Raw genomic sequence first — 55376 nt, 5'->3', positions numbered from 1 at the left:
CGCTCCCACCGGTGCCATCGTCGCAGCGGCCACCACATCCCTGCCCGAGAGCATCGGCGGCGACCGCAACTGGGACTACCGCTACACCTGGGTGCGCGACGCCAGCTTCACCCTCCAGGCACTGGCCACCGTCGCCTGCCAGAAGGAGAAGGCGGCGTTCTTCGGCTTTCTCGCCCGAGCCGCGGCCACTCAACTGGAACGCGGAGTGGACCTGCAGATCATGTACGGGATCGGCGGCGAGAGAGACCTGAGCGAACGCATCGTGCCGCATCTGAGCGGCTGGCGCGGGAGCGCACCGGTGCGCGTCGGCAACGGTGCCTGGCAGCAGCGCCAGCTCGACGTCTACGGGGAACTGCTGGACGCCGCCCACCAACTACTTCCCCCCGGGGAGCAGCTCGACCCTCACACCCGCACCCTCCTGCTTCAAGCGGCCGAGGCAGCCGCCCGACGCTGGAGCGAACCCGACCAGGGCATCTGGGAGGTACGCGGGCCCAGCCGGCACTTCCTGCACTCCAAACTGATGTGCTGGGTCGCCCTGGACCGGGCCATCGACATGGCCCCCGCGCTGGAGGCCACCACCGACCGCGTCGCCGAATGGCAGGAAACCCGCGCGCAGATCCGCACCGCCATCGAAACCCGAGGATGGAACGCCCGATTGGGTGTCTTCACCCAATCGTTCGAAAGTGACGAGCTCGACGCCTCGGCGCTCATGCTTCCACTCGTCGGATTCCTGCCCGGACACGACCCGCGCGTCCGTTCCACCATCGATGCCATCGCCGCCCGGCTCACCGATGCCCACGGCCTGGTACGCCGCTACCTCAGCGACGACATCGCGGCCGAAGAAGGCTCGTTCCTCCTGTGCACGTTCTGGCTCGCTCACGCCCTGGCCCTGACCGGTGAAACAACCCGTGCCCGAAACGTCTTCGAGACCGTCCTCGATCACTCCAACGATGTCGGTCTCCTGGCCGAAGAAGTCTCGTCCACCACCGGAGAGGCACTCGGCAACTACCCCCAGGCCTTCAGCCACATCGGGCTCATCAATGCCGCCCGCGCCATCCACCAAGCCGAACAGGACGCGCACTCGGCCTCTCCACTCCAAGGGTGACGGCTACGCCCGACGCAGCACTGGGTGGCTCCTGCCACACTGCTCGCAAGCAGCCCAGCCCGTCTCCCGGGCCACACGAAGGAGCGCCTGAACACCGAGCCTCGCCCAAGGAAACGCGGCACCAACGCTCCTCCCCCCGTCGCCAACCCGTACCCTTAGCCGCTCATCGACGTCCCCACACGCGGCCTCCACCAGCAACAACCCTTCAGCGGAAGTGAACTGAGCGACACGCTCCAGCAGTGCATGCGGGTCGCCACCGATACCGACGTTCCCGTCGATCAGCAGCCCCGGTCTGCCAGTTTCCCTCGTCGGGCAAGGGGTCGAAAACACTACGACACAGCGCCCTCCCGCCCATACGAACGGTGCGGGCGACAGCTTCGAGACTCACATCAATGCCCAGACCCTGATGCGCAAGGCCGTGCAGAGCAACAACCATCCGTCCGGCGCCACAGCCGATGTCGAGAACCGGGCCCACACATCGGTGCAAGACCGTCAGATCAGCGAGATCGGCACGGGCACACCACCGTTCGATCTCGAGCGGCTGAAGCCAACCACCCGAACCACGCCAGAACAGCGGACCCCTGCCGGCACGGAGCGCATCGCGGTACGGACGGGCCTGCCAAGCAGCGCTGCGCCGCCCCATCGGATCCGAAATCCGGGAGAAGCGCCCGGACCCCACTACCGGCTCGGCCGGAATCACGGCTTCCCAAGGGCTGGTCGCCCCGGTGTAGTTGACACTGATGCAGCACCTTCCCCTTCGTGTCCGGCACAGGTCTGTCCCGGGACGGCCTACCCCAGACCATCGGCCGCGATGGTGCGCCCAGCCCCTTCCCTACACGGTGATGACAGAGTGTCATGAGCTGCCAGGATGGGGCAGGCATGATGTCAATGGCCCTGTGAGCAGGGTGCTTTCAGGCCATCGCCAGCGGCTGCCGCGTAGTGGAAGATCTGCACCACTTCCGGGCACGGGTGGCGGGCGGACCTCGGACGTCCGGCCCAGCTCAGTGAGCAGCACCGACCGAGGGACGGCAGCCTGCGCGCGCGGGATCGGCGGTCATGGACGGTCCCGGCTCAGGAGAAGAGTAGTCCGTGCTGATGCTGATGGCCGTCGTGTCTCCGGGAGAGGTGGTCGGCGCGGGGGTCCGAGTGGCGGTGCCGGTGCCGTGGTCGTCATCATGGCGTTCGTCGCTCCCCTTCGCCCAGGCCGATCGCCGGGACCTCGGACGGTCGGATCCGGCGCGGCGCGCGGCCCGGGCCCGCCGCCGGGGCGTGCTCACTCAACCGAAACGGCTTCGAGCTGTTCCTCAAGGGCCGCCAGCGTCCGGTAGCAGGGCATCACCTGGGCGATGGAGGAGTTCGGCTCGCGGCCCTCGCGGATTGCGGCGACGAACTCGCGGTCCTGCAGTTCGATGCCGTCCATCGAGACGTCGACCCCGCTCACGTCGATCGGCTCGTCTTTGCCGGTGACCAGGTCGTCGTACCGCGCGAGGTAGGTGCCGGTGTCGCCGATGTAGCGGAAGAACGTGCCGAGCGGCCCGTCGTTGTTGAACGACAGCGACAGGGTGCAGAGGGCGCCGTTCGCCGCGCGGAGCTGGATCGACATGTCCATCGCGATGCCGAGCTCGGGGTGGATCGGGCCCTGGATCGCGTTGGCCTGCACGATCGGCGAGCCGATCTGGTAGGCGAACAGGTCGACGGTGTGCGCGGCGTGGTGCCACAGCAGATGGTCGGTCCAGGAGCGCGGCTGGCCGAGGGCGTTGAGGTTCGTGCGGCGGAAGAAGTAGGTCTGCACGTCCATCTGCTGGATGCGGTAGTCCCCGGCCTGGACCCTCCGCCGTACCCACTGGTGGCTGGGGTTGAAGCGCCGCGTGTGCCCCACCATCGCGACCAGGCCGGTGCGCTGCTGTGCCTCCAGGCATGCCTCGGCGTCGGTCAGGGAGGCGGCCAGCGGGATCTCGGTCTGGACGTGCTTGCCCGCTTCGAGGCAGGCCAGCGTCTGCGCGGCGTGCATCGGTGTGGGCGTGGCGAGGATGACGGCGTCGATGTCGTCCATCCCCAGCGCCTCTTCCAGGGTGGCGACCCCGCGGCCGATGCCTTGTTCCGCGGCGAACTTCCGGGCGCTTTCGAGGGTGCCGCTCACGACGGCGGCCACCTCGACGCCCTTGATCCGCCTGAGCGCGGCCGCGTGCTTGGCGCCGAAGGCGCCGCCTCCGGCCAGGGCGATCCGGACGGTCTGGTCGTCAGTCATTGAGACTCCTTCACGGCGGGCTCCTGGGCCCGCGGGTGGTTCGCCAGGATCAGGTGGCCGACGGCGGTGTTGGACGCCGGCACATGGTAGAAGCGGTGCTCGACCTCGATCTGTCCGGACCCGTCGAGGTCGCTCATCGCCCCGCGGGCGATCAGCCACATGACCAGCTCGATGCCCTCCGAGCCCGCCTCCTCGACGTACTCCAGATGCGGCACCTGCGACAGGCCGGACGGGTCCTCGATCAGCTGGTCGAGGAAAACGTTGTCCCACTCCCGGTTGATGAGGCCGGCGCGCGGGCCCTGCAGCTGGTGGCTCATGCCGCCAGTGCCCCACACCTGGACCTTCAGCGGCCTGTCGTAGGACTCGATCGCCTTGCGCAGCGCCTGGCCGAGCTTGAAGCACCGGGCACCCGAGGGCACGGGGTACTGCACCACGTTGACGTGGAACGGGATCACCTTGCACGGCCACTTCTCGACGTCCCCGAACATCAGCGACAGCGGTACGGTCAGGCCGTGGTCGACGGTCATCTCGTTGACGAGGGTGAGGTCGAAGTCGTCCCTGATGAGGGAGTGCGCGAGGTGAGCGGCCAGGTCGGGGTCGCCCTCGATGCCGGGGACCGGCCGGGGCCCGTAGCCCTCGTCGGCGGTGGCGTACGCCGCGCCGGTACCCAGCGCGAAGGTCGGGATCAGCGACAGGTCGAACGTGCTGGCGTGGTCGTTGTAGACCAGGAAGATCACGTCGGGGAGGTTCTCTTTCGCCCACTGCTTGGAGAACTCGTAGCCCTCGAAGACCGGGCTCCAGTAAGGCTCTTCGGTCTTGTGGTGGTCCATCGCCGCGCCGATCGCCGGCACGTGCGAGGTGAAGACCGCGCCGGTGATGGTGGCGTGCTCGGCCGGCGCCGCCGGGTCGGCGTACGCCGCTTCGAGGACGGCGTGGTCGATCCGGTTGCCCTCGACGGAGCGGCCGCCGCCGACCATCATGTCGCGGTACTCCTGCTCGGTCATGCCGGTCATCGAGCCCGCCATCTGCTGGAACGACAGCCCCAGCGTGGCACCCCACTTGGCGAGGAAGTAGATGTTGCCGCCCTCGCGCATGGCGGCGTTGAGGTCACGGTCGAGCAGCGCCTGCTTCTGCTCCTCCCGCAGGGGCCAGGCGTCCAGGTAGGCGCGCTCGTCGGCAAGATAGAGCTCGCGGTTCTCCGCCGTCATCAGTGACATGCAGAACTGGTTGAGGTGGTACCCCTTGGCGGACTGCTCGGCGTCGAAAATGGTCGTCCCCGGAACCAGTTTGTAGCTCTTGTCCAGTGACATGGTGAGCCTCCAATCGTGCGGTCGGTCAGTCGGCGTCCGGCCAGTACAGGCGCATCGGGTTGTCGACGAGGAGCCTGCGCTGAAGCTGCGGCGTCGGCGCGATGTGCGGGATGAAGTCGACGAGCAGACCGTCGTCCGGCATGTGGCCAGTGAGGTTCGGGTGCGGCCAGTCGGTGCCCCACAGCACCCGGTCGGGGAACTCCTCGACCACGCGCCGGGCGAACGGGACGACGTCGCGGTAGGCATCCTGCTCCCCGTCGAGGGCCGGCGGGCCGCTCACCGACAGCCGCTCCGGGCAGGTCACCTTGCACCAGATGTCCGGCCGCGCCCGCATGAAGTCCAGGAACGCCTCGAACTCCGGGCCGTGCGGGTCCTTGGTGACATCGGGCCGCCCCATGTGGTCGATGACCAGCGGCACCGGGATCGAGAGGAAGAACTCGCGCAGGTCTGCGAGGTCGGCCGCCTCGAAGTAGACGACGACGTGCCAGCCGTAGGGCGCGATCCGCTCTACGACGTCCCACAGGTCCTGCCGTGGCGCCGCGTCGACGAGCCGCTTGACGAAGTTGAACCGTACGCCGCGTACGCCGGCCTCGTGCAGCTCCCGCAGCTGCGCGTCCGAGATCCCGGGCCGCACCGTCGCGACACCACGGGCCAGACCTCCCGAGGCCCGCAGGGCGTCGGTCATGGCACTGTTGTCGGCTCCGTGACAGGTCGCCTGGACCACGACGTTGCGGGCGAAGCCCAGCTGGTCGCGCAGCTCGAAGAGCTGATCCTTGGATGCGTCGCAAGGGGTGTACTTCCGCTCGGGGGCGAACGGGAACTCCGCGCCCGGGCCGAAGACGTGGCAGTGCGCGTCGACGGCGCCCTCGGGCACCTGGAACCGCGGCCGGCTCGGACCGGGGTACCAGTCCAGCCAGCCGGGGGTCTTCTCGAAGGTCGTCATCCCCGGTCCTCCTCAGTCCTCGTAGCGCAGTCCGAGCCCGGCCAGAGGGCCGCGCATGCCGTAGATGTCCAGGCCGAGCTCGCCCGAGCGGAACCGCGCGCGTTTGCTCTCCTCGTTCGCCTCACGCCTGGCCGACGCTTCAGCGACCTCGGCGGCCCGCTCGCGCGGCACCACCACGACACCGTCACGGTCCGCCACGACGACGTCACCAGGCCTGACCAGGGCGTTGGCGCAGACCACCGGCACGTTGACCGAACCGAGCGTGGCCTTGACCGTGCCCTTGGCGTTGATCGCCCGGGAGAAGACCGGGAAGTCCATCTCCTCCAGGTCGACCACGTCGCGCACTCCGCCGTCGATGATCAGGCCCCGGCATCCCCGGGCGCGGAAGGAGGTGGCGAGCAGGTCGCCGAAGAAGCCGTCCTCGGTCTCGGTCGTGCAGGCCGCGACGACGACGTCGCCTTCGCGGATCTGCTCGGCGGCGACGTGGAACATCCAGTTGTCGCCGGGCTGCAGCAGCACGGTCACCGCGGTACCGCACATACGGGCCGTGGGGTAGACGGGGCGCAGGTAGGGACGCATCAGGCCCACCCGGCCCATGGCCTCGTGGATCGTCGCGACTCCGAACGCCGACAGTGCGGCGACGGCGCGGGGATCGGCGCGGGTGATCGATGTGTGGACGACACCCATCTCGGTGTGTTCCATGCGTTCTTCTCCTGGGATTCAGTGGCCGGCCACGGCGAGGCGGGCGGCGAGTCGGGGGTACACGCGCAGGGCGTTGCCGCTGTAGACGGCGGCGCGTTCCCCGTCGGAGAGGTGCGCGGTGGCCTCGACGTACCGCTTCGTGTCGTCGAAGTGGTGACCGGTGCGCGGGTCGATGTCGCGGACCGCGCCGATCATCTCGCTGGCGAACAGGACGGACCGGCTGGGGATCACCTGGGTGAGCAGGTCGACGCCGGGCTGGTGGTAGACGCAGGTGTCGAAGAAGACGTTGTCGAGCAGCGTCTCGGGGTCCGGTCGGCCCAGCGCCATCGCCAAGCCGCGGAAGCGGCCCCAGTGGTAGGGCACCGCGCCGCCGCCGTGCGGGATTACGAAACGCAGCGTCGGGAAGTCGGCGAACAGGTCGCCCTGGACCAGCTGCATGAACGCCGTGGTGTCGGCGTTGAGGTAGTGGGCGCCGGTGGTGTGGAACGCCGGGTTGCACGAGGTGCTGACGTGGATCATGGCGGGTATGTCGTACTCGGCCATCGCCTCGTAGAGCGGGTACCAGCTGCGGTCGGTCAGCGGCGGCGCGGTCCAGTTGCCGCCCGACGGGTCGGGGTTGAGGTTGACCGTCACCGCGCCGAGTTCCTCGACCGCGCGGCGCAGCTCGGGCAGGCAGGTCGCCGGGTTGACGCCGGGTGACTGCGGCAGCATCGCGCCCATCGCGAAGCGGTCGGGGTAGAGCGTGCAGACGCGGTGGACCAGGTCGTTGCAGATCCGCGCCCACACCGAGGAGACCTCGAAGTCGCCGATGTGGTGGGCCATGAAGCTGGCGCGCGGGGAGAAGATCGTCAGGTCGCTGCCGCGTTCGTCCATGAGCCGCAGCTGGTTGCTCTCGACCGCCTGACGTAGGTCGTCGTCGGTGATGACCAGGTCGTCGGGGTCGGGTGCGTGCTCCGGGGTGCCGGCCGCAGCCACCTGCCGGTTCCGCCACTGCGCGAGCTGCGGCGGCGCGGTGGTGAAGTGACCGTGACAGTCGATGATCATGCGGTTGCTCCTGGTGGTTGTCGGAATCAGCCCAGGGATGCGGCGGGCCAGCCGGTGTACTGCTCGGCGAGGTAGGTGCGCCCGGCGCGGGTGCCCACCACGTTGTCGAGCTCGCCGAGCTGGCGCCGCAGATCGAACGTGGTGCCGCCGGGCGCGGTGTGCAGCAGCTGGGTCATCCAGTACGAGAAGTTCTGTGCCCGCCAGACCCGCTGCAGGGCGCGCGGCTGGTAGTCGTCCAGCGCGGCCTCGCCCGCGCTGCCGAGTGCCCGCAGCAGGACGTCGGCGAGCACCTTCACGTCGTGCAGCGCAAGGTTGAGCCCGCGGGCGCCGGTCGGCGGCACCGTATGTGCGGCGTCGCCCGCGAGCGCCATCGAGCCCCAGCGCATCGGCTCCTGAACGAAGGAGCGGAACCGCAGCACCGTCCGCTCGAGAATCGGCCCCTCCTTGAGACGGAAGCCGTCCTGGCCGGCCACCCGGGCCTGGAGCGTCTCCCAGATGCGGTCGTCCGGCCAGGCGTCGGCGGACTCTTCGGGGTCGCACTGGAAGTACATGCGCTGCACGGTCTCGGTTCGCTGGCTGATCAGCGCGAACCCGTGCTCGGAGTGGGCGTAGACCAGCTCGGGCGCGCTCATCGGCGCCTCGGCCATGATGCCGAACCACGCGAAGGGGTACTCCCTGCCGTAGCGCACCCGCCGCTCCTCGGGCACCAGATCGCGGCACATGCTCCGCGACCCGTCCGCACCGACCACGTACCGCGCCCGGATCTCGTGGCGGGACCCGTCGGGCGCGGTGTAGCGGACCCGGGGAGCGTCGGTGGTGATGTCGAGGACCTCGGTGTCCTTGACGCCGAAGTGGACCGTGCCGCCGTCGCGGTCCCGGACGTCGGCCAGGTCGGTGAACACGTCGGTCTGCGGGTAGAGCCACACCGACTCGCCCACCAGCTCCTTGAAGTCGATGCGGTGCGGCCGGCCGCCGAACCGGAACTCGACACCCTCGTGCTCGTGGCCTTCGCGGAGAATCCGGTCGGAGACGCCGGTCTCGATCAGATCCCGGGCCGCGTCGGCCTCGAGGATGCCGGCCCGGTGCGTCGTCTCGATCTCGCGCCGGGAGCGGGTGTCGATCACGATCGTCTCGACCCCGGCGCGCCCGAGCAGGTGCGCCAGCATCAGCCCGGCCGGACCGGCGCCGATGACAGCGACGGGAACCGAGGCAACGGTGTCGACGGTGGCGTCGGCCATGGCATCTCCTGAGCGGCTGCGAACGTTCCGGACACCCCGAACGTTGGCACCCGGGGCCGGAGCCGGTCGCCGGTGTTTCCGTCAGGCGGAAGCCTTCGGAATCAGACCGTGGTGCGGGCGCGCCGCCCGAGCTCGTCGGAGATCCCGTACACAGCATGCAGAAGCGGCTCGCGCAGCCCGCGCGCACGGCTCGCACCACTCGCCGCGACGACGATCCCCAAAGCGGCACTGACCGGCCCGGTCCGGCCGATCCGCACAGGTGCTGCCACCGCGACCGCTTCCTCCGAGAGCTGCCGGTCGCTGACGAAGACCTGCTCGCGGCGGATCCGGTCCAGCTGCGCGCGCAGCGTCTTCGGGTCGGTGACGGTGTGCGGCGTCCAGGCCCGCAGCGGCGATCCGAGGACCTCTTCCTGGATGTTCCCCGGTGCGTGTGCCAGCAGCACCCGGCCCATCCCGGTCGAGCCGATGGGGAACCGGGTCCCGACCGTCGTCAACAGCTGTACCGATCGATGTCCGGAGATCCGTTCGACGAACACGAGCTCAGTGCCCTCGCGCACCGCGAGCTGAACGTTCTCGTGAGTCGCCTCGTAGAGGTCCTGCATGAACGGCAGGGCCACATCACGCAGGATCTGGGTGCGGGGGCATCCCGAGGTGATCTCCCAGAGCCTCAGCCCGATGTGCCACGACCCGTCCTCCCCGCGCTCCAGCGCTCCCCAGTCCGCCAGCTCCGCGACCACTCGGTGCGTGGTGCTCAAGGCCAGACCTGTGCGCTGAGCGATCTGGGACAGTGTCTGCGACGGGTGCTCGCGGTCGAAGGCCGAGAGGACTTCGAGGACTTTTCCTGCCGCCGTGCTCCGGGTTGTGCTCACGCGGGCAGTCTCGCAGACGGGCGCCCCGCCGCCCGGCCGCACCCCGTACCATCTGCCGGACACCAAGGAGGCGACGTGAACCAAGAGATCATCTCCGGGCTGTCCTCGATGGCGACACGACCCGTACTGGCCGAGCTTTCCGAACACATCCGCATCGCTCACGGGATGCAGGTACGTTTCGAGGCCGCCGGCGGAGTGGACACGGCACGGCGGGTGCGCGAGGGCGCCGACGCCGACCTGCTCGTGCTCGCCGACGGAGCACTGGCCGAACTGGAGAAGGAGGGGCACGTCCTCGGGGGCACGGTGCGCCCGCTGTGGGTCTCTCCAGTAGTCGCGGCCGTGCCGGAGGGAACACCGGTTCCGGCACTCGGCTCGGAATCCGACCTGCGAGCCGCTCTTCTGTCCGCGAAGAGCGTCGCCTACTCCACCGGCCCGAGCGGTACCGCCCTCATCGATCTGATCGCCCGGCTGGATCTCGCCGACACTCTCGGGGACCGGCTCGTCCAAGCTCCACCGGGCGTGCCCGCAGGCAGCCTGCTGTCGTCAGGCCGAGCCGATCTGGCCTTTCAGCAGCACAGCGAACTGATGGACCTGCCGGGCGTCGTCGTCATCGGCCCGCTGCCGGGCGATACCGCCATCACCTCGATGTTCAGCGGGGGCGTACTGACCGCCTCCACCCAGCCGGGCCGCGCCCGCGAAGTCCTTGATCTTCTCGGTTCCGACGCGGCTTCGAGGACCGCCCGGGCCAGGGGCATGCGGGCGCCCGGGGACCGGTGACCGCCTGCTCGGATGGCGGGGCGGCGGTGATGCGCCGCCCCGCAGGCTCACCGGCCCTTCGTCAGCCCCACGGATTGAACGGGATGTTCGGCTTGGCCTTGTTGAGGGTGTCGTTGAACTTGGAGTCCTGGATCGGGAGGTTGGCCTTGCCCCAGCCGGACTGGTTCAGCCGGCGCTGGAGGTTGACGCCGTTGTTGCTCCGCGGGAAGTGGTCCCAGCTGACCAGGGCGGGACGGTCCCACCCGCCGTCTCCCCAGGCTTCCGCGCGCTCGCCCCACTTCGCGAAGCGCAAGGCGTGCGTACTCGCGCCGTCCTTGTGGTAAACGATCTTGACGTGGGCGCCGTCCATCGGAACCTTGTTGACCGGGTGGGTGCTGAACCCTCCGTGGCGGGAAGCCGAGAGATACGAGGGTTTGCCGGACCCCTGCCGCACCCACACCACGACGGACTCCCAGTCGTGGCGGTGCCCTCCGATACTGCTGCCGTTCAGGGCCTGGTCCTTCTCGAAGTACAGGGTGTAGACGATTCCGCACCAGCCGTTGTTGCACTTGGCCCGCGCGTAGGTGTTGGCCGTGCCGAGGTGGTCGGTCCGGCACCCGCCGCCGAGCGAACCGGTAGGCTTGAGGCCGCCGTTGAGGTTGCCCCACATGTCGATGGCGGCCGCGGGGAAGCAGCCGTTGGAGTCGTAGTCGAACAGCGGCTGGAACGCCCGCTGGAACGAGGTGGAGCTCTGCGGCAGGCCCGACAGGTTGGGGGCCGCGGCGGCGCTGCCCGCCAGCGCGGCGGCCAGCGCGATGGCGCTGCCCGCGACGAACGCGCTCTTGCCCAGGCGGGACGGCCTTCTCATCTTCAGGGCATGGGTCATGCGGTGATCTCCAGTCGCTCGGTCTGCTCTGTGGCCGGCTTCGATACCGAATTCGGCGTGGCGGACTGAGACTGGCAAGCGGGAAGTTGATCGTCACGCCCCTTCATCACGGCAATCAATTCCCTTCAGCACGCGCCGACTTGCGCTGGATGGCGTTTCCCTGGCCGTCATCAAGCGCACACCACGCGTTCGGTTCACTGCCGATCGGTCCGAAACGTAGATTGATCCTCCTGAACACTGCGTCTTCTGCTGTGGGGAAGTGAGTGGACCATGGGTCGTCCGGAACGACCGTTGGACCCCGAGGGTGGCCCCGTGCAGCGCCTCGCGCACGAACTGCGCACGTTGCGCAGGGCCGCCGGCAGCCCGTCGTACCGGACGATGGCCGAGGCGGGCGGCTTCTCCGCGACAACCCTGTCGCAGGCGGCGGCCGGAGTGCGGCTACCGTCCCTCGCCGTCGTCCAGGGGTACGCGCGCGCGTGCGGGGCCGATCCGAGGGAGTGGGAGCCGTGCTGGAGAGCGGCGGAGGCGGAGGCAGCGAAGACTCCCGTGCGCGAAGCAGGGCAGAAGCGGGCGCCGTACCGCGGACTCGCTCGGTTCGAGCCGGGCGATCACGAGCTGTTCTTCGGCCGGGACCGCGCGGTGGAGGAGCTCAAGCGGCTGGTGCGCGACCACCGGTTCACGGTGGTGTCCGGCGCGTCCGGCAGCGGCAAGTCCTCGCTGCTGAGGGCTGGTCTGATCCCGTACCTGCGCGAGGAAATGGGCAAACGGGGTCGCCCCGCGATATTGCGCGTGCTCACCCCGGGCCCCAGACCCGCCACGACATACGGGCACCTGCTGGCCCCGGCGGATGGCCGGCCGGAGAGCTGGGTGGTGGTGGACCAGTTCGAGGAGGTCTTCACCCTGTGCCAGGACCGGGAGGAGCGGAGCCGCTTCATCGACCAGCTCCTGGCCGCCCGGGAACCGGAGAGCCGGCGTCGGGTACTCGTCGTCGTACGAGCCGACTTCTATGCCCGGTGCGCCGAGCACCGGGGAATGGCAGACGCGCTGCCGGACGCCGGGCTGCTCGTCGGACCGATGACCGCGGACGAACTGCGCGAGGCGGTCGTGGGGCCGGCGCGGGCTGTCGGACTCCTGGTGGAGCGGGAACTGACCGCACGGATCGTGGAGGAAGTACTGGACCAGCCCGGCGGACTGCCGACGCTCTCGCACGCCCTGCTGGAGACGTGGCGGCGGCGCAAGGGCCGGATGCTGACACTCGGCGCGTACGAGGCGGCGGGCGGAGTGCGGGGCGCTGTCGCGGCGAGTGCGGAGGAGGTGTACGGGCAGCTGTCCGCGACGCAGGCGCGCACGGCACGGCACCTGCTCCTGCGGCTCATCGAACCGGGGCAGGGCACCCCCGACACCCGGCGCCCGCTCCCCCGCGACGAACTGGACGAGTGGGCCGACCCCGGCGTGCCGTCGGTGACCGAGCAGTTGGCCCGCGCCAGGCTGCTGACCGTGGACGAGGAGGGCGTCCAGCTCGCCCACGAGGCGTTGATCACCTGCTGGCCGCGGCTGCACGGCTGGATCGAGGAGGACCGCGAGCGGCTGCGACAACGCCGCAGCCTGGCCGAGGCCGCCCGTACGTGGACAGAGCACGACCGCGATCCCGGCGCGCTGTACCGGGGCACCCGGCTGACGCGCGCGGAGGAGCTGTTCCCCGACTGTGAAAGGAACGGAGCTCTGAACGCTGCGGAGCGGGGTTTCCTCCTCGCCGCGCTCGAGGGCCGCGAGGCGGAGCACCGGGCCGCGGCCCGGACCGCCCGAAGATCCCGGATCCTCATCACCGCGCTCTCCGTCGTCCTCGCGGTGGCGCTGATCGCGGGCTTCGCCGCCTGGCAGTAGCACCGGGACGACGAGCGGCGCCGCACGGACGACGCGGGCCCGCCGCATCGCCGCTGCCGCCCGGGTGTGCGCCGAGACCTCGTCGTCGGCTGAACCGCCCGCTGCTCGCGGTCGCCGCGGTGTCGGCCGGGTGGTATGGATGGGCTGTGATCGGACACCGGCGCTCGTCCCCACAGGCCCACTCCCGCGATGCACCGAGCGGGCAACCATACCGAGGGCTGCGGTCCCTGCTGAATGTACGCAGCCTGGCGGGTCGGGTGTTCCTCGGCGGGCTGGCTCTCGTGTTGCTGCTCGTCGTCACCGGGGTGACGGCCATGGTGCTTGCAGGCTCGGTCCAGCCGAGTGGGCGACGCCGAGCGGGTGACGAGGGGGGTGGCTGAGGCGTTCGCCAGATCTCCGGGAATCGTCGGGGCGCTGGCCGGCGAAGATCCGTCGGCGGTGCTGCAGCCCCGGGCGGAGGCTGTCCGCAAGGCGACCGGCGTGGACTCCGTCAGCGTGTTCGACGCGTCCGATGTCCAGCTCACGTCCCCTGATCCGGAGTACGTCGGGAAGCCCTACGAGGCCCCCGAGGAGGTACGACGGGTCGTACCCCAGATCCGGGCGGGGCGCACGGTCACGTTCCGTTTCGAGGAGCCCGGGTACCAGTCCATCACCACGGCGGTTCCCGTCCTGGCCCCCGACGGCAGGTACGTGGGTGTCGTCTCGGTCGCCATCACGGTGCAGCGGGTCAACGCCCTGGTGAGAGAGAGCCTGCCGGTGCTCCTGGGCGGGGCGGCCGGCGCGGTGGCGCTGACGACCGCAGGGACCGCACTGGTGGCCCGGCGGCTGCTGCGGCAGACCCGCGGGCTGGGCCCCGCCGACGTCACACGCCTGTACGAACACCATGACGCGGTGCTGCACGCCGTGCGCGAAGGGGTGCTGATCCTCGACGGCGACGGACGGCTGGTGCTCGCCAACGACGAGGCGCGGCGGCTCCTCGACCTGCCTGCTGCGGCCGAGCACCGGCACGTGTCGGAGCTGGGGCTCGACGCGGACACCGAAAGACTGCTGATGGGCGAGGACGAGGTGACGGACCGGGTCCACCGGGCCGGGGACCGGCTGCTCGCGGTGAACAAGCGGCCGACCGACCCGTTCGGTGGGCCCCCCGGCAGTGTCGTGACGTTGCGGGACTCCACCGAACTGCACGAGCTCGCGGGCCGCGTCGAGGTCGCCGGGCAGCGCCGGCAGATCCTCTACGAGGCGGGTACGCGCGTCGGGCGCACTCTTGACGTGACCCGGACCTGCGAGGAACTCGCGGAGGTGGCCGTACCTCGCTTCGCCGATGTCGTCACGGTCGACCTGTTCGAGGCAGTGGCCGAGGGCGAGGCACCGGAAGGAGCCGACCGCCGGATGCGCCGCACCGCCCAGCGTGGTGCACAGGCGGGCGAGATGCCGGTGCAGGTGGGCGAGGCCGTCACGTTCGCACCGGCCTCGCCCCAGACGTTGAGTACGGACAGCGGCCACGCTGTTCGGAGCAGGCATCCGCCACAGGCGGCGGCCGGGCCCGGTGCGGGCGGCACTCCTGCCGGCCACCCTTTCCACTCAGCGATCTCAGTGCCCCTGCGAGCACACGGCATGACACTGGGCCTGGTGGAGTTCCTGCGGCGCGAGGGGAAAGCGCCGTACGAGGACGACGACCTGTCGCTGGCAGAGGAATTGGCGACGCACGCCGCGGTGTCGGTCGACAACGCCCGCCGCTACGCTCGCGAGCACGGTATGGCCGAGACGCTGCAGCGCAGCCTGCTGCCAAGCACCCTGCCCGAGCAGACCACGATCGAAGTCGCCTCCCGCTATCTCCCGGCGCACGCGGGCGTGGGGGGCGACTGGTTCGACGTGATCACGCTCCCCGGCTTCAGGACCGCCCTGGTCGTCGGGGACGTCGTCGGACACGGCATCCCTGCCGCCGTGGCTATGGGACGTCTGCGGACCGCCGTCCACAACTTCACCGCACTCGACCTGCCGCCCGAAGAGGTGCTGGGCCGACTGGACGAGCTCGTCGAAAGGCTGGACCGCGAGGCCAAAGCCGGTGCGGAGATCAGCGGCTCGACATGCCTTTACGCCGTCTACGAGCCGGTGACCGGCGTCTGCACCGTCGCCCGTGCCGGACACCCTGGGCCCGCGCTCGTCTCACCCGACGGGGACGTCCAGTACCCCGAGGTCCCCGCCTCACCGCCGCTGGGAGTGGGCGGCCACCCGTTCGAGACGGCGGAGCTCCGCCTGGCAGCAGGTTCCAGGCTCGTCCTGTTCACCGACGGCCTTGTCGAGGACCGCACGCGCGATCTGGGACGCGGCCTCGAAGACTTGCGGTCCGCACTGGCCGAGCACCGGCCTCGCGGCCCGGACGAGATCTGCCAGGCCGTGACGGACGCGCTGCTCGGACCGCACCCCGCGGACGACGCAGCCCTGCTGGTCGCCCGGACCCGTCTACTGCGACCCGAACAGGTGGCTGACTGGGACGTCCCGATGGACCCCGCTGCGGTGGGGACCGTTCGGGCGGCCTGCGGACGGCGTCTGGAGGAGTGGGGGCTGGAGGAGATCGCGTTCGCCACCGAGCTCATCCTGAGCGAACTCATCACCAACGCCATCCGGTACGGCAGCCCGCCTGTGAAGGTCCGCCTGCTGTATGACAGCAGCCTGATCTGCGAGGTGTCCGACGGCAGCAGCACAGCACCCCATCTGCGGTGGGCGGAGTCGACGGACGAGGGCGGCCGGGGCATCTTCCTCGTCGCCCAACTCGCGCACCGCTGGGGCACCCGCTACCCGCCCGGCGGCAAGGTGATCTGGGCCGAGCAGCTCATCCCCGAGGGAACGGCCGCACCGGGCAAGAACTGACCTGGCGGTCTCCCTGCCTCCGTACCGGCTGGGTTGGACGGCCCCAAGAGCCCTGGCGGGCGAGGTCCCCGAGACCGAGACTGCGCCCGCGTCGTCGTGGCACCCAGCGCAGTCAGGCGTAGTGGCGGTAGACGGCCTGGGCCACGCAGGCCGGCTTGTCGCTGCCCTCGACCTCCACGGCGAACGTCAGCGGCATCTGCACGCCGTTGCCCTTGACCTCCTCCACCGTGCCGACGGTGCCGTGCAGGCGGACCTTCGCGCCGACCGGGACGGGGCTGGGAAAACGGACCTTGTCCAGACCGTAGTTGATGCTCATGGAGACTCCGCTGATATCGAGGAGTTCCCCGAAGAGCGGGATGATGAGGGAGAGGGTGAGGTAGCCGTGGGCGATGGGGCCGCCGAAGGGGCCGTCCTTGGCCTTCTCGGGGTCCGTGTGGATCCACTGGTGGTCATCGGTGGCGTCGGCGAACGTGTTCACCCGTGTCTGGGTGATCTCCCGCCAGTCGGTGCGTCCGAGGTCGGTTCCACTGAGGGACTTGAGTCCTTCGAGGCCGTGGGCGATGGTCATCATGGAGAATCCTTTCGGTGGCGCGGGCGGCACTGGGTGCGGCCCGCAGCAGGGCTTTACGCGTGGTGGTCTTCCGCGGGACCGTCCGCGTAGGTGTCGCGCACGGCGGGTTTGATGATCTTTCCGGAGGCCGTGCGGGGCAGGGCGTCCGTGAGGATCACCGACTTCGGAATCTTGTACTTGGCGAGCCTGCCGTGCAGGTGGCCGAGGATGCCGTGCTCGTCGGCCCGAGCTCCGGGCTTGAGGACGACGACGGCACGGCCGACTTCGCCCCAGACCGGGTCGGGAACCCCGATGACCGCGCATTCGGCGACGGCCGGGTGGGTGAGGAGCGCGTCCTCGACCTCGGCCGGGTAGACGTTCTCACCGCCCGAGACGAACATGTCCTTGACCCGGTCGACGATGTAGGCGTATCCGTCCGGGTCGGTCCGGGCGATGTCGCCGGTGCGCAGCCAGTGGCCGTCGCCGTCGGTGAAGGCGGCCTCGGTGTCCTCGGGCCGGCCCCAGTAGCCTGTCATGACGTTGGGGCCCTGGACGAGGATCTCGCCGCGCTGTCCGGGTTCGGCGTCCCGTCCGTCGGGCAGGACCACCCGGGTGTCGGTGAAGAAGTGGGGCACGCCGGCGGAGCCGGCCTTGGTCGAGGTCTGCTCCCTGTCCAGGTAGAGGATTCCGGGGGACGCCTCCGTCATGCCGTAGCCCTGGCTGAAGGCGAGGCCGCGGGCGAGGTAGGTGGCGATGGTGCGTGTGGGGACGGGTGCGCCGCCGCAGTTGAGGCTGCGCAGGCTGGACAGGTCCGTCGTCGCCCAGCGGGGCCGGGCGGCCATGGCGTCGTACATGGTGGGGACGCCGAACATGTACGTGACGCGCAGGCTCTCGATGGTCTTCAGTACGCGTTCGGCGTCGAAGGCACCGAGCAGCACCACCCGGCCGCCCTTGAGGAAAGTGGGCAGGCAGGTCATGTTGAGGCCGGCGGTGTGGAACAGCGGGGCGACGACCAGGGTCACCTCGTCGCCGGCGATGTCGGTGTCGACGAGGACGTTGACGCTGTTCCAGACGATGTTGGCATGAGAGAGGACGGCGCCCTTGGGGCGGCCCGTGGTCCCGGAGGTGTACATGATCATGCACGGGTCCTCCAGCACCACGGTCTCGTCCAGCGGCTCCGTCCCGCCGCAGGCGAGCAGTTCTTCATAGCCGAGCGCACCCTCGCCGGGCCCGTCGAGCGCGATCCGGTGGCCCACTCCGGCCTCGTCAGCCGCGGCGCGGGCGGCATGGGCCTGCTCCGGCGCGTGGACGAGGACGGTGCTGCCCGAGTCGGACAGGTTGTACGCCAGTTCCGGGCCGGCCAGGCGGGTGTTGAGCGGGACGAAGACCGCCCCGAGCAGACCGGCGGCGAACAGCGTCTCCAGGAAGGCGGGGTGGTTGGGCCCGAGGTACGCGATCCGGTCGCCCCGGACCACTCCCAGCTCGTGCAGGGCGTGGGCGAGGCGCAGGACGCGCTGGTGGAGCTCGCGGTAGGTCCAGGAGCGGTCCTCGTGGACGAGGGCGACCCGGTCCGGGGTCTTGCGGGCCCGACGCGTCGGCCACGAGCCGATGCCTTGGTTCAACACGGCGACTCCTTGAGTTCCTTCGGTTCGTTCAGTCCGTGAGCAGGCCGAGCAGGCGGGCGGCGTTCTCCTTGAGGATCTTCGGTCGGACCTCGGGCCTGATGTCGAGCTTCTCGAAGTCCGCCAGCCACCGGTCGGGAGTGATGACGGGGTAGTCGGAGCCGAAGAGGACCTTGTCCTTGAGCAGGGTGTTGGCGTATCGGACGAGCTGCGGCGGGAAGTACTTCGGGGACCAGCCGGACAGGTCGATGTACACGTGCGGCTTGTGGGTGGCCACCGCGAGGGCCTCGTCCTGCCAGGGAAAGGACGGGTGGGCGAGGATGATCCGCAGTTCGGGGAAGTCGACGGCGATGTCGTCGACCAGCATGGGGTTGGAGTACTTCAGGCGGATGCCGCCGCCGCCCGGGACGCCGGCGCCGATGCCGGTCTGACCGGTGTGGAACAGCGCGGTCACACCGAGTTCCTCGATGGCCTCGTACAGCGGGTAGGCCATCCGGTCGTTCGGGGCGAACGCCTGGATGCTGGGGTGGAACTTGAACCCGCGGACGCCGTACTCCTCCACCAGGCGCCGTGCCTCGCGCACGCCCGCGCGGCCCTTGTGCGGGTCGATGCTCGCGAAGGGGATCAGCGCGTCGGCGTGGGCGGCGCAGCTCTCGGCGATCTCCTCGTTGGAGATCCGCGGGTGTCCCGTGGCGTGTTCGGCGTCGACGGTGAACACCACGGCAGCCATGTGGCGTTCGCGGTAGTGTGCGGCCATCTCGTCGATGGTGGGCTGCCGGTGCCCGTGGGCCTTGAAGTACGTCTCCGAGGCGCCGAACAGTTCGGGGCTCAGCGCCCCGTGGCCGTCCTTGGAGACCTCGGCGTGCGTGTGCACATCGATGGCGGTCAGCCGGTCGAGGTCGAGCGCGAGGTCGCCCATCTCACGCCTCCGGGGCCTGGGGAGCCGGGATGCCGTAGGTCTCGGGCTCGGCTCCGACGCCGCCCTGCCAGTGGCCGGCGATCTCGTCGGCGCTCCAGCCGCCGCCGGCGAAGGCGACCGACTTCTCCTTGGGGTGCGCCCACAGGGCCAGCCGGTCGCCGCCGATGCCGATCGCCTGCCCGGTCACTCCGTCGGAGGCGTCCGAGGCCAGGAAGGTGATCAGGCCGGCGACGTCCTCGACGGTGCCGAGGCCCTCGTCCTTCCGCAGCCAGTCCGGAAGCGGGCTGCCGGTACGCTCGGCCTCCTCGATCGCCGGGGCGAAGGCCGGGATGGTCTTGGTCATCTCGGTGGCGGCGACCGGAACGACGGCGTTGACGGTGATGCCGGCGCGGCCCAGTTCCATGGCCCAGGTGCGGGCCATCGCGACGACGCCCGCCTTGGCGGCGGCGTAGTTGGTCTGACCGAAGTTGCCGCGCTGCCCGGCCGGCGAGGAGATCAGGACGAGCCGGCCCCCGGTGCCCTGCTCCCGCATGCGGACGGCGGCCGCGCGGGCGCAGGTGAAGGTGCCGCGCAGGTGCACGCGGACGACGTCGTCGAAGTCGTCGTCGGTCATCTTCCACAGCACGCGGTCGCGCAGGATGCCGGCGTTGGTGACGAGCACGTCCAGGCGCCCGAACTCCCGCACCGCCGTGTCCACCAGTTCCTCGGCCGCCGCGCTGTCGCCCACCGCCGCCACGACGCCGGCCGCCCTGCCCCCCGCGGCCGTGATCGTGGCGACGGCCGCGTCGACCGCGCCCTGGTCGACGTCGTTGACGACGACGGCGGCTCCCGCCGCGGCAAGGGCCTGGGCGTATCCCAGTCCGAGGCCGCGCCCGCTGCCGGTGACGACGGCGACTTTCCCGTTCAGATCCATGGAGGGTGCCTCTCGTGAGCAGTGTGAGGATGCCGGAAGCGCCGGCACGTCGAGCCGGGATCGACAGGAATCCTGATGAACAACAGTGTGGGCAATCAACAGGATTCCTGTCAATGTTCTAGGGTGGTACGCGCCGCCGCCCCGGCTGCACTCGACGAAGGAACGACACGGACCGCCCTGCGCCGGCCGTCACGACAGGAGGACGAACATGAGCACCTCACTGCTCTACCTGGTCAAGAGGACGGAGCTGGCGGTGCGGGCCGGCCTGGAGGAGCTGCTCAAGCCCGCCGGCATCACAGCGTTGCAGTACACCGCCCTCACCGTGCTGGAGCGGCACGACGGCATTTCCGCCGCGCAGCTCGCCCGCGACTCCTTCGTCACCGCTCAGTCCATGGCCGACATGGTCCGCGCGCTGGAGAGCCGCGGCCTGATCCGCCGCGAACCCAACCCCGCCAACCGCCGCGAGCGCCTCATCCTGCTGGCTGACACGGGGCGCCGGCTGCTCGAGGAGTACGCCGAGCCGGCCCGCAGACTGGAAAGGCGCATGGTCGCCGACCTGACCGCCGAGGAGGTCGAGCAGTTCCGGGAGGCGTTGAACCGCACGTGGCGATCCCTCGCCTGACTCGGGAGGCGATCCCTCGCCCGACGCGGGAGATGAGCTGATACGGCCGGCGACCGGCGTGCTGAGCACGCGGGCCGCCGGCCGCGCGCTTTCTACCTGAGCGCGTACATGCGGATGACCACGACGTCCTCCCCCTCGGGGCGGGCGAGACCGACGAAGACGGTCTCCGCGAGCCAGCGGTGGGCAGGCGCGTCCGTACGGAAGACCGGCGACGTCCGGTAGTAGTGACCGGCCTCCGAAACCTGCAGGTCCCCGTCGAACTGGTCCGGGCTGTCGGCGCTGGGTCGGTAGAAGCCGCGGTTGACGATGTCGATCACGGCACCGTCGTCGGTGCGGAGCAGGTAGCGCGCGTCCAGCTCGCAGACCTCCCCGCGCGTGCTGCTCCAGTCACCCCCACCGGGCAGGACTTCCCCGCGCAGGAGAGGGCCCTCCACGCTGCCTCCGACGATGGGGGTGAACTCGGTGACCTCACCGTCACCGTGGCCGATGTGGAGCGTCTCTGTGACCTTGGCGCGGATCTCGAACGCGAAGTCGAGGGCGGGTGTGAAGGGCATGTGGTTTCTCCGGTTCTGGGGGGGCGGGGCGACATGCTCGTGCGCCGCGAAATGAAGGCGGGCGAAGGTGGCGATCGATCGGACATCGCCTACGGGGAAGCGATGCGGCGACCGGGGACGACTGACATCACCGCTGGTCAGCAGACGCCCCTTGGAAGAAGTGCGCCAGGGGCGCGGGGTTCCGTCCGGTGAGATAGCCACGCCTTGCTCTTGACTCGTTAGCTCACCAGATGCAAGCGTGACATGCAACAACGTTATATGACGTTCGTGTACGACGGCTCGTCGGCGTTCTTCGCCCTCTTACGAGCGTCCCCCTCCCTCCCTCACTCCTCTCGGCAAGGAGCATCAGCCATGGCTGCGAACAAAACGGTGCTGACGGTGCTCGTCAGCGTGGGTCTGCTGGCCGCCACGGCCTGCGCCGGCTCGCCGGACGGCGGCGCGACGCCCCGGACCGAACGTCTCACCACCACCACGACACCTGGGAACGCCGAGGTGGACCGCGTGACCTGGGCACTGCCCTACGGGGAGCCCACCACCCTGGACCCCGCGAAGGTGGGCGACTACTCGCCCCAGACGGTCGAGGCGAACCTCTGCGAGACACTGACGCGGATGAACCCGGACTTCTCCCTCAGTCCCGGGCTCGCCCAGAAGGTCACCTGGACCGACGACCACACCCTGGTGCTCGACCTGCGCTCGGACGTGAAGTTCTGGGACGGCTCCCCCATGACGCCGCAGGACGTGATCCACAGCCTGGAGCGGCAGAGGGATCCGAAGACTCAGGCGCTGTACGGGAACTTCCTGGCAGCCGTGACGTCGATCCAGGCCACAGGTCCGCGCCAGGTGACTCTGCTCACCAAGACCTACGACCAGACACTCCCCAAGGCGCTCTCCACCTCGTTCGGCGCGGTGAGCCAGAAGGCGTACACCGAGAAGGCCGGCCCGGCCTACGGCAGCGCCCAGGGCGGCCTCATGTGTACGGGACCTTTCACATTGGGCTCCTGGAAGTCCGGCAACAACATCACCCTTGAGCGCAACCCGTCCTACTGGGACGCCGGGCTGAAGCCGAAGGCCCGCGAGGTCGTCTTCCAGTTCATCACCAACAGCAACACCCTGACCAGCGCACTTCTCTCCGGCGAGGTGGACGGCACCTACGAGCTGGCGCCCAGCAGCGCCACCGCTCTGGCCAAGACCGACAACGGCACGATCCACCTCGGCCCCTCGACCCAGAACGTGCTGCTCATTCCCGCACACGCCGACTCCCCCGCCGCCGACCGCCGCCTTCTGGACGCCCTGTCGCAGGCCATCGACCGCGACGCGCTGATCAGACACGTCTTCGGCGGCGACGCCACCCCCCTGAAGTCGCTCGTCCCGCCGCTCACCTGGCGCGGGGACACGGCCGCCGCCCAGTACGACGCCGCCCACGAGGCGCTGCCCGCCGTCACGAAGCCGGACCTGGAGGGGGCTAAGAAGCTGGCCGAACAGGCCGGCCCGGTCTCCCGCCCCCTGGTGGCCGCCATCCCCGCCGGTGACCAGCGCGGACTTCAGGCACTGACGTTCATCCAGGCCGCGGCGAAGAAGATCGGTGTCGACATCGAGATCAAGCAGCTCCAGCCGACCGAGATGTCCTCCCTCTTCTACGACCCCTCTGTCCGCAAGGGCCTCGACCTCATCCTGACCTTCGGATACGTCGCCATGCCGGACCCCGCGTCCTACGTGGCCGAGATGGTCACCCCCGGTGGCATCTTCAACTGGACGAACTACGACAACCCCGACGTGACCCGACTGCTCGGCCAGGCCCGCACCTCCACCGATCCCGCAGCGTCGGCCAAGGCGTACGCCGAGGCCCAGGCCCTCTTCACCCCCACCGTCCCGGTGGTCTACCTGGCCGCCACGCACGAACGGATGTTCATGAACAAGCGCATCAGCGGCGCACCGACATCCTTCGCGTACATGGGCATGCCATGGGCCGCCTACATCGGCGGCACCGGCAAGTGACCCCCACGCCCTCACCCCAGGAGACGATGATGACCGACACCACCGGCGACAGGCCGCTGTGGGACCGCTCGGCCGCCGAGCTGGCCGCCGGAATCCGCGAGAAGGCCTTCTCCGCGACCGAGGTCGCCCAGGCGTTCCTCGCCCGGATCGAGGAGACCAACCCGGCGCTCAACGCCCTCGTGGACATCCGGTCCGAGGAAGCGCTCGCCCAGGCCGCCGCCGCCGACGCGGCGGTCGCCTCGGGCGGGGACCTTCCCCCGCTGCACGGCGTCCCGGTCTCCACCAAGATCAACACCTCGCAGCGCGGATACGCCAGCTCGCACGGGGTCCCGGCCTGGGCCGGAGCCGTCGCCGAGGAGGACGCGACCTGTATCGCCGCGCTGCGCGAGGCCGGCGCGACCCTGATGGGCCGCAGTAACAGTCCCGCGTTCGCCGTCCGCTGGTTCACCGGCAACGACCTGCACGGCACGACGCTCAACCCGTGGCACAGCGGCCACACCCCCGGCGGGTCGTCCGGAGGGGCCGCCGCCGCGGTCGCGGCCGGCATGACCCCGATCGCACAGGGCAATGACATCGGCGGGTCCATCCGCTTCCCGGCCTACTGCTGCGGCGCGGTCGGCCTGCGCCCCACGATGGGACTCGTCTCCGGCGTGGAGCCGCGCGGGGCGGAGGAGTTCGACAGCCCTATGTCCTTCCAGACGATGGCCGTCCACGGGCCGCTCGGCTGGACCGTCGACGACGTCCGGCTCGGCCTGCACGCCATGGTGACACCGGACCTCACCGACCCCGTCGGGCTTCCGGTGCGCCCGCCCCTGGGCGAGCCCGGCCGGGTCAAGGTCGCACTCGTCCGCGACGCCGGACTGGCCAGGCCCCACCCCGCCGTGAACGCAGCCCTGGACGACGCGGCCCGGTGGCTGAGCGAGGCCGGCCACGAGGTGGAGGAAGTCGAGCTGCCCCTCCTCGGCGAGGCGGCCCGCCTGTGGTCGCTGCTGCTCTACCAGGAGCTGCGCACGATGATGTCCGAGATCGAGCGCTTCGGCGACGACTCGGTACGCGTCTCGCTGACGTCCTCCTTCGCCGCCGCCGCGGAGATCTGGGGCGCGTGTCCCACCCTCGACACGTACATCAAGGGCTACGCCCGCCGCGGCACCCTCATCAGCCGTCTCCAGCAGTACCTGGGCCAGGACCGGATCCTCCTGACGCCGGTCTGCGCCGAACCGCCGTTCGAACAGGACGCGGACCTCGCCGGCGACGCCCGGGTGAGCGAGCTGCTGGCCGCTCAGTGGCCGATGCAGGCGGTCCCGGTGCTCGGCTTCCCCGCCATGTCCGTGCCGACCGGACTCCGCGACGGGCTGCCCTCGGGCGTGCAGCTGATCGGCGGCCGCTTCCAGGAAGACCTGCTGCTCCACGTCGCCACGGCGATCGAGAACCGGGCGACGCGCACCCGGCCGTCGCTGTCCTGGGCACAGACCGGCTGAACCGACCGCTCCCAGCCCTTGAACGGCGTGCCCCCGGCGGTCCCGAAGACCGCCGGGGGCACGCCCGTTGCACGGCCGCCTCCCACCCACGCGCTGCCATCAGGAGTTGCCACCATGTCCTGGTTCGTTCCAGCACCGCCCAGCTCCACCGGAGTCTTCACCCCTGAACACCCTTCGCATACGCGGCTGCGCGGCGTCTCGGGGCGCCTGAGACGCCGTCTGCTGACGGTCAACGCGTCGGTGACCCTCTGCGTCCTCCTGCTCGCCCACACGCTGGGCGGACATACGGCGTCGGCGTTGCTGGGGTCCTACACCCTCGGAATGCTGCTGCTCACCGTCCAGGCGGCCACCCTGCTGACCTCCTGCGTGTGGTATGACCGCGCCTGCGGCACGCTCTGCGACCCGCACGTCAAGGCGCTGCGTGACGCCGCCTACGGGACCGGCGCCGGGCAGCGACCGTGAACGACCACCGCCTTCTCGCCGTCACGGACGTCGGGCTCGTGACACCGCTGACCTCGTTCCTCGTCGTCGTCTGTCTCTGCTTCTTGCTCTGTCTCGCCACAGGTATAGACAACGACACGGTCTCCGACTTCTACGCGGCCGACCGTTCATTTCCGGCGCTGCGAGGTGCCCTCGCCCTGTGCGGCGACTACATTCCCGCGACGGCCGTGCTCACCCCCATAGGCGCAGTCGCCCTCGGCGGCTACGACGGCATGATCGTGGCCGCGAGCGCGAGCGCCGCGCTCGGCATCCTGCTCGTGCTGGCAGAGCCCCTGCGGAACACCGGACGCTTCACCCTCGGATCGATCCTGGAAACCCGTACGACCGGAAACGCGACCCGGATCGCGGGCACTGTCCTGACGCTCGTGGTCTGCGTGCCCCTCACCGTGGTGCAGCTCACGGTCGCGGGCGACGCCACCGCGTACGTCCTCGGGCTGGAGGCCCCGGGAGCAGCCCAGGTGTGCACGGTGCTGATCGGACTGCTGATCATCTCCTTCGCGGCCTTCGGTGGTATGAGGGGCACCAGCGTGATCCAGACCGGCAAGGCGCTGCTGGTCTTCGGTGTGATCCTCGTGCTGACCGCCGTCGCCGCCGACCGCTTCGCATGGAGCTTCGGAACCATGATGGAGGGAGCGGCCATCGGCGGCGGTGGGGCCGACGTCTTCCACGCGCCCGGGCTCCTGTTCGGGCACACGACGACGGGCACGTTCGAACTTCTCTCGCTGTGCCTCACCGTGTCTCTCGGCTCCGCCGTCGTGCCTCCCATCCTCATGCGCGTCAGCGCGTCTTTGAACGGCCCCTCCGCCCGGCGCGCCGCGCGTCACGCGGTCGTCATGGTCACGCTGTTCTACGGCGGCGTGGTGCTGCTCGGCACGGCCGCCGCCGCAGTCGTCGGCGCCCAGGCGATCGTCGCCGACGACCCGCGGGGCAATTCCGCACTGTTCCTGCTCGCCGACAGCCTCGATCAGGAAGCCGGCGGGCGGATCCTGTTCACGGTGGTCGCCTGTGCCGTCTTCGTGACGGTGCTCGCCACCGTGGCCGGGCTCACCCTTGCCTCAGCGGCCTCGCTGTCCCACGACATCTACGCCTGCGCCCTGCGCCAGGGGACCGTGACGGACAAGCAGGAGCTGGCGGTCGCACGATGGGCGATCATGGGACTCGGCACGGCGAGCGTGGTCCTCGCAGTCCTCCTGCACGAGTGGAGCGTCCTCTTCCTGGCGTCGTTCGCCGCGGCGGTGGCCGCGTCGGTGATCCTGCCCGCCCTGGTCTACACCCTCTTCTGGAAGGACTTCAGCCGGCTCGGCCTGCTGTGGACGCTCTACGGCTCCCTGGCGTGCTGCCTCCTGCTCCAGATCTTCGGCCCGACCGTGTCGGGGCAGCCCTACTCGCTCCTTGCGGAGTACGACTTCCACTGGTTCCCGCTCCAGAACATCGCGCTGGTCACCGTGCCCGTCGGTTTCCTGCTGGGCTGGGTGGGCAGCCGCCTCAGGCCACGCACACCGACGGAGCGCGCCCAGCACGCCGAGGCGGAGACCAGGATGCTCACCGGCGTCGACAGACAGTGAGGCAGCGAGGCAAATCACTCCATCGCCGCGCCGATGGCCGTGGTGCCGGTCGTCAGGAATCGTGTTGCGGGCAGGGAGCCGTCCGCCAGCCGCGGTCCGTATGCCGTGGTCGGGTCGGTGCTCTGCAGTAGGGACCCGGCCTTGCGGCCCTCGGGGTCCGTGTCCCAGGTGTTCGCGGCACTCACGACGCGGCCGCTGAGCTTGGAAGTGCCGCTGACGTTCTGAACGGCGAGGTTCCTCGACAGACGGGACGGCGACTTCAGGAAGAAGTACCCGTCAGCGCCGTTGGCGTAGGCGGTGTTGCGGTGGAGCCGCATCGCCCCCGGGTTGCTGTTCTCCGTGAAACCGTGCTGGGTGTTGTTCCACGCGGCGTTGCCGGTGACGTCATGCGCGGCGCTGGCACCGCCGCCGCCGAGCTTGAATCCGTTGCCGTTGCCCTCGAAGGCAGGATCCTTCCACCGGTTCACGCCGTTGCCGTACGCCCAGCTCCGCTCGATGCGGACAGGGCTCGACCACTGCCACAGGTCCACGCCGTCGTCCGCGTTGTTGAACAGCCTTGCAGCGACCACCCTGTTGTTACTCCCCGAACCGAACTTGATGGCCAGGCCGTCCGCGTTCTGACCATGGTTCTTGGGGTCGTAGTTGTTGTAGGAGTCCAGGTTTTCGATCAGGTTGTCGTTGGTGTCGTCGCCGCGCAGTGTGAAGCCGGAGTCGCCGTTGCCGTGGGTGGTGAGGTTCCTGAAGACGCCGCCTGTCGACGAGGTCGCCACGACGCCCTGGGCGAGAGAATTGCGGAACGTCAGGTTCGACAGCGTCCAGTAGTCCCCGCCGATGGCAACCAGCCACTCTCCGTGCGGCAGCTTCGATCCGTCGACGGTCACCTTCTCCGTGCCATGGGCGGTGAGGGTGATCCGGCTCCGCGAGGTGCCGTTCGCCTGGCTCTTGAGGGTCTTCGCCGGGTAGTACGTGCCGGACCGCAACTTGATCGTCGTGCCCGGTCCCGCTTCGGCGAACGCCTTTTCGAGTGCCGCGGTCGTGGACACCACCACGACCGGACCGGGAACGGCTGCGCCCGCGTCGTCGGGTGCGGAGGCCATGTACATACCGGCACCTCCCACAACCGAGGCAACGGCCCCCGCGGCTGAGAGCGTACGGGTCCTGCGGTGACGTCCCTTGTTCGTACTCACGTGTAGTGGTCCTTCTTCCGTGGTCGAGAAGCACAGCCGGTATTGGACTGCGTCTCCTGGACATCAGTTGCCGCCGACGGCCGGAAGGTTGCCGCCGGCCTGAAACAGAGCTGAGGCTGATCACGGAACGTGCGAGCCCGCGATGCCCGCACTTACGCGCAAGACCTCACAGTCCGAAGTCGAGCTCGAAGACCTCGGTCAGGAGTTGTTCGGTCCACAACGTCTTGCCGTGCTCCGTGTAGCGACATCCCCAGCGGTGGGAAAGCTGCGCGACGAGGAACAGTCCCCGGCCGCCCTCGTCCGTCAGCCGCGCCCGGCGCAGGCGCGGCTGCGTCTCATTGGTGTCGGACACTTCGCACGTCAGCACCGTGTCCAGCACCAGCCGCAGCTGAAACGGCCCCTCTCCCCCGTAGCGGATGGCGTTGGTGACGAGCTCGCTGACGATCAGTTCGGCGCTGAAGGTCAGATGGCTCAGGTCCCATGCCCTGAGGTGGCCGTCCACGAATTTCCGCGCCTGGGCGACGACGGCCGGATCGGCGGGAAACTCGAAGGAGGCGACGCTGTCCGAGGCCAGGCGGCGGGTCCGGGCGACGAGAAGGGACACGTCCTCGTCCGGAGGGCTGGGAAAGAGTTCACCGACCACCCTGTGCGCAGCTTCCGCCGCCGCTTCCTGCTGTTCGACGGCCGTCCGCAGCGTCCTGGTGAGCCGGCGCAGGCGCAGGCCATCCTCGTCGCCGGCGAGAATGGCGTCGGTGAAGAAGGCGAGCAGGCTGCCCAGAGGCAGCTCGACGGTGACCGACTCGAAGGGGTCTCCCCCTCCACCGAGTGGATGTCCGGGCTTCAACCCGAGGTCTCGCACATCCCCGCCCGGCACGACGAGGAGCGGCACGGGGTGCCCGGCGCTGGCCATCTCGCACCGGCCCTCAACCGCGTCGTACACGCAGTACAGGCAGGTGGCTCCGGTCGCCGGCGTGCGGGTGGGCACAAGCGGCTGTACAAGTCCGCCTTCGGGCGGCGGTTCGTCGCCCTCCGGTCCCGCTTCCGCCTCGCCGAGCCTGACCGCCAGATCATCCAGGTGTGTGAGCAGCTCGCTGGGCGGCAGCTCCAGATCTGCGAGCGTCTGCACAGCCGTTCGCAGTCGGCCCATCGTCGCCGACGCCCCCAACCCGTGTCCGGCGACCTCCCCGACGATCATCGCGACCCGGGCCGAGGACAACGGGATCACGTCGAACCACGTTCCGCCCACACCCGCCGTCGTGGCGGCCGGCACGTACCGCCCGGCCGTCTGCACTGCGCTGCTCTCACTGGCCGCCGGTGGCAGCAGACTGCGCTGAAGGGCTTCGGCGGTGCGCTGCTCTCGGGTGTAGCGGCGTGCGTTGTCCAGGCCCAGAGCGGCTCGGGAGGCGATCTCCTGGGCGAGTTCGGCGTCGGCCTGCCCGTACGGAGGCTGCCGGCGGGTGCGCCACAGGGGCACGGCACCCAGTACATGACCTCGTGCGATCAACGGGGCGACGAGGAAGGACGAGGCTTCGTCCGGCAACAACAACCGCGCCCGGGCGGGATCGTCGGCCAGCAGCTCCCGCAACTCGCTCAGTTCCGACGCGACTATGGGGAGTCCGAGGTTCATGTTGTCGCTCTCGCGCCGCCGCAGCCGGAAGGTCGCGTCACGGGCGTACACCTCGGTCGGCCACTGCCCGTCGTGGGCCGATACGGCGACGCGCCGCAGAGGGGCACCCGCCCGGAAGTCGCCGGGCTCCTCGCCCAGCAGGACGGCCTCTGTCAGATCCACGGCCGCCAGGTCCGCGAAGCCCTGGCTCACCAGGCAGTCCGCCAGTTCCTCCGCGATACGGCGCATGTCCAGATCGCCGCTGATGCGCTCCGCCACCGACTGGAGCAGGCCCATCCGCTGCCGGGCCGCATACTGGTCGGTCACCTCGGTGAAGATCGCGGCCACGCCGATCGGGCGCGCGTCGGCGTCCTCAAGCCGAAAGGCCGACAGCGACACCACCCGTTCAAGCTCGGGCGCATCGCGACGCCGGGCCCGATGCACCCAGTCCACCAAAGGTTCACCGGTGTCCGCCACGCGTCGCAGTTGCTCGTTCACCGCGGCCGCGTCCTCCGACAGGACGACCTCCTCGATGCCCTTTCCCAGCGGATCCACTGCTGTCCCTGCCGCCGACGGCGGGCCGAGCGACTCGGGTGTGAGGTTCAGCCGCGTCGTGGACAGCTCAAGGTCATGGATCGCGAGGCCGACCTTCGTCTGCTGGAACAGCGCCCGCACCAGTGCAGAGTTCTCCTCGCGGCGCGCCGCCACCAGGGCCGGAACGATCTCGATGAGACAGCCCCTTCCGTCCGTCCCCTGCGTACGGTGCGCCGCCCACCACACCCGCACCGTCGACCCGTCCTGCTGCCGCACGTCCGCCCAGCCGCTGCGGTCCCGCGGCGGAAGCGGGGCGGACACCGGGTCCCAGCCGTCGAAGTCGATGGGCAGTTCACTGACACGCCCTCCGCACACCTCCTCGGCCGGGCGGTCGGTCACCGTCCGTAGCTGCCCCTGGCACATCACCACGCGTCCGCCACCGTCCAGGAGCAGCACGACACGGCCCCCGGACACCTGCTCCACGTCAAACAGGTCGGTGCGCCCGCTCACCGGACCCTCCGTCCATCCGTTGGGCAGCCTGAGGCAGCAGCCTCATGCGTCAACGATAGGCACGATGCGGCAAGGCCGCCGCTCAGGCCGCCCCGGAGGGCGGGTGGCCTGCGTCAGGGACGGTGGGTGACGTCGGCCGGGGTGTAGAGGCAGTGAGAGGCGTCCGGGCCGCTGCCGATGGGCTTCGGTTCGCCCTTGGTGACGCCCTCGAAGCGCTGGCAGACGGTGATGGGGTGGGCGCTGTCCTCGACGACGAGTCGGGAGATCTTGGCGGTGTCTCCGAGGTTGGAGTTGATGCCGGCGACCACCTTGCCCGGGGCGGTCACGAGCACATTGTCGATCTCCAGGTGCCGGCTGTGCTGGGTCTTGCAGTTTCCGCAGGAGCGGTAGAGCTTTCCGAAGTCCTCGGCCTGGAAGTTCTTGATCACGAACGTGCCGGGGCCGTTGTGCTGGAAGACCTTGTCGGCCGCGCCGCGGGCGCCGCCGCCGTCGACGGTCATGGTCTGGGACGGCGAGTCCGACTTGAAGGTCGCGGCGTCCTCGCCCACGTTCTCCCACCAGACGTTGCGCAGGGTGCAGCTGCCCTTGCAGTGCACGCCGTCGGCCGCGGTGTTGCCCAGGACGACGTTCTGGAGAACCGCCCCGTCGGCGAGTTCGAACATGGCGGGCTGCTTCTCCGACTGGCCGGAGCCGCCCAGCGCGCCCTTGCCGACGAAGCGCCGGCCGCCGCCGTCGAACACGGTGGTCACCGTCTGGGTCGCGGTCAGCGGCACGTCGTCGCCCTGGGGAGCGGGCCAGGCCGGGAAGCCGCCCGCGGGGCGGGGGGCAGTGGTGGCAGTGGGCTTGGCGGTCGGAGTCGGCTTCGCGGTCGGCTTGGCAGTCGGCTTCGCGGTTGGGGTAGGTTCGGCCGTTCCTCCGGGCATGGGCGGCGTCGTAACGTTCGCGGCCTTGAGCGTCCACCGCTTGGCCGCCGCCGAGTCGCAGGAGTTCTGCTGCACCCGGGCGCCCGGGTCGCCCGAACCGTCCTTGACGGCCAGGCACTTGCCGCTGCCGGCGTTCACCAGCCGGTGGCCCCCGTCGACGGCCTTCGTGATCCAGCGCTGCGAGGGGGCACTTTTCCCGCAGGGCTCCTGCTGTACAGCTGCGCCTGCGCCGGTCCTGGCCTCCCGTACACCGGCGCAGGCGCCGCCGTCTGTCGTGACCAGGGTGTAGCCCTCGTCCGCGACGGTCAGCCGCCAGTGCTGACGCTCCTTCCCGCAAGGCTGCTGCTTCAGTTGGGCGCCGTCCGGGTCGTCGTCGGCCGGAGCACTCAGGCACAGCCCGCCGGCCGCGCTGACCAGGGTGTAGACGCCGGGCTTCGGCGTCGGAGCGACAGCGTTCGCACCGGCCCACAGGCCGCCGCTGATACCGGCCGCAAGCAGTGCGATCGTGCCGCCTAGGACCGCGGTCCGGCCGTGCTTGGGACGGATGGCTCGCTTGGTCATGTCTGGAGACTCCTTAGCGGATGCAGGGGCAACGGGGCCCTCGCCGCGAGAAGGCGGACAGGCCGACGACGGCACTGTGCCGCTCGGCCCGTCGATCTCTCGGCGCGGTGCCGACCACTGGTTGCCGCCGAGACCCAAAAGGTTGCCGCAATCCGAAAACTTCTTCGCCCGGATGCGACGTCGCGCAGTGCACGCCATACGAGCGGGTGAGGCTGCCTCAGCGGACCGGGGCGAAGTCCCCCCACACCGAGGCCTTGCCGCTCGCCATGGCGGCTTCGGCACGGAAAACATCGGCGCGAGCGTCGCGTCCGCCGTCGGCGTGGTTGTACTGGCCGGCGAACACCTGCTCGCCGGAGGGGATCGTACGCCCCGGCCGGAGCACCCACCGGTAGACCAGGAAGCCGCCCTCCTGGCGGACCGTGACCGTGAAATCGTCGGCGGGCCGCGTCTGCCAGTGGCCGGTGTCCTTTACTCCGGGAGTGAGTCCGATCCGCAGTTCCACGGTGAGGGCCGTCAGTGGTTCCCGTGTCTTGAGGGTGACGTTGCTCTGCGACCAGGAGGAGATGCTGTGCGGGTCCACCGAGCCGTCCGACCACAGCGGACCGTCCTCGGTGCGCCGGCTGGGGGTCGGAGTGCCGACGGCCCCAGTGGAGGCAGACGCCGACGGCCCGGACGGCGCCGTGGGCGACGGCACAGAAAGGGCGGCTCCGCTCCGGCCGGGAGCGGGCGTCGTCGCGGGCTCGGACGGCGACCCGTCCGCCGCCGCTGCCGTTCCCGGGTCAGTCGGCGGTGCGGCGGGCGAGTGGGACACCGCGGCGGGCGGGGCGGGGGCGGGCCCGGGCCCGGTGGACACAGCCGCCACCACGACGGTGGCCGCCGTCATCGCCCCGGCCGCCGCCACGGCGGCGAGCGCCACTCTGGGCCAGGCACGGGGGGTCCGTGCGCGGCGGGGCGCGGGAGAGGGGGCGGCCATACCGCGCTCGACCCGGGCCAGCATCCGAGCGCGGTCGGGACGGTGGTTCCGGGCCGCTTCCCGCAGTGGATCGCGAACATCGTCCGTCATCGGCTGCTCCTCACCACCAGTTGTTCCGCGGCCGTGGGACCGAGCAGCCGCCGAAGTTCCGCCACACCCTTCGAGGTCTGGCTCTTCACCGTACCCACGGCTATGCCCAAGACCTGCGCGACCTCCTTCTCCGGTAGGTCGAAGGCGTACCGCAGCACGACGCAGGCGCGCTTACGGAACGGCAGGCGCTCCAGCGCCGCGCGCACGGTGACCACGGTGGCGACGTCCGGACCATGGACGGGTTCGGAGCCGCGCGACCAGAACAGCCGGATTCGCCTACGCTCGCGCACGGCAGCGCGGACCCGTTCACGCGCCAGGTTGGCCACCGTTCCCCGGGCATAGGCCAGCGGAGAGTCGACCTGGCGGACTTCGGGCCAGCGGTGCCACAGGGCGACCATGGCGTCCGCGGCAAGGTCGTCGGCGGCGTCGGGCTCGCCGGTCAGGAGATAGGCGAGGCGCGAAAGTCCGGCGTGGTGACGTTCGAAGAAGTCGCGGAACTCCGCAGACGCCTCGTCTGCGCTCATGTGTATCCTACAGCCTCTCGCCGGGTCGGCAACATCCCGCCTTCGGGCAGCGGGAGCACCGTACGGCGCACGGCCAACCCCCGTACCGGGGAGCAGGGTACCCGCATCTCGTTCGGCGCCTGCGCCCGGCGTATCCAATGCAACACGCTGGCGCCCTCCCTGCGCCGTCCCGTACATGCCACGATCGTGCCCTGAGTCCCTTGGTGGAGGTCTGGAGCGCGCGGTCGATCGGACCGTGCTGCCTGGCCTTCAGTTGTCGCCGTACGGCGCAAGGTTGCCGTCCGGCATGAACGAGAGCCCAGATCGTACGAGATGAAGATGCTTGCCCAGCCCCCCGAGCGGGGCAAGCATCTTCGGTAGGGGAAGCTCTTTGCCGGCGGGGTATCAGGCGGCAGCTCTGTGCGCCCTTCTCTGCGGCCTCCAGCCCGGCTTCGGGATGGAGGCGATGAGGCGCTGCGTGTAGGGGTCCTGGGGGTCGTCGAGGACCGTCGCGACCGGACCGTGTTCGACGACCTTACCCGCCTGCATCACCAGCACGTCGTCACTGATGTGCCGGACCGCTCCGAGGTCGTGCGTGATGAACAGCAGCGCGGTTCCGGTTTCGGCTCGGATGCTCGCGAGCAGGCGCAGGATCTGAGCCTGGATGGACACGTCCAGAGCCGCGATCGCCTCGTCCAGGATCAGTGTCTGTGGTTCGGCCGCCAGCGCGCGGGCGATGGCGACGCGCTGACGCTGCCCGCCCGACAGCGCCTTCGGCAGGGACCGCGCCTGCCTGTCGTCGAGGCCCACCATGTCGAGCAGCTCGGCCACCCGGGCCCGGAGTTGATCAGTTGGCAGCCGCCGGTGCAGGACAACCGCCTCGGCGACGGCGTCGCATACGCGCTGGCGCCGGTCGAGGGACAAGTAGGGGTCCTGGAAGACCATCTGGATCTGCCGGCCGCGGGCGCGGCCCTCGCGTGATCGCAGCCGCCCCGGTTGCCGCTCGTCGCCTCCGACGACGATGTGTCCGCCGCTGGGCTTCTCCAGGCCGGCGATCATGCGGGCGGTGGTCGTCTTGCCGGATCCCGACTCGCCGACGATCGCAAGTGAGCCTTGCCTCGGGAGCGAGAAGGTGACGTCGTCCACGGCAACGAAGTCGCCGAACTCCTTTCGCAGGTTGCGCACTTCAAGCATGGCTGCCGGCCTCCTCGGGCGAGAACGAGTGGGGGAAGTGGCAGGCCACTGTGCCGTCACCGGTGGAGCCCGGTTGCGGTCGGTCGCTGCGGCACAGGTCCTGGACGCGGGGACATCGATCGGCGAACGCACATCCGTCGGGTGCTTCGAAGCCGGACAGGGGCCTGCCGGCGATCGAACGCAGCTCCGCGTCGGCGTCGTCGACCGCGGGGCGGGAGGCGAGCAGGGCGCGCGTGTACGGGTGGGCGGCACCACTGCGCAGACGGTCGGCGGGGAGCTCTTCCACGGTCATACCCGCGTACATCACCACGACCCGGTCGCACACCGCGGCCGCCAGCTCCAGGTCATGGGTGATGAACAGCATCGCCAGCCCGCGCGCCTCGCGCGCTTCCGCGATGACAGCCATCACCTCTTCCTGGGTCGTGACGTCGAGCGCGGTGGTCGGTTCGTCGGCGAGCAGCAGCCGCGGTTCGGCGGCCAGCGCGGCGGCGATCATGACGCGCTGGAGAAGGCCCCCCGACAGCTCCTGGGGCCGTTGGCGCATACGCCGCTCGGCATCGGCGATGCCCACCTCCCGCAGGATCCCCGTGACCTTCGTGATCGCCTCGGCGACCGGGACACCGCGCGCCGTGGTCAGCCCCTCCAGCAGGAAGTCGCCGATGGTGCGGGCGGGATTCATGTGGGCCCTGGGGTCCTGGAACACCATGGCGACGTCGGAGGCCCGGAACCGGCGCAGGCGCTCGGGCTTCATCGCGGGAATGGATTCCCCCGCGAACAGCAGGTCCCCTTGGATCCGGGCGCTCCGGGGCAGTAGACCCAGAACGGAGCGGGCGGTCAGAGATTTGCCCGATCCCGACTCTCCCACCAGGGCGACGCCGGCGCCTTCGGGAATGCTGATGTCGGCGCCATGAACGACCGTGCGTACGGCTCCGTCGAGAGGCAGGCCGACTCTGAGCGCGTTCATCTGGAGCAGTGGTGATGAGCTCATGCGTTCTCTCCGAGCAGACGTCGGGACAGTCCCGTTCCCAGCAGGTTGAACGCGACGACGACGATGAGGATGGCGATGCCCGCGTACAGCGACTGCTGTGGCTGGCCGGCGAGGATCGAGGGTGCTCCGTTGGACACCATCAGTCCCCACTCCGGGTCCGGCGGCTGGCTGCCGAGTCCGAGGAAGGAGATCGCGGCCACGTCGAGCAGGGCGTATCCGAAGCCGATGGTGGCCTGGACGAGGACGAGGGGCAGCAGGTTCGGCAGTAGGTGCCGCAGCCAGATGCGGGCGGTGGGGGCGCCGAGGAGCTGAAGCGCCGATACGTACGGCAGGTTGCGTTCTTTGATCGCGGCCGATCGTACGACCCGGGTGATCAGGGGGAGGTAGGCGATCGACAGTGCCACGATCGGTGCGGTCAGGCCGGCTCCGAAGACCGCGGCGACGAGCACGGCCATGATCAGTCCGGGGAAGCCGAACACGATGTCCAGGGCGCCCGAGACGAACCGGTCGAGCCAGCCTCCGAACCAGGCGGCGGCCAACGCGAGGAGGGTGCCGAATGTCGTGGAAACGGCGATCACCACTGCGGGGGCGGCAAGACTGGCGCGGGTACCGCTGATCAGCCGGGACAGCAGATCACGTCCGGTGTCGTCCGTCCCGAGGAGATGGGTGACGGAAGGGCCGGCGTTGACATTCAGCGGGTCGACGGCGTTCGGATCGTGCGGGGCGATCAGCGGCCCGAACACTGCCAGCAGGACGAACAGGCCGACCACGCATCCCGCACCGAGCGTCAGGTGGTCGCGCGGGCGTCCGGTCCTCGGCTTGGCGGCGGTGCGGGTGAACAGGGCGGTGGTCATCGGGCCCCCTTCTGCGCGGCTCGGGGGTCGAGGGCGGCGCTGATCAGATCGACGGTGGTGTTGATGACGACGAACACGACCACGAAGATCAGTGACACGGCCTGGACCACGGCCATGTCCTGCTTGGACGCGGCCTCGATCATGAGGGCCCCGAGCCCTCCGGTGCCGAACGCCTGCTCGGCGACGGCCGCGGTGGCGATGAGGCCGGCGATGCCGACGCCGGAGACCGCGAAGACGGGGCCGGAGGCGTTGTGCAGCACGTGCCGCCTGATCACCGTCCACTCGGGTACGCCACGACTGCGGGCGGTCTCCACATGCTCCGAGCGCATCTCCGCCCGCACTGCGGTCCGGGTCACCTGGGCGACGTAACCGATCCATGTCATGGCCAGTGCGAGGGCCGGCAGCGTCAGATGAGAGAGGGTGCCGGTGAAGCCCTCGCCCGAGCCGTACACCGGGAACCACGGGAGCTGGACGGCGAAGAGCCAGATGAGCAGGACCGCCATGACGAAGGTCGGTACCGCCATCGCACCGGCCGTGAGGGTCGTGGCCAGCGTCTCCGTGCGGCCGCCGCGCAGTGCGGCGACGGTGCCGATGACGGTACCGGCGGCGAGGACGAGGACGGAGGCGTACGTGACGAGGGCGAGGGTGTCGCCGGCGCGGGCGCCGATGAGGTCGGCGACGGAGTCGCGGTAGACGAGGGACTTGCCGAAGTCCCCCTGCAGGCAGCCGCTCAACCAGTGCCAATAGCCCTGGATGAACGGGTCGTCCAGGTGGTACTCGCGGTGGATCTGCGCCAGCACTTCGGGGTCGGGGTCTCGGCTGCCGCCGACGAGCAGCGTGGCGGGATCTCCGGGCGTGAGGAACATCGCGCCGTAGATGGCCAGGCTCGAGACGATCACGGTCACGATGAGCATGCCCAGTCGGGTGGCCAGGAATCGCAGGCTCATCTCGGGTCACCTCCGGACAGGGGCTGTTCGCCGCTTTCGGGCAGGACGGTCAGGCGCAGACGGGAGGGGTGGGCGGAGCCGGTCCGGAGCTTCTGCAGGCTCGCCTTGGGGGCGGTCGTCAGCCACGGGTTCTCCAGCGAACCGGAGTTGGGCAGGTGGTTCGGGAAGTCGCTGCCGGCGATCATCAGCGCGAGGCGGTGGCCCGGGCGCACCCGGTAGCCGGTGTGTCCCAGGGCGATCTCCGTCTCGCCGGGCCCGTCGGCCTGGGCGCAGCCGCGCACGATCAGGCGCGCCGTGCCGTCCGGTGCCAGATCGAGGAGACGGACGAAGATGTCGAACGTGGGAGCCGTGCTCTCCACGTGCAGCACCGCGTGTACGGGACCGGCGAGGTCGAGCGGCGTGTCGGAGACGGGGCCGGTGAACACGAGGACGTCGTCCCGGTCGACTGTGCTGCGCTCGTCGACATGATCGCGCAGCTGCATGAAGGTGTCCGCCGCGGCGGACGGCACGAGGTCGTCCGGGTCGTATCGCCACTCGGCCGATTCCGATGCGCCGGCCGGGCCCGGGGCGAGCTCTCCGCCGGGGGCGGTGCCGGTGGCCGCGGCCGGCTGCGCCAAGTACAGCTCCGTCGCAGTGGCCTCGGGCAGCGGCCAGGTGGACGCGGTGCGCCAGCCCACGTGGCCGAGCTTCCAGCGCACGCGGGGCAGCGACTCGGGCTGGGCGGTGCCTTTGAGGAAGACGTCGAAGAACTCGACAGCGGGTCCGGTGTAGAAGTCGATCATGCGCTCGAGAGCGGCGTCGTCGGCCAGGTGGTCGGCGTCGGGAGCGACGGGGGCGTCATCCAGGAAGTAGTTCTCGTGGTCGATCGTGTCGGCGATCAGATACTGCATGGCAGCCCATCCGGGGCGCCGGGCCAGCTCGGTGTAGTCGCGCATGTGGGCGATCCCGAGGTTGTCGAACCAGCCCACGCAGTGCAGGACGGGCACCGGCCGGGCGTCGTAGGGGTGGGGCCCGTTGTACGGGGCGAGGGGGATGCCGCCGACGATCAGGTCGAAGCCGGCCGAGCGTTTCCCGATGGCGGCAAACGCCTCTTCGTACGCTGCGAGGAGAGGGCGCCTGCTGTGGTCGACGTCGAACTCGTACGTGTCGTTGTCCGTCCACACCTGGGCCTGGTACGACGTCCCTTCCAGCCACAGGGGCTGCGGGCCGGAGCCGGTGTCGTAGCTGGCGATACCAGGGCCGTTGTTGGTGCAGGTCACCCGGGGGACGATGGCACGCAGGGCGGGGTGCTGGCTGGAGACCGCCGACCACTGGGTGAACCCGTAGTACGAGTCGCCGAACATGCCCACGATCCCGTTGGACCACGGCTGGCGGGTGATCCACTCGAGGGTGTCGAACCCGTCGTCCACCTCGCCGGTCCAGCCCAGCGTCTGGCCCTGTGAGCGGAACTTGCCGCGGACGTCCTGGACCACCACGACGTAGCCGTGCGCCGTGAACCTCTCCGCGATCTTGTCGAAGAAGACGTAGCGGCTGTTCTTGTCGTAGGGCAGGCGGGCCAGCACGGTCGGCGCCGCGTTCCCCGGGTCGGCGCCGTACACATCGGTGGCCAGCTGCACGCCGTCGCGCATGCGCACCATGTGCTGCTGCGCGTGCGGAGGCACGGGCTCCGGGGTGACGCGCCGGACGGCAAGGCTCATGGGGCCCTCCAAGGGAGCAACGGTTAGACAACAACGTGATATAACAGCGTTGCATTCCAATGTGTTCAACGTCAACCCCCTCTGAGCTAGGTTGCTGCCATGCCGATCGACGTCGACGAAGTCCAGCGCCGCAAGGCGATCGCCGAGGCGACCCTCGCTCTCGCCGCCCGGGACGGCGCGCGCGCCATCACCATCCGTGCCGTGGCGAAGGAACTCGGCGGGTCCACGGCGATGGTCACGAACTACGTGCCCACGCGGATAGCTCTGATCACCAACGCCGTGCGCGCGGCGGAATCCCAGTGGCGGGCCGACCTGGAAGCCCACCTGGGCGACCTGACCGGCGCGGACCGACTGCGAGCCACGGTGGAATGGCACCTCAGCACGGAACCCGAAGACCTGCTGCTCCGCACTCTCTGGGTCGAGATGCTCTCGTCGGCGCACGCCGACCCCGCCGGTGTCGACCGCCAGGAGCCGCGCGAAGCACGCGAAGAGTTCCTCGAGGCGTCCGCCGCCGCAGGAGTGCCCGACGCCGGTCTCGCCGCCGACGTCCTCTCCCTGCTGACCCGTGGCTACTACGTTTCCACCATCGAGGAGCCGGCCTACTGGACAGCGGAGCGGGTCAGCCGCGTCACCAGAGCGGTGGTGGATGCCCTCATCGGCGACTGAGGGAAGACGCACTCCTCGACGGGCGCGAGCGCACGCTGGAGCCCCGTCCAGGTGCGAGCCGCCAGGTGCCCCGCCGGCCTGGAGCGGAAACGGACGCAAGCCCGCCGCCCGCCATCGCACCAAGGCGATCCCGCTGAAACGCCTGGCCGCCGAACCCGGCCGCACAGCCCACCGGCAGGCGACCTGGCGCAAAGGCTCCACAGGGCCGATGCGTTCGCGATTTCGGGTCCCGCAATCGGCGTCCGGCCGGTGCCCCGGCCCCCACCCAGGCGATGGCCCAAACGGGAGGGTCCGTCGCCTGGGACGGACTGCTGCCCGCTCTGACCCTGCTCGGCGAACGCCTCCGCCGACTGGGCCCCAAAGCCCAGGCGCCACAGATCGCCGAACTGAAGGCCCGGCTGCGGGCAGCCGAGACCCACCTCGAACACCTGGCCATCACCCGGAAGACCGCCCCCGCCCTGGGCGACCGGCTCCCCGCCTACCCGGTCGCGCCCGCCCTGCCCGAGCACCCGGACCACCCCCGCATCCTCCCCGCCTTCAACGAGGCCACCGGCCCCCTCCTGGCGCGAGGTCTGCGAAGTGCGCTGCAGATCGTTGTTCCCGGCGTGGGCGACGACGATGGGCTGCCCCGTGTGGACGCACTGGGTGGTCAGCCGGTCCGCACCGCAGGCGGCGAGGTCGCCGGCCTTCATGGCGGTGGTGGCGTGGGTGGGGTGGGGACGGCCAGGACGCTGTCGAGGAGGTCGACCGCGGCGTAGAGAACGTGCTGCTCGGGATCGAGGTAGAGGTGTTCGGGTTCGTGGGCCAGATGTGTCGCCGACTGCGGCGGAGCACTGGCTCGCTTCAGGCGGCTCTGGGTCGAGGAGCCCCTCGGACGATCAGGCGGATCCGTGCGTGGACCGGCCGCGGGGCAAGGAAGGCGGCGATCTGAGGGAGTACGCCTGCACCGACGGCGGCAAGGACGTCCTGCGGACAAGCCCCGCGCTCCAAGTACAGGACGATGGCGAGTTCCTTGCGCCGGCCGGGACCGGTCAGACGGCAACGAGCCCGCGCCACTCCGGGAACCTTCGTGCAACCGGTCCGGACGGAACGGAGCAGGGCGCGGCAGTCCAGCGAGCCTCGGGCCGCCGCCAGGGGCAGACTGCGCTGTGTCCTGCCGCGGACCTGGAGGGCGAGCAGAGCCAACCCGCAGAGCAGGCCCAGGCACCCCACCACCGTCAGGGCGATCTGCGTGTGGCTTTCCGGCAGCCGGTTCCGCACCTGGCTGACGCTCGTGCGAAGAGTGCTGGCGAAGCCGCCCCAGGGGCCGGCGCTCGTGGCGGCGGTGAGGAGGGTGAGTCCGGCGATAGCAAGTACAGCCCTGTTGACCATCGCGAGGCTAGGCATTGTCTGCTCCTCTGTCCGTGTGGCCCGCCGTGGGCGCCTTCGCCAGGCGGGTGGCGTCCAGCGTCAGCTTCACCCGTGGAGTCCGGCTCAGGGCCAGGCCGTCGATCGCGCCCGAGATGGCGACGATCGCCGCCTGCCTGGTGCCTTCTGGTTCCCCGAAGGCCAGTTCTGCCCGCACGCTGACCCTGCGCGGTGCGAAGCGGACCGTGCGCACTCGGAGGGCCGGTACGCCTGCGAGGGCCGCCTGCACCAGGCGGGCGGCACACCTGCGGCTCATCACAGCATGGGCTGCCGGCCCGCAACGCAGCGTCAGGAGGCGGTGGTGTCCGGGTGTGAGGGCCAGGAGAACCATCCAGCCGCCGATGACCGCCGCTGCCGCAGCCACGCACCACGTGCCGCGCTGTCCCGCGGCAGACAGGGCGGCGTCCGGTGGCTGCCAGGGCGGCGACGGTGTACCCCGCAGCTCGACGGCGTGCCACAGCAGCAGGTAGGAGACCACGGTCAGGGCTGCGGCCAGGACCGCGGTGGTCAGGCGCCGTTCGGACCACGTTCTTCGCACGGAGCTGTCCGAGACGGCGGCCGCACCGGACATCGTTCGGGGTGCGACGGCGGCGAGCTGACGGACCCGGATGGTCGGGGGCGTGGCGGCAAGGCCGGTCAGATGCCGTGTGCGGGCTGCGACGTGGTCCTGAAGTCGAAGCGCTTGGGAGTCGACTGTCCCGGTCAGCGGCAGGCGGACGTCCACAGCCGTATCGACGGCCTTGCCTGCCTGGGACGCCGTGCTGCGCAGCACGAGGCCTTCACCTGGGGCGATCAACTCGGTTGCGGCCTGCCGGGCGATCTTGGCTACTACCCGGTCGGCGACGGTCGTCACGCCCCGCTCGCCGGCGTTCACGGCTTCCTGCGCCCGTCTGTCACCAGGAGGTCCCTCAGGTTTCCTCCACGCTCCAGATAGCGGCCGGCTGCACAGCCGAGTCCGCCGAGAGCGGCTACCAGGAGGAAGGCGGCGAACCCTCCGAACCAGCCGGCGAACCCCAAGGCCATCCCGGTCATCAGCCCGAGCGTGTCCCTTCCCATCATCGCGACCTTTCCTCGACCCGCGGGACCATCCGATGTCGGTGTGCGAGGGCTATGCCACGCGGCTGTCGGCGCCGGCCAGGTCGTCGTCACCGGGCAGGTGCACGTCGTTGACGGCGACGTTCACCTCGATGACCTCGAGCCCGGTGATGCGCTCGACGGCGCTGATCACGTTTTCCCGGACGTCCCGGGCGACGTCGGGCACGGGAAAGCCGTACTCCACGACCAGTTCCACGTCGATCGCGGCTTGGCGTTGTCCGACCTCGACCTTCACACCGCGCCCGAGGTTGGGCCGTCCGCCGGGTACCCGGTCGCGGACGGCGCCCAGCGTCCGTGAGAGTCCGCCGCCCATGTCGTGGACGCCGGGGATCTCCCGCGCCGCCATACCGGCGATCTTGACGACGACCACGTCCGCGATCGAGGTCCGGCCCCGGGTGCCCGCCGGTTCGCTGACCTCGGTCCGGCCCGTCCCCTGCGCGGCACCGGACCCGACTGCCCGCTTGAGCTGGGCCGGTGCCGTTTCCTGCGTTGCGGTCATGACTGCTCCCTCGTGGGTCTGCGTTGGCCTACCCCCGTTTGACACCTCCGGCGGCGAATCCGTTACGGAACTCTTCCGTGAACGATACGAACGCCAGTCCGGATCTCCTGGCCGTAACGAATGCCGCGGCAGGGGTGTCAAAGCAGTGGAGGCTGGAAGGAGCCCGCGTGTGAGTGCTCGATGGGTCCCCTACGGGAAGGACGGTGCGTCCGAGGCCGGGGACGAGCTGCTGGCCGTGAGGGCGGCGGAAGGGGACGAGGAGGCGTTCGAGATGCTCGTACACCGCCACGGAGCGGCCATGCTTCAGCTCGCCGAGCGGCTCATGGGCACCCGGACGGAAGCCGAAGACGCCGTCCAGGACGCCTTCGTCAATGCCTGGCGCAAACTGCCCGAGTTCCGGGGAGAGGCGGGCTTTGGTACGTGGCTGCATCGGATCGTCACCAACCGGTGCCTGAATTTGCTGCGCGCACGCAGACCGGCCGCCGACCTCGACACGGTCCCGGAGCCGGCCGCCCCGGACCACCAGTCCTCACCTGTCCGCGTCGCCGAATCACACGCGGTCGGCCGCGACCTCGGCATCGCGATGCGTTGCCTCTCCGCGGAGCAGAGAGTCTGCTGGGTCCTGCGGGAAATCGAGTGCTGGCCCTACGAGTCGATCGCCCAGACGGTCCGTATCAGCCCGGAAGCGGTCCGCGCACGCGTCTTCCGGGCCCGGCGTGTGCTGACGGAGGCGATGGCCGCATGGCGATGAACAACCACTACCCCTCCGACCCGGCCAACGGAGAGGAAATCGAGTTCCTGGCCTGCGGACGGGACCTGGCCGCCGTCTGGGAGCACGCCGGTGAATCCGGAGCGGACGCCCACACCCACCAGTGCGGCTACTGCCAGGAGGCGCTGGCAGACCTCGAGCGGCTCCGCGCCGCCGCACTGCCCCCGGAAACCGCGTCTGCCGCAGCCCTGGACACGTCGGCTCTGGTGCGGCGGGTCATGGACGTGGTCCGCCTGGAACTGCGCCCTGGGCAGACCCTGCCGGGGTGAGCCGGACGAGGACAGCTGGATCTTCGAGTCAGTCGCCGCCCGCACACTGCGTGAGGCAGCCGAAGAAGTGCCCGGCGTGCTTGCCGGCAGTTGCCGCATCACCCCGACCGGCGGCCACGGCGGTCCCGCGCGTGGACCGGTCGTCGTCCATACGGAGGTCACGGTCGAGTTCGGATGCGACCTGCAGGCCGCATCCGACTCGGTCCGCGGCAGCGTCGGCCGCGCGGCACACGAACGGCTCGGCCTCATCGTCTCCTTGCTCGACGTGACGGTCACCGACCTCCACGACCCACCGGACCGACCACAAAAGGCCACAGCATGACGATTCCACGGGCAGAGGCCGTCTCCACGGCGGTCACCGACGCCGTGCTGGCCGTGCCCGGCGTGGCCTGCCTGCGCCCCGGCCTGCGCAGCCTGCTCCACGCCGCCGTACGCCGACCCGGCGTGGGAGCAGGCGCCACCGGGAGGGAGCGTTCCGCGGTGCGCCTCACCTTTTCCGCCTCCGGGTCCGTCGCCGCCGTCCACATCGAGATCGTCGCCCGGGCACAGCACCGGACGGCCGATGCGGCCGCGGCGAAGGTCACTGTGACCGGCATCGTGTGAACACCACCTGACCAGAGCGACGGTAGTGCGCCTGCTACAGCGGCGGCGGGCAGGTGAGGATCACCCATAGAGCAAGACTCCACATGCAGGTCGCCGCGCCCAGAAGCCGCAGCCGCCGGACCCGCGAGGCCGAGACGGGATCGGTGTTCCCGGCGGCGACGCACAGTGGGCGCGCAGCGGGTGTGTCCGCGTGCTGCCCGGACCTGGGCAGGACCGTCTGAGGGCGGGCAGGAGCGATCGTCCGGCTCGCGGCTCGCGGGTCGCGGCGTCCGAGGGACAGGAGGTGCGGGGCGCGGCGCCGGGGCCGGCCTCGGACCCTTCGTGGCGACGGCCGTGAGGGTGCCGTGCTGGGCCAGGCCTGCCAGGAAGCGCACGTAGGCCACCTTCCGTCTCCCCCGCGGTGTCGTGCGTCCGCACTCCCATGAACGGACGGTCGCCGGGGTCACGTCGAAAGCGGCCGCCAGCTGCCGGGTCGTCAGACCTCACTGCTCCCGGAGACGACGCCGCTCGCAAGGTCCGGCAGGCCCGATGGTCGCCGTCGCATGGGAGCCTTGTTCTCGGTGCGGGACGCCTGACGCGGGAAGACCTGATGTGCTGTCATACAGGTCCGACAATCTGCGCGCTGCTGTCGTTGTGCGCGATCTGTGTCGTTCATCCGAACGGTCTCCTGCTTGCCTCAGCTCAGGCAGCGAAGGACGCACACTCGCTGGTGACGGCGGCCAGCAGCAACCCTGCGACACGTTCCGAAGGCGCCGGCCCGGCCCGCATCAGACGGGCCGGGCCGCCTGCAGGTCCGCGTCGGGCAGACTACTCTGCTCTCCGATCGGCTCGGTGCCGGTGGGCTCCGGCCCTCGCCTTGGGCGTGAAAGTCAGCAGGGCCGCCAGGAGAAGCGGTGCGTCGGCCAGAAGACTGAACATCATCTACCGGGCTCCTCGTCTTCGCCGGGTTCCGTGTCGATGTGCATGGCACGCTCGATGTGCAGCAGCCGGGTGACGGACCGGGAGGTGGCGATGTGCGTCAGGGTCCGTCCCCGTCGGCACCAAGTGGCGGTGATGTCGAGCAGAGCGGAGTCGCAGAAGGAGACGGCACGGGTGTCAAGCTCGAGGCGGAGATAGCCGTACGCGGCGGCCGCGGTCAGAGCCACGCGCAGCGGCGCAGAACTGAAGTGGTCGACGTCTCCGCCGAGGTGAATGCGCAGGATGTCGCCGTGGGAGCTACAGGAGAGGTCTATGCCCGAGGGCCTGGGTCCGTCTCCTGCCGCCTCCGGCGTGGGGGCGGTGGAAGAGGGCAGTATCGGCATGCTGATCGCGTTACTCACGCTTCCACAACACCCCGGAGCCTGACCGGGGAAACGGGGCCCGCTCGTCCTTCACCCCGCCGCTGACAAGGGTTCGGTCGGGAGTGGGAAATCCTGCTCCCCACGCGTAATGAACGCCCACCTGACGTGTCAGGGTCCATACCTGCCCCACGTTGGCCGCACCGCGGCACCGGTCTCGCGTCCCGCCACAAGGGAGTCGAACAGCTCGGCGATCCTGCCGCCGGTCTGGCCGGCGGTGAGCGGGCCGACAGAACGCCGTCCGCAGGTCACGGACTGGCGCTGAGCTGTCCGAACCGGGCAGCGAGCCAGGGCTTGCGACCGCCGGCCCGCACCTGACCACGCACGATCGCCTTCCAGATCGGGGTGCGCCCGAAGGAGACCAGCAGGAACGCGCTCGGCGTCGCCATGATCCGGCAATCGTAGCGGCGGTGTGGGGCGTCGCGAGTCACGGTCATCGTCTCGTCAGCGACGACGACCGCAAGCCGCGGACCACCCTTGATCGAGAGGTCGACCGCGAGGCTGGCACCCCGCGCCTGCGTCGCGTCCAGCATCAACGGCATGAGTGTCGGCATCATCTGCCCGATCACCAAGCGCGCCTCATCCGGGGCGATGGGCCAGGGACGGCCGGCGCCGCGCGCGATGTCCAGGCCGTGCACGAGACTCTCACTGAGCATCAGACCGGTCACCGTCGCCAGCGTGAGCGTCGAATCCTTCCCGAACCAGGGCACGACGACGGGGGTGTCCGGGGGGAGGCCGGCGGTGGACCGCAGGAACGTCTCGCCCCGCTCGGTCACGAAGTCGCCAAGCCGGGCGCGGTCGGCGCCGACGACGAGACGGATGGACATGGCGTTCATGGCCGCGATCCGCGCTGCGAGCGTTCCATCGCCCGGCGGCAGGATCCTGTCCCAGTCCATGGCCTTGTCGTCTGTGGCAGCGGCGCAGTACGCCAGGTACACGGCCGCGAGATGCGCGCCGACGTCGCCCACCGACCACACCGGAATTCCGGATGCCGTGTCCAGGTCTCCCACGTCACGCAGGAGCCGGACCAGCCGCTCCATCGTGGCGGCCAGCGCCGCGCGAGTCTTCTCGTGCTCACTGACGGGATCAAACTTCACGGTACTGCCCATGCGATTCCCCCTGGCACGCGGACGGACGGACAGATTACCGCCGAGTAGCCTGGCTGCGGCAAGAGGGCGTCCGGCTCATACCCGCACCCGGACCGGTCCCTCACTCCTATCCGCCCCGCGCCGTCCGGATCCTGAGACGTCCTTCTCGCTGCCGAGGGGCTGTGGGAGTATCCCCTCCATGCAGCGCCAGCTCACTATTAGTGGCAGCGTGCCGGCACCGAGGTGACCTGGAAGCGATCCTTCCCAAAGATCTCACCGCCCGCACGCAGACCTCTCGCATTCCGCGAGAGGTCTTTTTTGTTTCTCATCAGCAGCTCTGACACAGCGGCCTCACCCGGCCCGGCAGACCTGGACAGGAAGCAGTCGGCATGAAACACGACGCCCTTCACCTCTTCGGCACCACGTCGCGCGACGGCGCCCAGCACGAAGGCATCCTGCACACCCGGCCCGACGCCGACGGAAGCGGCACCCCCACGCCCGCCCCGGACGACGCGGTGTGCACCCTCACCGTGACGCTCCGGGACAACCGTGGAGCACTGGGCAGAATCGCCGCAACGCTGAGCAGCATCCCGGTTCTGGCCCTGTCGTACGCGGTGACGGCCCCCGAGCGCGCCACCGCCCAGATCCACGTGCCGCAGGCCCACGTCACGCGCGCGCGGGGGAGGCTGAATCGCATGGTGGACGCGCTGGCCGTCACCGAGTCGCCTACCCTCCTCCACTAGAACTGGCAGGGGAGGCGTCGCTCCTGCGATCGAGCGGACCGGCGCGTCCGCGCCCACTAACGCCGGATGAGGCCGAGCTCGGTGGCGGCGGCCACTGCGGCGGTACGGGAATCGACGCCGAGCTTGGCGTAGATGCGGGCCAAGTGAGATTTGACGGTGCCTTCGGTCAGGTGGAGCCGGGCGCCGATGGCCTGGTTGGACAGGCCCTCGGCGACCAGGACGAGGACTTCGGTCTCCCGTCGGGTCAGGGCGGTGCCGGGGGGACGCAGCCGGTTCATGAGCCGGTCCGCGACGGTGGGCGCCAGCGTGGTGCGGCCCGCGGCGGCGGTGCGTACGGCAGCCGCCAGGTCTTCGGGTGGGGCGTCCTTGAGGAGGTAGCCGGTGGCGCCGGCTTCGATGGCGGGCAGGGTGTCGGCGTCGGTGTCGTACGTGGTGACGATCAGCACGCGGGGAGCGCCTGGCCGGGCGGTGATCCGGGCGGTGGCTTCGGCGCCGCCCATGCCCTTGCCGAACTGCAGGTCCATGAGGACGACGTCGATGTCGGACTCGGCGGCGCGGCTGACGGCCTCCTCTGCGGTGGCGGCTTCGGCCACCACCGCAATGCCGGGTTCGGTCTCGAGGACGGCGCGCAGCCCGGCCTGTACCACGGGGTCGTCGTCGGCCAGGAGCAGGCGGATGGGGGTGTCGGTCACGAGCGAACCTCGGGGGTGGGGTCGACGGGCGGGGGCGGGGGCAGTTGGGCGGCGAGGGCGGTGCCCTGGCCGGGGGCGGATTCGATCGTCAGGGTTCCGCCGAGGGCGTTAACGCGGGCACGCATGCCGGCCAGGCCGAACCCGCCGACCTCGGGGTCGGGGGCGGGCAGGCGCTCGGGGTCGAAGCCGCGTCCGTCGTCGACGATGTCCACGGCGACGTTGTCCCGAGGTAGCTGAGGGTGACCTCGACGGTGGTGGCATGGGCGTGACGGACGGTGTTGGCGAGGGCGGACTGGGCGATGCGCAGCAGAGCAACCTCGTGTGCGGTCGGCAGCTGTACGGGTTCGCCGGTGAGGTGGAAGCGGGTGGTGATCTGGTGACGGGTGCTGGTGGTGGCGCAAAGGCGCTCCAGTGCGCCGGCCAGGGTGGTGCCCTCCAGCGTGGGTGGCGCCAGGGCGGCGACGAAGCGGCGGGCCTCGGCCAGGTTGTCGACGGCGGCCAGGCGGGCTTGGTCTATGTAGCGGGCGGCGTTCTCGGGAGCGCCGGGCAGAGCTCGCTCGGCTGCCCTCAGCAGCAGCTGGATGCTGGAAAGGCCCTGGGCGAGGGTGTCGTGGATCTCGCGGGCGAGGCGTTCGCGTTCCGCCAGGACGCCGGCGGTGTGCTGGGCGGCGGCCAGATCGGCGCGGGTGACGGTGAGTTCTTCGATCAGGTGCCTGCAGTGTTCACTCTCCCGGTAGAGAGCCTGGTGGGCCTTGACCCCGGATTCTGAACACGTCTATGCGGCTTGGGCCAGGGTAGTTGCTGCTGCTTGGAAGTCGTTCTCGTAGGCGAGCGGAGATCGCTGACCGAGGCAGCGGTGCCGACGTCGGGTGTTGTATCGGATCAGCCAGCGGAAGGCGTCGAGCCTGTCCTCGCACTCGCTCGACCAGGCCTTCCGGCCTTTGAGTGTCTCCCTCTTGAAGGCGGCGTTGAAGCTTTCCGCGGCGGCGTTGTCCGCGCTGGAGCCGATCGCACCCATGCTCTGTCGGACCCCTGCTGACCTGCAGGTTTCAGCGAAGGCTCTGCTCGTATGTTGCGAGCCTGGCCGAACACCTGGACGCGGCCCGGATCGCAGCCTCCATCGGCTCGGTCGGGGACGCGTACGACAACGCGCTCATGGAGTCCACGATCGGTCTGTTCAAGACCGAGGTCATCAAGCCCCAGCGGCCGTGGAGGACGCTCTCGCACGTCGAGCTCGCCACCGCCGAATGGGTCGACTGGTACAACCACCGACGACTCCACGGAGAGATAGGGCACATCCCGCCCGTCGAATTCGAAGCCAACCACTACCGAGCAACCAAGAAACCCCAAGTCACAGCCACAATCTGAAGTCTCTACGCAACCCGGAACGGTTCACCCGGAGCGCCGGAGGTCCTCTCGACTCACGAAGCACCGCCGCCACTTCCGATCCAAGGGGGCGACCTTGGTGAACACCAACGGCTGTTGTATCGTCGCGGCAGTTGCGATCGCGTGTTCGATCGTGCGAGATCAGCACAAGCTTTGGGGGGATTTAGGCGCCTGTGAACCTGTCGCGTGCCGCAATCATTGCTGTGAGCCAGACCACGGCCTCATTCGCGCAGGCGCAAATCTCCTGATCAAGCCTCACCGATCGACACAGATGGTGTGACTCTTCGCGCCGCCACAACGGATAGGGCTGACAGCCCTATCCGTTGTGGCGGCGAGCAAATCAAAGAAAAGACCCCTGGCCGGGTGCCGGCAAGCAGTGGCCAGGGGTCCTCTGCTTTCCTTCTCGGCTTGGCCCCCGCGCAGGCTGCCGGCGAAACGAAGGTCGTCTACACCACTGACACCGGCGTCGTAGGCGGCAAGGCGCTGTTCACGGGGGGGCCAACCCGGAGAAGTTCCAGGTCTGTGATGTGGACGCGGACGGCATGGCCGTCCGTGCCATGTTCTGGTGGGACGGCGCAAACGGGGGGCCTGACGGGTACATCAGGCTCACGGACGACAACGGTGCAACGGCGTTCTGCGTGGGCGGGGAGTTCACCACGACGTTCGATGTTCACGAGGGCGCCCACGTTCAGATCATCGTGTGCCGCGTCTCCGCGGACCGGGAACAGGACTGCAGGGAAGACTGGGCCTGGGCGTAACCTGAATGACCCCGGAGGGACGGCCGTGTTTGAGCGGCTGCCCCTCCGGGAATGTGCTGGCTCCAAGGTCCCGGGGCGGCAGGACGACGGCAACCAGCGCGGTCGCTGGTACCCCTGCCGTTGCCCACTGCTTGTGAGCGCAAGAGCCGATCGATTTCCGTCAACAGTGCCACCGACGGTGACCTGGCGGTACGCCTATATAAAATGGCGCCATGGAATTCTTGCGCGAGGACGGCTACCGACTGCTTCTAGGCTCTGTTGGGCTCCTCGCCATATCAGTCTCCGTCGCATTCACGGTGCGGACCTGCCGTCGGTGGCTGTTTGTCCGCAAGACGTTCAACGAAGGGCTACCGGCTGAGGGCAAGGTGCTGACACTGGACGCCTACGTGCTAACGGGAGACCAGGGCCGCGCTGGCCTAGAGCACGCCATCGTCGGCTTCCGTGCGGCCGATGGGCGCGAGTACCGGCTCGACATCGACACTGACCGGCGACGGCCACTGGGCTCGGAGATGCGACTCCACTATCTCCCGTCGAGCCCGGAGCAAGCAGTGGTCGCCGAGGCGGGCAGGGGCACCGTGCGCGCGGTGCTGACCCTCCTGTTCCTGCTGGGTCTGGGGGTGGGCGGGGTCTTCCTCATGGTGCTGAGCTTCCCGTGATGTTCGCGGGCGGCCCTCGGCGTGGAAAGCCCGTTCGGTGACCAGCCATCCCATAAGGGGCCACTAGAAACTCCGTTCTGGAAGCAGGCAACAGACGGGTAGTCCCAGCATGTCGATGATCATCGAGTGGAGGGACATCCCTCCGTTCGCCTCGGGTTCCTCCACGGCCCGCATGGGCTCGATTCGATTATTGACGGAGAACCGGCGGCCGGCGCACTTCCCAGAAGACGTTCTCGCCCGTCACTCCTACTCCACCAGCATCCTGAGACCCCCTCCTCTGGGTGTCGGAGATCGTGGCCTCGGTGCGATCTGGCGCGCGTGGCTCCACCTGGATGCTGCTCGAGGATCTTCACCGGCTCTTCCGCGGGGCGGTCCCGGCGCAGGGCGTGGCTGGTCCTCCGCCGCCTTCCTGCTTTCCGGCCCGGGCAGCGCCAGCCAGGGCCAGTCCGAGGGCAGTTCGGTGCGGTCCGCTTCTGCGGCGCCCAGTAGGCCAGGTGTCTTCTCGGGTTCGTCGGCTTGGCGAGCGACGAACCCGGCATCTGCGGCTCGACCATTTCGTGCACCGCGTAAGGCAGAGCTGGGTTGGGAACAGCCATGATGCCGAGGAGTCGGCGGCAGCGGCTTGCGGGGCGGCGCTCGCCGTGGGACCCCCAATAGAGCGATCCCTGACCTGTGGCCAGGGTAGCGAGATGGCCGACACCACAAGTTCACGCTCACCACGGACATCCCGGTCTACTTCTGCTACCAGTGCAAGCACCTGGCAACGCAGCTCGAACGAGAACACAAACGGCCTGCTGCGGCAGACTTCCCCCAGGGCACCGGCTTGTCGCCGCTCCACCCGCGCAAGCGCCCTGATGCAGTCGGGGCCGAGCTGAACAGCCGGCCTCGCAAACACTCGGCTGGGCCCTGCCGCCCGTCTGCACGAACTGACAGCTCCCCTGAACTGATCTTCATCTATCTGGGGTCGTCGCAGTCCCAGGGATTGCAGAAGGGGTCGGGCCGGACGCCCCATGTGTTGAGCACGGTGATCAGCTCATACTCGTCCTGGGCATCAGCGGCCTTGATGAGGGCTGCGTCGATGTCGTAGTCCAGCCGTCGATGCGCCCATGGTTGTACTCCCAGTGCTCAAGCCGGAAGCTACGTTCAACTCCGCTGCGAACCCATCCCTCGTCACGTGTGCCTGGGCATCTGACTCGCTCTGCTGGGGGCGAATATACTCGCCCCAGGCGATGGAGCTCGGGCTCGGGCTCTTCCACCAGGTCGCATTGACGCCGGTCAGAAGCCGCACTGGGCTGCGGTCCGTCGAGATCCCTCACGATCCCCTGTCCCCCGTCACCCGCTACACCGGGTTCTTCGGCGTCGCCGGCGTCGGCTTCGGCCGCCCGGGCAGCCGCGCTCCGCGTGGAACGACACCTCCTCGACGAGCAGTTCGCCACCGCCGACGCGGCGATCTGGGCCCTCGCGGTGGAGTACCTCGCCGGCAACTGCCCAGACCCCGGACGCAAGGTGTCCACACAGGTCCGGCGCGCCCAGGCCGGGAACCTGGGCACCACTCCTACGGCGATCACGGGCGTCGCACGCCTCCTTTCCGTGCACCGGAGACACGCTCTGCTGGCCAAGTGCGAATCAAAGTCACAAGTGTGACGACAGCAGAGTTGGCAAATCAGCACCCTGGTTGGCAAACGTCACCGATGGTGCTCTTTGGTTACGCTGAGGAGCGATCAGTTGCGGCCATCTTGGGGCGCAGGCCGTCGAGGGTGACAGCGACCAGGCGGGTCACGGCAGCCTGGGAGGGCACGGCAGCCGCCGCGGTCAGGGCGTGGAGGCAGTACTGGGCAAGCTCGGCGGGCGGGACGTCTGAGCCCAGGTCACCGGGCTGGGAGGCCTGGGCGATCAGGTGCTGGAGCATGCCGTGCAGGTGCCGCTCTGCGTGGGTGACGTGTTCGCCCTGGTGCAGGAGGGCGGCGAGTTCGCCGCCGTGCCGCTGCCGGGCGATGCCCGCGTACGCCTCCAGCACGGCCGTCAGGCGCTCCACGGCCGTGCCGTCCTGGTCACGGATGTCCGAGAGCTGCTGGAGGTGGGCTGTGACCTGGCGCTCGTGCCAGGCCAGCAGGACAGCTTCGACGTCGGAGAAGTACTTGTAGAGCGTCGCGCGGCCAATGCCGGTCTGCTCGGCGATCTGCGACATGGTCACCGACCGCAGCCCGCCCTCTGTTACCAGCCTCGCGGTGGTGTCCAGGATCGCCTCACGCACGGCGGCGCGGTGCGCGTCGATCGTCTCGTTCCACAGCTTCGGCACCCACCCAGGATACGGACGCCCACAGGAGATACACTCAGTTTCAACTAGAGACACCCTGTCTCGCAAAATTACGGGATCATCTCATCCCGCAGCCGTCATCCGTGGAGGGCGTCATGGCAGTCTCACCGAACCGTCCCGACGACGAGGGGACACCGCGCTGGGTGAAGGTCTCCGCGGCGATCGCCATCGTGCTGGTCGCGGTGTTCGTGATGGTGCACCTGGCGGGCGGCGGCATGACCGGGCATACGCCGTGACCCTGCTCCCGCCGCGACTGCGCAAGCTGACGCTCACGCTTCACGTCACCGCCTCGGTCGGCTGGCTGGGCGCGGTCGCGGCCTTCCTCGCCCTCGCCGTCGCCGGGCTGACCAGCGGCGCGTCCCAGAAGGTGCGGGGCGCGTACCTGGCCATGGACGTGATCGGCTGGTATGTGATCGTCCCGTTCAGCGTGGCCTCTCTGCTCACCGGAGTGGTGCAGTCGTTCGGCACGGTGTGGGGGCTGCTGCGGCACTACTGGGTCATCGCGAAACTGCTGATCACCGTGGTCGCGACGCTTCTGCTGCTGGTCCACATGCAGCCGGTCGGCCACCTCGCGGATGAGGCCGCCCGGGCCGCCCTCACGGGCGGCGAGCTGGAGGGCATGCGTATCCAGCTGATCGCGGACGCGGCCGCCGCCCTGCTGGTGCTCCTGACGGCTGCCGCCCTGTCGGTGTTCAAGCCGCGCGGGGTGACCCGCTACCGGCGCCGCCGCCAGCGCGAGCAGATCCCGCAGCCGCGCTGACCCCCGCCGCCGGAGGTGGCCTGGGCCGCAGGCATGGGGTGGGCACCGACAGGCCGCATCAGATTGGCAGCAGATCATCCAGTCACCGACTGGTCAGACACTCCGGCCGCGATGCCTCAGACCCGGCGTCGTCTGACTTCGTGTGACCGCCGACGCGGGTCGAGGCAGGCGGGCAGGGCGGAGCCGAAGATCGGAACGGGCACGGTGCAACGTGAGCCGGCCATCGCTGCGCGTTCGCGCGTCATCGCAGGCGGCCAAGGCGCATCGCAAGGCATGGCCGAGCCGCCGCTGGTGCAAGGCGGAGCTGGCTCACGTGCATGCCCGACAGGTCATCGACCTGTTGGCGGGCGTGAAGGCTTAGATCCGTAGAACCGCTGAGTCCGGCACAGAGGCAGATACCCGGAGGGCCGGGACGGGGCGAGCGGCGGCGGACGCATACGCGTACGGAGGCCCGTGAATGGCCAGGGCCTCGCACGGGGCGGGCAGCGCAGCGCCCTGTTGGGGCTGGCCGGACACACACTGGTGACCGGCGTGATCGGGCTCCGGAGCACCCTGGTGGTCGTCGGTGTACCCCTGGCCGGAGTGCGGGTCGGGCGCCTCGTGGCTGTGCCCGGCGGAACCCAGGCCCGCAACGTTCAGGGCTGCCGTGCTGGTCGGCGCGCCGAGGTGGGCATGGCCTGCGGCGCTCTCCGCGCTGACACCGTGCGTGTACATCAGGGCCAGGAGAAGCGCGGCCAGCACCCACGCTCGCCACGGGCCCGCTGCACGAGAGCGGGACGCGGCGCGCTACGCATCGCCCAGGCCACAACCATGCCGGGGAGCATAGCGGCACGCCGGCCGTGTACCTGCCGTGAGGCGTGTTTTCAATCGGACGAGTGGGTTCGTGGTCTCGACCTGCCGGGCGGGACGGATGGCGGTGCGAGCAGCCGAGGGCCGAGAACAGCGTCGGTGCCTCCGTTCCCCGCGAGGCCGGCGGATCCGGGGCGGCCACCATCGAAGCCCCCGGCACCTCCAGCTAACACCCCCGGATGCGAACGCGCCCGGTCGCACCGTGAGGGTGCGACCGGGCGCGGTGCCGTGCGAATGGGTCAGTGTGTTTGTAAGCACTTCTTTTGGGACCAGAGTTCCGAGTTCTTTTGGCTCCAGTGAGCGGGTGCTGGGGGCGTGCGGGAGGTGGGTTCACGCCCCC

At 69.8% G+C, this 55376-nt stretch carries 52 protein-coding genes and 2 pseudogenes (1 of these 54 running past the window's edge); 21 read left to right on the top strand and 33 right to left on the bottom strand.

The annotated features are described in order from the left end of the window. Nucleotides 1-1105, top strand: partial view of a glycoside hydrolase family 15 protein gene (locus tag ACFWP3_RS23740; protein ID WP_384224449.1) — the 3' portion only. The gene continues 734 nt to the left of window position 1, outside the view; the window shows 1105 of its 1839 coding nt (coding positions 735-1839); its start codon lies off the left edge, out of view; it ends in the stop codon at nt 1103-1105. Nucleotides 1106-2378: 1273 nt separating this feature from the next. Here the strand turns inward: ACFWP3_RS23740 and ACFWP3_RS23735 are convergent. The 7 genes from ACFWP3_RS23735 to ACFWP3_RS23705 all read right to left on the bottom strand — a co-directional run bounded on the left by ACFWP3_RS23735 (nt 2379) and on the right by ACFWP3_RS23705 (nt 9459). Continuing rightward, on the bottom strand, nt 2379-3353 hold the full coding sequence (locus ACFWP3_RS23735; RefSeq protein ID WP_384224446.1) for a Gfo/Idh/MocA family oxidoreductase: 975 nt from the start codon (nt 3351-3353) through the stop codon (nt 2379-2381). Beyond that, a complete protein-coding gene (gene ligA / locus ACFWP3_RS23730; protein WP_384224443.1) occupies nt 3350-4663 on the bottom strand; it encodes a protocatechuate 4,5-dioxygenase subunit alpha in 1314 nt (437 codons plus the stop codon). Before ligA ends, ACFWP3_RS23735 begins: the two co-directional genes overlap by 4 nt. 25 nt (nt 4664-4688) lie before the next feature. Beyond that, nucleotides 4689-5606: an amidohydrolase family protein gene (locus tag ACFWP3_RS23725; protein ID WP_384224440.1), complete on the bottom strand. Its 918-nt coding sequence runs from the start codon at nt 5604-5606 to the stop codon at nt 4689-4691. Between the two features lie 12 nt (nt 5607-5618). Continuing rightward, nucleotides 5619-6308: a 4-carboxy-4-hydroxy-2-oxoadipate aldolase/oxaloacetate decarboxylase gene (gene ligK, locus ACFWP3_RS23720; RefSeq protein WP_384224437.1), complete on the bottom strand. Its 690-nt coding sequence runs from the start codon at nt 6306-6308 to the stop codon at nt 5619-5621. A gap of 18 nt (nt 6309-6326) precedes the next feature. Then, complete coding sequence (locus ACFWP3_RS23715) at nt 6327-7352, bottom strand: amidohydrolase family protein (protein WP_384224434.1); 1026 nt, start codon at nt 7350-7352, stop codon at nt 6327-6329. Nucleotides 7353-7378: 26 nt separating this feature from the next. Then, nucleotides 7379-8590 carry a 4-hydroxybenzoate 3-monooxygenase gene (locus ACFWP3_RS23710; protein ID WP_384224431.1) on the bottom strand — a complete coding sequence of 404 codons (1212 nt, stop codon included), beginning with the start codon at nt 8588-8590 and terminating at the stop codon, nt 7379-7381. A gap of 101 nt (nt 8591-8691) precedes the next feature. After that, complete coding sequence (locus tag ACFWP3_RS23705) at nt 8692-9459, bottom strand: IclR family transcriptional regulator (protein WP_384224428.1); 768 nt, start codon at nt 9457-9459, stop codon at nt 8692-8694. 75 nt (nt 9460-9534) lie between these two features. On the opposite strand from ACFWP3_RS23705, the gene ACFWP3_RS23700 reads away from it, so the two are divergent. Then, nucleotides 9535-10236, top strand: a complete 702-nt coding sequence (locus tag ACFWP3_RS23700; RefSeq protein ID WP_384224425.1) for a substrate-binding domain-containing protein — start codon at nt 9535-9537, stop codon at nt 10234-10236. Nucleotides 10237-10297: 61 nt separating this feature from the next. Here ACFWP3_RS23700 and ACFWP3_RS23695 read toward each other — a convergent pair whose 3' ends face one another. Then, entirely contained in the window at nt 10298-11101 is an 804-nt protein-coding gene (locus ACFWP3_RS23695; protein WP_384224422.1) for an NPP1 family protein, read from the bottom strand. Nucleotides 11102-11371: 270 nt separating this feature from the next. Here ACFWP3_RS23695 and ACFWP3_RS23690 point away from each other — a divergent pair. Together ACFWP3_RS23690 and ACFWP3_RS23685 are read left to right on the top strand one after the other, a co-directional pair. After that, nucleotides 11372-13046, top strand: a pseudogene (locus tag ACFWP3_RS23690) (helix-turn-helix domain-containing protein); the annotation flags it as partial. A 311-nt stretch (nt 13047-13357) separates the two neighbouring features. Beyond that, nucleotides 13358-15856 (top strand): SpoIIE family protein phosphatase, encoded by a 2499-nt coding sequence (locus tag ACFWP3_RS23685; protein WP_384224419.1) that lies wholly within the window; start codon nt 13358-13360, stop codon nt 15854-15856. Nucleotides 15857-15968: 112 nt separating this feature from the next. Here ACFWP3_RS23685 and ACFWP3_RS23680 read toward each other — a convergent pair whose 3' ends face one another. From ACFWP3_RS23680 to ACFWP3_RS23665, 4 genes are read right to left on the bottom strand one after another with little or no spacing between them, the layout of a single operon-like run. Then, nucleotides 15969-16427, bottom strand: a complete 459-nt coding sequence (locus ACFWP3_RS23680) for a MaoC family dehydratase (RefSeq protein WP_384224416.1) — start codon at nt 16425-16427, stop codon at nt 15969-15971. 53 nt (nt 16428-16480) lie between these two features. Next, nucleotides 16481-18031: a long-chain fatty acid--CoA ligase gene (locus ACFWP3_RS23675; protein WP_384224413.1), complete on the bottom strand. Its 1551-nt coding sequence runs from the start codon at nt 18029-18031 to the stop codon at nt 16481-16483. A gap of 28 nt (nt 18032-18059) precedes the next feature. Further along, complete coding sequence (locus ACFWP3_RS23670) at nt 18060-18947, bottom strand: amidohydrolase family protein (protein ID WP_384224410.1); 888 nt, start codon at nt 18945-18947, stop codon at nt 18060-18062. 1 nt (nt 18948) lies between these two features. Then, entirely contained in the window at nt 18949-19860 is a 912-nt protein-coding gene (locus ACFWP3_RS23665) for an SDR family oxidoreductase (RefSeq protein WP_384224407.1), read from the bottom strand. A gap of 208 nt (nt 19861-20068) precedes the next feature. On the opposite strand from ACFWP3_RS23665, the gene ACFWP3_RS23660 reads away from it, so the two are divergent. After that, nucleotides 20069-20482: a MarR family winged helix-turn-helix transcriptional regulator gene (locus tag ACFWP3_RS23660; RefSeq protein ID WP_384224405.1), complete on the top strand. Its 414-nt coding sequence runs from the start codon at nt 20069-20071 to the stop codon at nt 20480-20482. Nucleotides 20483-20574: 92 nt separating this feature from the next. Here ACFWP3_RS23660 and ACFWP3_RS23655 read toward each other — a convergent pair whose 3' ends face one another. Beyond that, nucleotides 20575-21036, bottom strand: coding sequence for a DUF3237 domain-containing protein (locus tag ACFWP3_RS23655; protein WP_384224402.1), 462 nt, complete (start codon nt 21034-21036; stop codon nt 20575-20577). Nucleotides 21037-21387: 351 nt separating this feature from the next. Between ACFWP3_RS23655 and ACFWP3_RS23650 the strand changes: the two genes are divergently transcribed. The 4 genes from ACFWP3_RS23650 to ACFWP3_RS23635 all read left to right on the top strand — a co-directional run bounded on the left by ACFWP3_RS23650 (nt 21388) and on the right by ACFWP3_RS23635 (nt 26575). Continuing rightward, nucleotides 21388-23031: an ABC transporter substrate-binding protein gene (locus ACFWP3_RS23650; RefSeq protein WP_384224400.1), complete on the top strand. Its 1644-nt coding sequence runs from the start codon at nt 21388-21390 to the stop codon at nt 23029-23031. Nucleotides 23032-23060: 29 nt separating this feature from the next. After that, nucleotides 23061-24509: an amidase gene (locus ACFWP3_RS23645; protein WP_384224398.1), complete on the top strand. Its 1449-nt coding sequence runs from the start codon at nt 23061-23063 to the stop codon at nt 24507-24509. Nucleotides 24510-24623: 114 nt separating this feature from the next. After that, nucleotides 24624-24971, top strand: a complete 348-nt coding sequence (locus ACFWP3_RS23640; RefSeq protein ID WP_384224396.1) for a hypothetical protein — start codon at nt 24624-24626, stop codon at nt 24969-24971. After that, nucleotides 24968-26575, top strand: a complete 1608-nt coding sequence (locus tag ACFWP3_RS23635; protein ID WP_384224393.1) for a cation acetate symporter — start codon at nt 24968-24970, stop codon at nt 26573-26575. The genes ACFWP3_RS23640 and ACFWP3_RS23635 overlap by 4 nt, the downstream gene beginning before the upstream one ends. Nucleotides 26576-26589: 14 nt before the next feature. Here the strand turns inward: ACFWP3_RS23635 and ACFWP3_RS23630 are convergent, their stop codons facing one another. The 10 genes from ACFWP3_RS23630 to ACFWP3_RS23585 all read right to left on the bottom strand — a co-directional run bounded on the left by ACFWP3_RS23630 (nt 26590) and on the right by ACFWP3_RS23585 (nt 39142). Continuing rightward, complete coding sequence (locus ACFWP3_RS23630; protein WP_384224391.1) at nt 26590-27762, bottom strand: right-handed parallel beta-helix repeat-containing protein; 1173 nt, start codon at nt 27760-27762, stop codon at nt 26590-26592. 166 nt (nt 27763-27928) lie between these two features. Further along, a complete protein-coding gene (locus ACFWP3_RS23625) occupies nt 27929-30178 on the bottom strand; it encodes a SpoIIE family protein phosphatase (protein WP_384224389.1) in 2250 nt (749 codons plus the stop codon). A gap of 347 nt (nt 30179-30525) precedes the next feature. Continuing rightward, the gene (locus ACFWP3_RS23620; protein ID WP_384224386.1) at nt 30526-31896 is read right to left on the bottom strand and encodes a pectate lyase; all 1371 of its coding nucleotides are present in this window, start codon (nt 31894-31896) and stop codon (nt 30526-30528) included. Nucleotides 31897-32113: 217 nt separating this feature from the next. Beyond that, nucleotides 32114-32959: a hypothetical protein gene (locus ACFWP3_RS23615; protein WP_384224383.1), complete on the bottom strand. Its 846-nt coding sequence runs from the start codon at nt 32957-32959 to the stop codon at nt 32114-32116. Further along, nucleotides 32956-33483: a SigE family RNA polymerase sigma factor gene (locus ACFWP3_RS23610; protein WP_384224380.1), complete on the bottom strand. Its 528-nt coding sequence runs from the start codon at nt 33481-33483 to the stop codon at nt 32956-32958. Before ACFWP3_RS23610 ends, ACFWP3_RS23615 begins: the two co-directional genes overlap by 4 nt. Before the next feature lie 384 nt (nt 33484-33867). Then, nucleotides 33868-34656 carry an ABC transporter ATP-binding protein gene (locus tag ACFWP3_RS23605; RefSeq protein WP_384224378.1) on the bottom strand — a complete coding sequence of 263 codons (789 nt, stop codon included), beginning with the start codon at nt 34654-34656 and terminating at the stop codon, nt 33868-33870. Continuing rightward, a complete protein-coding gene (locus tag ACFWP3_RS23600; protein ID WP_384224375.1) occupies nt 34649-35644 on the bottom strand; it encodes an ABC transporter ATP-binding protein in 996 nt (331 codons plus the stop codon). Before ACFWP3_RS23600 ends, ACFWP3_RS23605 begins: the two co-directional genes overlap by 8 nt. Next, nucleotides 35641-36498 (bottom strand): ABC transporter permease, encoded by an 858-nt coding sequence (locus tag ACFWP3_RS23595; RefSeq protein WP_384224373.1) that lies wholly within the window; start codon nt 36496-36498, stop codon nt 35641-35643. The genes ACFWP3_RS23600 and ACFWP3_RS23595 overlap by 4 nt, the downstream gene beginning before the upstream one ends. Then, a complete protein-coding gene (locus ACFWP3_RS23590) occupies nt 36495-37445 on the bottom strand; it encodes an ABC transporter permease (protein WP_384224370.1) in 951 nt (316 codons plus the stop codon). The genes ACFWP3_RS23595 and ACFWP3_RS23590 overlap by 4 nt, the downstream gene beginning before the upstream one ends. Continuing rightward, entirely contained in the window at nt 37442-39142 is a 1701-nt protein-coding gene (locus ACFWP3_RS23585) for a CocE/NonD family hydrolase (RefSeq protein WP_384224368.1), read from the bottom strand. Before ACFWP3_RS23585 ends, ACFWP3_RS23590 begins: the two co-directional genes overlap by 4 nt. Nucleotides 39143-39241: 99 nt before the next feature. Here ACFWP3_RS23585 and ACFWP3_RS23580 point away from each other — a divergent pair, with 99 nt between their 5' ends. Continuing rightward, complete coding sequence (locus ACFWP3_RS23580) at nt 39242-39808, top strand: TetR/AcrR family transcriptional regulator (RefSeq protein WP_384224366.1); 567 nt, start codon at nt 39242-39244, stop codon at nt 39806-39808. 272 nt (nt 39809-40080) lie between these two features. After that, nucleotides 40081-40566: a hypothetical protein gene (locus tag ACFWP3_RS23575; protein ID WP_384224363.1), complete on the top strand. Its 486-nt coding sequence runs from the start codon at nt 40081-40083 to the stop codon at nt 40564-40566. An 85-nt stretch (nt 40567-40651) separates the two neighbouring features. Here ACFWP3_RS23575 and ACFWP3_RS23570 read toward each other — a convergent pair whose 3' ends face one another. The 4 genes from ACFWP3_RS23570 to ACFWP3_RS23555 are packed head-to-tail and all read right to left on the bottom strand — an operon-like array spanning nt 40652 to nt 42809. Then, entirely contained in the window at nt 40652-41194 is a 543-nt protein-coding gene (locus ACFWP3_RS23570) for a hypothetical protein (RefSeq protein WP_384224360.1), read from the bottom strand. Continuing rightward, nucleotides 41187-42089, bottom strand: a complete 903-nt coding sequence (locus tag ACFWP3_RS23565) for a DUF6286 domain-containing Asp23/Gls24 family envelope stress response protein (RefSeq protein WP_384224357.1) — start codon at nt 42087-42089, stop codon at nt 41187-41189. The genes ACFWP3_RS23570 and ACFWP3_RS23565 overlap by 8 nt, the downstream gene beginning before the upstream one ends. Next, nucleotides 42086-42274 carry a hypothetical protein gene (locus tag ACFWP3_RS23560; protein WP_384224354.1) on the bottom strand — a complete coding sequence of 63 codons (189 nt, stop codon included), beginning with the start codon at nt 42272-42274 and terminating at the stop codon, nt 42086-42088. Before ACFWP3_RS23560 ends, ACFWP3_RS23565 begins: the two co-directional genes overlap by 4 nt. Before the next feature lie 49 nt (nt 42275-42323). After that, a complete protein-coding gene (locus ACFWP3_RS23555; RefSeq protein WP_384224352.1) occupies nt 42324-42809 on the bottom strand; it encodes an Asp23/Gls24 family envelope stress response protein in 486 nt (161 codons plus the stop codon). 169 nt (nt 42810-42978) lie between these two features. Between ACFWP3_RS23555 and ACFWP3_RS23550 the strand changes: the two genes are divergently transcribed. From ACFWP3_RS23550 to ACFWP3_RS23535, 4 genes are all read left to right on the top strand, one after another. Continuing rightward, the gene (locus tag ACFWP3_RS23550) at nt 42979-43560 is read left to right on the top strand and encodes an RNA polymerase sigma factor (RefSeq protein ID WP_384224349.1); all 582 of its coding nucleotides are present in this window, start codon (nt 42979-42981) and stop codon (nt 43558-43560) included. Beyond that, entirely contained in the window at nt 43551-43847 is a 297-nt protein-coding gene (locus ACFWP3_RS23545; protein ID WP_384224346.1) for a hypothetical protein, read from the top strand. Before ACFWP3_RS23550 ends, ACFWP3_RS23545 begins: the two co-directional genes overlap by 10 nt. A 76-nt stretch (nt 43848-43923) precedes the next feature. Then, the gene (locus ACFWP3_RS23540) at nt 43924-44169 is read left to right on the top strand and encodes a hypothetical protein (protein WP_384224343.1); all 246 of its coding nucleotides are present in this window, start codon (nt 43924-43926) and stop codon (nt 44167-44169) included. Beyond that, nucleotides 44166-44450: a hypothetical protein gene (locus tag ACFWP3_RS23535; protein WP_384224340.1), complete on the top strand. Its 285-nt coding sequence runs from the start codon at nt 44166-44168 to the stop codon at nt 44448-44450. Before ACFWP3_RS23540 ends, ACFWP3_RS23535 begins: the two co-directional genes overlap by 4 nt. A gap of 917 nt (nt 44451-45367) precedes the next feature. Here the strand turns inward: ACFWP3_RS23535 and ACFWP3_RS23530 are convergent. Both ACFWP3_RS23530 and ACFWP3_RS23525 read right to left on the bottom strand, forming a co-directional pair. After that, complete coding sequence (locus tag ACFWP3_RS23530) at nt 45368-45751, bottom strand: STAS domain-containing protein (protein ID WP_384224337.1); 384 nt, start codon at nt 45749-45751, stop codon at nt 45368-45370. A gap of 284 nt (nt 45752-46035) precedes the next feature. Further along, nucleotides 46036-46896 carry a maleylpyruvate isomerase family mycothiol-dependent enzyme gene (locus tag ACFWP3_RS23525; RefSeq protein ID WP_384224334.1) on the bottom strand — a complete coding sequence of 287 codons (861 nt, stop codon included), beginning with the start codon at nt 46894-46896 and terminating at the stop codon, nt 46036-46038. A gap of 368 nt (nt 46897-47264) precedes the next feature. Here ACFWP3_RS23525 and ACFWP3_RS23520 point away from each other — a divergent pair, with 368 nt between their 5' ends. Further along, entirely contained in the window at nt 47265-47618 is a 354-nt protein-coding gene (locus tag ACFWP3_RS23520) for a hypothetical protein (protein ID WP_384224331.1), read from the top strand. A gap of 56 nt (nt 47619-47674) precedes the next feature. Here the strand turns inward: ACFWP3_RS23520 and ACFWP3_RS23515 are convergent, their stop codons facing one another. The 3 genes and pseudogenes from ACFWP3_RS23515 to ACFWP3_RS23505 form a co-directional block, all read right to left on the bottom strand. Further along, nucleotides 47675-48310, bottom strand: coding sequence for a response regulator (locus tag ACFWP3_RS23515; RefSeq protein ID WP_384224329.1), 636 nt, complete (start codon nt 48308-48310; stop codon nt 47675-47677). Beyond that, a pseudogene (locus ACFWP3_RS23510) lies at nt 48307-49067 on the bottom strand (sensor histidine kinase); the annotation flags it as partial. The pseudogene ACFWP3_RS23510 and the gene ACFWP3_RS23515, both read right to left, overlap by 4 nt. 18 nt (nt 49068-49085) lie before the next feature. Then, a complete protein-coding gene (locus ACFWP3_RS23505) occupies nt 49086-49328 on the bottom strand; it encodes an integrase core domain-containing protein (RefSeq protein ID WP_384224326.1) in 243 nt (80 codons plus the stop codon). A 14-nt stretch (nt 49329-49342) separates the two neighbouring features. On the opposite strand from ACFWP3_RS23505, the gene ACFWP3_RS23500 reads away from it, so the two are divergent. The 3 genes from ACFWP3_RS23500 to ACFWP3_RS23490 all read left to right on the top strand — a co-directional run bounded on the left by ACFWP3_RS23500 (nt 49343) and on the right by ACFWP3_RS23490 (nt 52754). Beyond that, the gene (locus tag ACFWP3_RS23500) at nt 49343-49678 is read left to right on the top strand and encodes an integrase core domain-containing protein (RefSeq protein ID WP_384224459.1); all 336 of its coding nucleotides are present in this window, start codon (nt 49343-49345) and stop codon (nt 49676-49678) included. Between the two features lie 988 nt (nt 49679-50666). Beyond that, nucleotides 50667-51110, top strand: a complete 444-nt coding sequence (locus ACFWP3_RS23495) for a DUF3592 domain-containing protein (protein ID WP_384224323.1) — start codon at nt 50667-50669, stop codon at nt 51108-51110. A gap of 1401 nt (nt 51111-52511) precedes the next feature. Then, entirely contained in the window at nt 52512-52754 is a 243-nt protein-coding gene (locus ACFWP3_RS23490) for a hypothetical protein (protein ID WP_384224320.1), read from the top strand. Nucleotides 52755-52815: 61 nt separating this feature from the next. Here the strand turns inward: ACFWP3_RS23490 and ACFWP3_RS23485 are convergent, their stop codons facing one another. Continuing rightward, nucleotides 52816-53409, bottom strand: a complete 594-nt coding sequence (locus ACFWP3_RS23485) for a TetR/AcrR family transcriptional regulator (protein WP_384224317.1) — start codon at nt 53407-53409, stop codon at nt 52816-52818. A gap of 113 nt (nt 53410-53522) precedes the next feature. Between ACFWP3_RS23485 and ACFWP3_RS23480 the strand changes: the two genes are divergently transcribed. Together ACFWP3_RS23480 and ACFWP3_RS23475 are read left to right on the top strand one after the other, a co-directional pair. Next, a complete protein-coding gene (locus ACFWP3_RS23480) occupies nt 53523-53663 on the top strand; it encodes a hypothetical protein (protein WP_384224315.1) in 141 nt (46 codons plus the stop codon). Then, nucleotides 53660-54187 carry a hypothetical protein gene (locus tag ACFWP3_RS23475; RefSeq protein ID WP_384224313.1) on the top strand — a complete coding sequence of 176 codons (528 nt, stop codon included), beginning with the start codon at nt 53660-53662 and terminating at the stop codon, nt 54185-54187. Before ACFWP3_RS23480 ends, ACFWP3_RS23475 begins: the two co-directional genes overlap by 4 nt. The last annotated feature ends 1189 nt before the right edge of the window (nt 54188-55376 follow it).

The sequence above is a fragment of the Streptomyces sp. NPDC058525 genome (assembly GCF_042719495.1).
GTDB lineage: Bacteria > Actinomycetota > Actinomycetes > Streptomycetales > Streptomycetaceae > Streptomyces.
Note: the sequence above shows the minus strand (reverse complement) of the source record. Positions and strands in the feature narration are given on the sequence as shown.

What these genes read in the sequence shown, in the direction of transcription:
- ligK (WP_384224437.1), bottom strand. Translation starts at nt 6,308, where the DNA reads ATGGAACACACCGAGATGGGTGTCGTCCACACATCGATCACCCGCGCC.
- ACFWP3_RS23655 (WP_384224402.1), bottom strand. Translation starts at nt 21,036, where the DNA reads ATGCCCTTCACACCCGCCCTCGACTTCGCGTTCGAGATCCGCGCCAAG.
- ACFWP3_RS23650 (WP_384224400.1), top strand. Translation starts at nt 21,388, where the DNA reads ATGGCTGCGAACAAAACGGTGCTGACGGTGCTCGTCAGCGTGGGTCTG.
- ACFWP3_RS23495 (WP_384224323.1), top strand. Translation starts at nt 50,667, where the DNA reads ATGGAATTCTTGCGCGAGGACGGCTACCGACTGCTTCTAGGCTCTGTT.
- ACFWP3_RS23715 (WP_384224434.1), bottom strand. Translation starts at nt 7,352, where the DNA reads ATGATCATCGACTGTCACGGTCACTTCACCACCGCGCCGCCGCAGCTC.
- ACFWP3_RS23640 (WP_384224396.1), top strand. Translation starts at nt 24,624, where the DNA reads ATGTCCTGGTTCGTTCCAGCACCGCCCAGCTCCACCGGAGTCTTCACC.
- ACFWP3_RS23735 (WP_384224446.1), bottom strand. Translation starts at nt 3,353, where the DNA reads ATGACTGACGACCAGACCGTCCGGATCGCCCTGGCCGGAGGCGGCGCC.
- ACFWP3_RS23505 (WP_384224326.1), bottom strand. Translation starts at nt 49,328, where the DNA reads ATGGGTGCGATCGGCTCCAGCGCGGACAACGCCGCCGCGGAAAGCTTC.
- ACFWP3_RS23590 (WP_384224370.1), bottom strand. Translation starts at nt 37,445, where the DNA reads ATGAGCCTGCGATTCCTGGCCACCCGACTGGGCATGCTCATCGTGACC.
- ACFWP3_RS23615 (WP_384224383.1), bottom strand. Translation starts at nt 32,959, where the DNA reads ATGACGGACGATGTTCGCGATCCACTGCGGGAAGCGGCCCGGAACCAC.
- ligA (WP_384224443.1), bottom strand. Translation starts at nt 4,663, where the DNA reads ATGTCACTGGACAAGAGCTACAAACTGGTTCCGGGGACGACCATTTTC.
- ACFWP3_RS23530 (WP_384224337.1), bottom strand. Translation starts at nt 45,751, where the DNA reads ATGCCGATACTGCCCTCTTCCACCGCCCCCACGCCGGAGGCGGCAGGA.
- ACFWP3_RS23575 (WP_384224363.1), top strand. Translation starts at nt 40,081, where the DNA reads ATGGCCCAAACGGGAGGGTCCGTCGCCTGGGACGGACTGCTGCCCGCT.
- ACFWP3_RS23600 (WP_384224375.1), bottom strand. Translation starts at nt 35,644, where the DNA reads ATGAGCTCATCACCACTGCTCCAGATGAACGCGCTCAGAGTCGGCCTG.
- ACFWP3_RS23570 (WP_384224360.1), bottom strand. Translation starts at nt 41,194, where the DNA reads ATGCCTAGCCTCGCGATGGTCAACAGGGCTGTACTTGCTATCGCCGGA.
- ACFWP3_RS23665 (WP_384224407.1), bottom strand. Translation starts at nt 19,860, where the DNA reads ATGGATCTGAACGGGAAAGTCGCCGTCGTCACCGGCAGCGGGCGCGGC.
- ACFWP3_RS23480 (WP_384224315.1), top strand. Translation starts at nt 53,523, where the DNA reads ATGGCAGTCTCACCGAACCGTCCCGACGACGAGGGGACACCGCGCTGG.
- ACFWP3_RS23610 (WP_384224380.1), bottom strand. Translation starts at nt 33,483, where the DNA reads ATGAGCGCAGACGAGGCGTCTGCGGAGTTCCGCGACTTCTTCGAACGT.
- ACFWP3_RS23580 (WP_384224366.1), top strand. Translation starts at nt 39,242, where the DNA reads ATGCCGATCGACGTCGACGAAGTCCAGCGCCGCAAGGCGATCGCCGAG.
- ACFWP3_RS23660 (WP_384224405.1), top strand. Translation starts at nt 20,069, where the DNA reads ATGAGCACCTCACTGCTCTACCTGGTCAAGAGGACGGAGCTGGCGGTG.
- ACFWP3_RS23595 (WP_384224373.1), bottom strand. Translation starts at nt 36,498, where the DNA reads ATGACCACCGCCCTGTTCACCCGCACCGCCGCCAAGCCGAGGACCGGA.
- ACFWP3_RS23605 (WP_384224378.1), bottom strand. Translation starts at nt 34,656, where the DNA reads ATGCTTGAAGTGCGCAACCTGCGAAAGGAGTTCGGCGACTTCGTTGCC.
- ACFWP3_RS23585 (WP_384224368.1), bottom strand. Translation starts at nt 39,142, where the DNA reads ATGAGCCTTGCCGTCCGGCGCGTCACCCCGGAGCCCGTGCCTCCGCAC.
- ACFWP3_RS23545 (WP_384224346.1), top strand. Translation starts at nt 43,551, where the DNA reads ATGGCGATGAACAACCACTACCCCTCCGACCCGGCCAACGGAGAGGAA.
- ACFWP3_RS23620 (WP_384224386.1), bottom strand. Translation starts at nt 31,896, where the DNA reads ATGACCAAGCGAGCCATCCGTCCCAAGCACGGCCGGACCGCGGTCCTA.
- ACFWP3_RS23695 (WP_384224422.1), bottom strand. Translation starts at nt 11,101, where the DNA reads ATGACCCATGCCCTGAAGATGAGAAGGCCGTCCCGCCTGGGCAAGAGC.
- ACFWP3_RS23680 (WP_384224416.1), bottom strand. Translation starts at nt 16,427, where the DNA reads ATGATGACCATCGCCCACGGCCTCGAAGGACTCAAGTCCCTCAGTGGA.
- ACFWP3_RS23670 (WP_384224410.1), bottom strand. Translation starts at nt 18,947, where the DNA reads ATGGGCGACCTCGCGCTCGACCTCGACCGGCTGACCGCCATCGATGTG.
- ACFWP3_RS23525 (WP_384224334.1), bottom strand. Translation starts at nt 46,896, where the DNA reads ATGGGCAGTACCGTGAAGTTTGATCCCGTCAGTGAGCACGAGAAGACT.
- ACFWP3_RS23555 (WP_384224352.1), bottom strand. Translation starts at nt 42,809, where the DNA reads ATGACCGCAACGCAGGAAACGGCACCGGCCCAGCTCAAGCGGGCAGTC.
- ACFWP3_RS23560 (WP_384224354.1), bottom strand. Translation starts at nt 42,274, where the DNA reads ATGATGGGAAGGGACACGCTCGGGCTGATGACCGGGATGGCCTTGGGG.
- ACFWP3_RS23645 (WP_384224398.1), top strand. Translation starts at nt 23,061, where the DNA reads ATGACCGACACCACCGGCGACAGGCCGCTGTGGGACCGCTCGGCCGCC.
- ACFWP3_RS23710 (WP_384224431.1), bottom strand. Translation starts at nt 8,590, where the DNA reads ATGGCCGACGCCACCGTCGACACCGTTGCCTCGGTTCCCGTCGCTGTC.
- ACFWP3_RS23520 (WP_384224331.1), top strand. Translation starts at nt 47,265, where the DNA reads ATGAAACACGACGCCCTTCACCTCTTCGGCACCACGTCGCGCGACGGC.
- ACFWP3_RS23535 (WP_384224340.1), top strand. Translation starts at nt 44,166, where the DNA reads ATGACGATTCCACGGGCAGAGGCCGTCTCCACGGCGGTCACCGACGCC.
- ACFWP3_RS23725 (WP_384224440.1), bottom strand. Translation starts at nt 5,606, where the DNA reads ATGACGACCTTCGAGAAGACCCCCGGCTGGCTGGACTGGTACCCCGGT.